Genomic DNA, 54157 nt, shown 5'->3' on the forward strand with positions numbered 1-54157 from the left:
ACTGTTTTCTAAGTGCTAAATAATCTTCATTATAGGCATCACGTTGTTCAGATGAGAGTGTCTTATCACTCGCACCCAGTGCTTTTTCTTTCATCTCAATAAGAAGATCATTGGACACTTCATGTGCTGAAATGGCTATATCTACCACTGAACGTGCACGATCAAGAGATTCCAACACAACTCCAAGAGAAGCAACCTCGGCCCGCATACCTTGTGCAATCGCAAAGATGGCTCCGTCGTCTTTGGCACCTGCCACTTTAAGGCCCGTATTTATACGTTCCTGACTCACCGCCAAGGATGAATTGGTTTTGTTAAGTTGTTGAAGTGCAATCATAGCACCGCTATTTGTGTTAACACTCACCACAATGATGTCTCACTTCTAAGACAGAAAATACATATAAATATCAATTAATTGCCAAAACTGCGCCCCAACCAATATCAGCCAGAGCGCAATTTTCTGCTTATTCTTATCTAAAGAAAGATAGCGCCAATCCAGAAGATTGGTTCGCAATAGATAGAGCCTGCACACCAAGCTGTTGCTTAGTTTGTAGCGATTGTAGTTTCGCAGATTCTTTTGCAAGGTCAGCGTCAACCAGATTACCAATACCAGCTTCCATAGCATCAGATAATTTAGTCACGAAATTTGAATGTGTTTCTAGTGCTTTAGAACCAGTACCCAAACGTGCCAAAGCAGCATTCACATTGTCGATTGAAGTTTCAAGTGCAGCAATTTGTGTTCCAGCTTTAGTCACCGTGTCTATTTCTGCAGCAGCAGAAAGAGTCACAACACCACCAGATAGAGCTAAGTTTTCCGCAGCAACAGTAATTGTGCTTGTACCATCTGTGTTTGCCAAAGCAACAATGTCAGTCGCACCAGATTTCAACAAGTTTGCACCGTTAAATTCTGCGTTGTCTACGATTGTTGTGATTTGATCACGAAGCGCTTTAAAGTCTTCATTATAGGCATCACGTTGCTCAGTTGTAAGTGTGTCGTCTTTTGCACCAAGCGCTTTTTCTTTCATCTCAACCAAGAGATCAGAAACAGCTTCACCCGCTGCAACAGCTGTATCAACAGTTGAACCTACGCGGTCCAAAGATTGTTGAACAACACCATAAGAAGCAACATCTGCGCGCATACCTTGAGCGATAGCGAAGATCGCACCATTATCTTTCGCGCTAGCGACTTTCAAACCCGTGTTAATACGAGATTGAGTTGTTTCAAGTTCGCTGTTTGTTTTGTTAAGTTGCTGAAGGGCAACCATTGCGCCATAGTTTGTGTTTACACTCGTCATTTTGACGTTTCCTCTTTACGGAATAAAAGAGCATTTTGCTCTCAGAAGCGTTTTGCTTCCTAAATAGACGCGCCCTGATCATATTTATAATCAGGGCGTGAATGCGTTTAAATTTATCTGAAGAAAGATAGCGCCAATCCAGAAGATTGGTTCGCAATAGATAGAGCCTGCACACCAAGCTGTTGCTTAGTTTGTAGCGATTGTAGTTTCGCAGATTCTTTTGCAAGGTCAGCGTCAACCAGATTACCAATACCAGCTTCCATAGCATCAGACAATTTTGTGACGAAATTTGAGTGTGTTTCCAAAGCTTTAGAACCAGTACCCAAACGCGCCAAAGAGGCGTTCACATTGTCAATTGATGTTTCAAGCGCAGTAATCGCAGCACCCGCTTTTGTCACTGTGTCGATGTCTGAACCAGCTGTTAGTGTAATTGTTGTACCAGCTAGAGAGAGATCTTCCGCAGCAACAGTAATTGTGCTTGTACCGTCTGTGTTTGCCAAAGCAACAATGTCAGACGCACCAGATTTCAACAAGTTTGCACCGTTAAATTCTGCGTTGTCTACGATTGTTGTGATTTGGTCACGAAGCGCTTTAAAGTCTTCATTATATGCTGCACGTTGCTCGGTTGTAAGTGTGTCGTCTTTTGCACCAAGTGCTTTTTCTTTCATCTCAACCAAGAGATCAGAAACAGCTTCACCCGCTGCAACAGCTGTATCAACAGTTGAACCTACGCGGTCCAAAGATTGTTGAACAACACCATATGAAGCAACATCTGCGCGCATACCTTGAGCGATAGCGAAGATCGCACCATTATCTTTGGCGCTAGACACTTTCAAACCCGTGTTAATACGAGATTGAGTTGTTTCAAGTTCGCTGTTTGTTTTGTTAAGTTGCTGAAGGGCAACCATTGCACCGTAGTTTGTGTTTACACTCGTCATTTTGACGGCTCCTTACTTGGATATGTATAAAGCATTTTGCTTTCAGAAGCTTTTTGCTTCCAACATGACCTACGCAAAGAAGATGCCAGTTCAATTAGTTAATAAAAAACAGCGCGTTGCCAACAAACGCGTCAATATTCGTTAATGAGACTAGTGAAATTTATGGTTTACAAGAATTTAGCATAAAATTTGCCGAGTATTTACTAGGCAATACTTTCCCGTCGGCAAAACCTGCTAGGTCTGTCGCGGGCACAAAAAAACCGCCCCGAACCATTTCATTGGTTCAACATGGCGGATTCGTCATCAGACGCGCGTTTTGCGCACACGAAACAAACGGAAACGATACCTCTATTTTGGATCAAGATCCAAAAAGGGAGGCGGTTCGGGCGAAACTATAGCTTCGCCCAGAACCGAACGCCTTCTAACCTTGGAAGAGCGAATTAATAATAGCTGGTGCTTGGTTCGCAATCGACAATGCCTGCACACCCAATTGTTGCTTCGTTTGCAACGATTGAAGAGCTGCACTCTCTTTTGCCAAATCGGCATCAACCAAATTACCAATTCCAGTCGTCAATTGATCTTCCAGCTTGCCGACGAAAATATTGTGTATTTCGACAGACTTTGCTGCAGTCCCCAAACGTGCCAAAGCAGCGTTCAAATTCTGTAGAGAAGAAGACACAGCACCCACTGCGGCAGTTGCCAAAGTGACTGTGTTGAACGATTGAGACGAAGTAACTGTCACAATTGTCCCACTTAATGAAAGGTCTTCGCCGGAAACCGTCAATGTGGATGTACCATCCTGATTGGCGATTGCCCCAACTTCAGTAACAGATCCATTAATAAGGTTTGCGCCATTAAATTCGGCATTCCCTACAATTTTCCCAATCTGATCCCTAAGGGCGACAAAATCCTCGTTATAAGCTGCACGCTGTTCTGTCGTCAGAGTTGCATCTGTCGCAGAAAGCGCCTTCTCTTTCATATCAATCAACAAATCCGAAATTGCTTCACCGGCAGAAAGTGCCACGTCAGTCGTTGACTGAACGCGATCCAAACTCTGTTGGGCAACACCAAGACCTGAAACTTCCGCGCGCATACCTTGGGCAATGGCAAAAATTGCACCATTGTCCTTAGCGCCGGCAACTTTCAAACCGGTGTTAATCCGTGACTGAGTCTCTGCAAGTGACATATTCGTCTTGTTAAGTTGTTGTAGAGCGATCATCGCTCCGCTGTTTGTGTTTACCGACAATGAAGCCATCGGAGAAATCCCTTTCATTCTGTAAGGAGGCGGCATATAGCCACCGAACATTTTGTTCGTGCTAATCGAAGCAAGTATCGGGCCAATACATCAAATTTTATGCAAATTTATAACAATTTGAATTTATTGGATTTTATGTACACAAACATCCTATTTCAGAACCTATCCCGGTAAAGAATTCCGCCCTTCTAAAACAAATAGGAAATATCGACCTAGCAAGGTGAAAATCATGCCTATTCTTGCATTGAAAAACACGCCTCAGTCTGGCACTGAAGACCTAAAATGAGATATCAAATATTATTAAGACCGTTCGCTATTTAAGGAATTCCGTACCATGTTTGATGCCGTGCTATTTGATTGTGATGGCGTTCTTATAGACACGGAAATGCTGGCACTGGATCTTGAAGTCGACTTCTTAGCCGCCAATAATTTTCATTATGACCGAATGGATTTCGCCCGTGCATTCATAGGTATGGATGGAATAGCGATGCGGGCACAAATGGCGCGCGACTACGAAGCCCAGCACGCTCGCCCTATTCCTCCCACCCTATTTGATGACATGTGGGCCGCAAGAGATGCTCATTTCAAAACCCACCTAACAAGCATCGCTGATGCAGAAAAAAGCCTGACAGCATGGACCGGTAAAAAAGCAGTCGCATCATCATCTAAAATTGAGCATTTAAAGACAAATCTTACCCAAATGGGTTTAGCCCATTTTGTCTATCCCCATGTCTATTCGGCCGATCAAGTCGAACGCGGAAAACCTCATCCTGACGTTTTCTTATTCGCTGCAGAAAAACTGGCCGCTAACCCCCAAAAATGTCTAGTGATCGAAGATAGTATAAACGGCGTCAAAGCCGGATGTGCTGCTGGCATGACCGTTTGGGGGTTTCTTGGCGGAGGGCATGTCTGGCCAGAATTGACAGATCAATTACAATCCGCAGGCGCGCATGATATTGTTTCATCGCATGCGCAATTAGCTGAGAAGCTAAAAAAAGCTTCTCAAGAGAAGACCAAGGAATAATTCAATACGTGCTCTTCTAAATTATATATGAAACAAACTTGTATTAAGCTGCCGCAGTAGACCCATCGCTAGACCCATCGTCAGGCGTACCCTGCCCTTTGGCGGTCGCAAGCCCTTGCATGATATTGCGATTAATATCAATCAGAGTTTCAATTTCGCTACGATTGCGCGACGCTTCAGAAGTGTGTCTATTCACAAAAAGCGAAAGTGAAATAATCCCCGCACGCAAATCATCCGGCAATGCATTGCCAGGTTGCGCGCAGTCCATCGCCATCGCGTTCCACACTTGACGATTCTTATCAAGCGACTTCACAACTTTGGAGATTTCATGTTTCTCCGCTTTTGTAGCTTCCATTAAATCACGTGTCACTTCAGCAAAAAGCCGAAATTCAACATCACGCGGGTCTGCGGTTCTATTGGCCGTCTTCTGGTAGGCTTGGATTGACATTACCCAAAATTTCCTCTTCGTACGCGATCAATTTACGACAGCGCCCTAGCGCCTTGTAATAATCGCCACCCATCACATCGCGTGAAAGTGAAACACATTCCTTGAGTATGTCCGCATTTGAAATTGCGTTCATAAACTCGGTGATGCGCAAGACAAATTCTTCATATTGCTGCCCCCTTGGTGTTCCACCGTCTAAATACATCATCATCACAGGGAAATAGATGTGCTTAGCTGGTGTCGTAACATCGTCAGGCTGCATAATGTCTTTTTCACGCAGGACCGAAGCCTTATTTTGTAAGAGCATGACACAACGACGATCACCGTTTTGAAGCACTGCGCCATTTACGACGAACTTCTCTTGCGGTTTCAACGATAGTTTTAGTGGCATGGCCTCTGACCTCGAATTTCTGGCGTTTCTCGCCTTATGGGGCCCACTGTAATGCGCGTTTATTAACGACTGATTGAGCAATTACGAAAACTCAAGTTTCCAGTTTGTTAAAATAAATCATGCAAACACTTTATAAGTAGACGCAGCAAGTAGACACAAAAGGCATGCTAGCATGAATGAAATCGCACACCGGATAGGTCAGGCTGAAGGCGCAGTTGGCAATATTTTAACGTCGCAAGTTATCAGTGATGCGAGCAAGCTTAGTATCAATGCGTCCTCCCCGAAGATAAAAAAACTTAGAAGACACTGCCGCAAGGCAGCCCAATTCCTAAAGGAAAACAAATACACAGAGGCGCAAACAGAAGCCCTCGCTGCGCTAGATATAGACGAGAACAACTCTCTGGCCAGCCATATCGCGGCAATCGCACTAGATCGACAAGATCATTATGAATTAGCGCTTAAATTCTATAATCGTGCTCTACAGGCAGACACAGGCAATGCAGAAATCTATCGCAATATCGGCCTGCTCGTCTGGAGAATGGAAAAGCTTGACGCAGCCGAAAAATTCTTCCGCCTAGAAGGACAAATTGCACCAGATGACTGGCAAGCCAAAAACAATTTAGGAAATGTTTTGCGCGATAAAGGCCAATTGGATGATTCAATCGAACTTCTGCGAGCAGCGCTCTACCAACACCCTGAGCAATCCGAACTGTGGACAGCAATTGGGTCGACAGCAATTTATCAGCTTCAAACACAAGAAGCTATCCAATTCCACCAAGAAGCTATTCGATTAAATCCAGAATCAGCGCGCGGTCATCACAATCTGGGTTTCACCCATTTAACCGATGGAGACCCTGCTCAGGCCGTTGAACATTTCGATCAAGCACTCCAATATCATACTGAAGGCTCATTTGATCAAATTGCCAGTCTCAATGCACGCTCCAACGCATTGCTTGCATGTGGTCGCATAGAGGAAGGCTGGAAAGAATATGAAATTCGACTCAACAAACACGCTCCAGATTATGTTGATTTTCTAGTTCCCCTTCCCCTTTGGCAAAACGAAGACATAACCGGAAAGAAACTCCTTCTCATCGGTGAACAAGGTCTGGGAGATGAAATTCTATTTGCATCCATGCTCAATGACGTGACAAAACTGGTTGGCCCTGACGGTAAAATCGGTGTTGCGGTTGAGCCTCGCCTTGTTGAACTTTTCAAAAGATCATTTCCTCAAATCGAGGTTTTTTCGCATAAAACCGGTGTGATTGCCGGCATAAAGAAACGCGCCGTCATAGAGCAAAAAGACATTGAAAATTATGATGTTTGGGCCGCATTGGGAGCGCCACTTAAGCATTTGAGAAATGACTTATCAAACTTCACCCAACCTTCTGACGGTTTTTTAAAGCCAGATGCAGACCGCGTTGCATTTTGGAAAGCTGAATTAGAAAAACTTCCCGCAGGCCGCAAAGCTGGTATCCTTTGGAAATCAGGCATTATGGATATTAAGCGTGGCCGCAACTTTGCTGGCTTTGATGCTTGGAAACCTGTGCTCGAAACCCCCGGCATCACATGGATCAACTTACAATATGGTGATGCAGAAGCTGATCTGATGCGCGCAAAAGAGAAATTTGGAATCCAAATTCACACCTTGCCCGATATAGATCTGAAAAAAGATCTAGATGACATCTCAGCATTAAGCCAAGCACTCGATCTTATCGTCGGCCCAATGAATGCAACGACAAACCTAGCCGCAGCGTCAGGTACACCCTTCTGGCTATTATGGCCTAGAACGGCTTGGACGCAATTGGGAACAGGGCAAATGCCTTGGTATCCGAATACCCGCACTTATTCCCCGCAGGAATTAAAAAATTGGACACCCGCTATTCACGCATTGGCCGGTGATTTGCGAGCTGAAACTGAAAAACTAGGCAAAGAAAAAGCAGCTTAATAGCTGCTCTTTCAAAACTTAAACATCTGGCATTATGCAAATGGCAGACTTAATCAAAACCTGTTTTAGGTTTGAGACTCTGGCATACGAACAATCAATCCATCCAGATCATCTTTAACGGTGATCTGACATGAAAGCCGTGAATTGCTCTCAACGCCTTCGGCAAAATCAAGCATGGATTGCTCCATATCGTTTGGCGCGCCAACTTTATCCATAAAGCTAGCATCAACATACACATGGCAAGTGGCACATGCACACGCACCACCACAATCAGCATCAATTCCGGGTACATTTTCACGAATAGCTGCTTCCATCACAGATGAGCCGTTTTTCGCATCAACTGAATGCTCTGTTCCATCATGCTCGATATAAGTAATTTTAGCCATTAGTGCACATTCTTTCATCTTAAATGCTCATGCAGCTTGTTTCATGAACATCAATATTTTGGTATTCTCAACCTAGTGTTTGGTGTCAGTTTACCCTGAGCGCAAGATGTATAGAGCAAGAAAACTTTATGCAAGCCTGATCGCTTGAACAAAAATACATCAACTCCGCATGAGAAGCACAATGCAAGACTTGTATCCCTCGCCTAGTTTTGTCATCAAGGTTAACTATGATTGCCATTCTGCTTCGCAAAGCTATTTAAAACCATGACAATTCACGCACCAAAAATTGTATTTTCAATCGCCGATGAAGCCGAGACATTCGCACTCGCAAAGCGTATCGCCCCGCTATTAAAAGCGGGGGATATCATTGCCCTCAACGGAGATTTAGGTGCAGGAAAAACAACTTTCTCACGCGCCCTGATACAAACATTATTGGACAACCCAAACGTGGATGTCACCAGCCCAACCTTTACCCTCGTGCAAACATATGAAAGCCCAAATTTTCCTATTTGGCATTATGATATGTACCGCATTGAAGATGAAAGTGAACTCGACGAACTGGGTTTTGAAGACACAATAGATGGCCTAGCTATTATCGAATGGCCAATCAGAATGGGTGATCAATTGCCTAGCTACCGCCTTGATATACAAATAGACTTCACAAACACTGGCCGCTCAATTTCGCTCATTGGCCATGGCGAAGAATGGAACACACGCCTTGCAAAACTCTCCTGACACCTCCCGAGAAGCCCTGCGCGTCGCGTTTCTAAATGCCAATAATTGGGGAGATGCTCAGCGCACCCCTCTCGCCGCAGATGCATCGACGCGCCGCTATGAACGCCTCAGCCGTAATTTGGGCAGTGAGCAAGTTATGTTTATGGATGCACCGATCCTCGCAGAAGGCGCGCCTTGTCCAGTCGATGCAGATGAAACCATCCGCAATCAAATGGGCTGGAATGCACAATCTCGCCTCGCAGCCTCTCGGGTTGAAGCTTTTGTCGCTATAGCAACACACCTAAATGCTATTGGCCTGTCAGCTCCCAAAATCTTTGCTTATGATTTAGAACATGGCTTTGCATTGCTGGAAGATTTTGGCGATGCCATCTTTGCGCGCGTCATTGAAAAAGGCGAGAATGAACCACGTCTCTATGCCGCCGCTGCCAAAGCTTTGGCAATTGTGCACCAAATCCCTGTGCCGCCTACCTTGCCTGCCGGTGATGTCAGCTGGCCCATCCTCAAATTTGATCGTTTAGCTTTATCCGTCAATGCAGATTTGTTTGTGGATTGGATGCCCTCCTATGATCCGCAAACACACGTCACCGATACAGACCGTTCCAACTGGGAAACTGCGAAGCAAAACTTAATCGACCAAGCCCTCTCCTTTCCGCGCGCCCTTATCATGAGAGACTATCACGCAGAAAACTTAATCTGGCTTCCAGAAAGAACAGGCGCAAAACAAGTTGGTCTGCTAGACTTTCAAGATGCTGTTCTTGGCTGGGGGGAATGGGATTTCGCAATGCTGCTTCAAGATGCTCGCAGAAACGTCACGCAAACTGCCGCAGAGGCTGCCATTCTATCCTATCTTGAGGAAACAGGCGGAGAGCGTGAAGAGTTTGACAAACGCCTCGCAGTGCTAGGTGCCCTCAATGCACTACGTGTCGCTGGTGTATTTGCGCGTCTGGTGAAGCGCGATAGCAAACCCAAATACAGTAATTTCCAGCCACGCCAGTTGAAGCTACTCGCTCAAAACCTGCAACACCCGGCCTTGGCTGAAATGAGAGATGTATTCAAATCAATTGCCCCTCATATACTGGAGCTTGCTTGATGACGATCAAAACTGCGATGCTAATGGCAGCCGGCATGGGCACACGTATGCGCCCGCTCACCGATAATTGTCCCAAACCCCTTATCGAAGTTGCAGGCCGCACGCTGATTGATCGTACACTTGATAATCTGGTCGCTGCTGGCATTGAGCGCGCAGTCATCAATATACACTATCTCGCCGATATGGTTGAAGCTCACCTCAACACCCGTTCAGATATCGAAATTTTATTCTCCGATGAACGCGATGAATTGCTCGAAACTGGCGGCGGTGTTGTCAAAGCTCTTCCCCTACTCGGCGATAATCCTGTGTTAATCTGTAATACAGATGCATTCTGGCTCAATGATGATGCCAAAACCATCGGTTCATTGATCACAAATTTTGACCCCGCCAAAATGGACAGCCTCTTATTGCTTGCCCGTCGCGAATATTCACTCGGCTATCACGGCAAAGGTGATTTTGACCTCAATGACGACAACACGCTGATCCGGCGCGGCGACAATCCATCAGCACCCTATGTGTTTGCCGGCATGTATGCCTTTAACCCCAAAACCATTACCCACCTCAAAGCCGAGAAATTCTCTGCCAATATCTATTGGAATGAAAGCGCAAAAGCCAATCGACTATTTGGCCATGTTATGGCGCCTTTCTGGATGCATGTAGGAGATCCAGAAGCGGTTAAGGATGCAAGCGTTCTGATCCAAGAAGGAAATAGCTAGCGCATGACTTCAGCCCCGATTGACGCAAAAGATATTTTCAACCAACCCAATCCGCGTATTTTCACAATACCGCCAGCGACAAGCTTCCTGAATGCTTTAGCCAACACGCTCAGTGAGAATTTGGGCCTAAAAGACAATCCAGCCGCATTAACGCAAACAGTCATTTTTTGTCCCAATAAACGCTCCTCTCGCGCGATAGCTGAGGCTTTTCATAAACTCGCCATAGGGTTTGGACACAAAGCGCTTCTTGCACCAGAAATTCGCGTATTGGGGGATTTAGAAGATGACCACACCATCGCCCCTATCGGTGTTTCAGAGCTAGAGCTAGGACCAGCGCTCTCTTCAGGACAACGGCGCGGCACCTTAGCCAAACTCGTACAATTTTGGAGCACAAAAGCCTATGGTGCCCCTCTTCCACCCCGCTCAGCCATCGCTGCCGCAGATCAACTTGGAAGCCTGCTAGATCAATCCGCTATGGGTGAAGGAACAGACTGGAGCAAACTGCAAGGATTGGTAGAAGATTCCGACCTTGCTGCCCACTGGAAACAATCTGCTGATTTCCTAGAAATCATCTCGCAAGCATGGCCCGCCCACCTTGAAGAACAAGGCGCAACCGACCCAATGGCCCGCCGCGTCGCAGCCGCACGCACTCTCGCCAATAATTGGGCAGCCAGACCGCCCCAACATCCCATCATCATTGCCGGATCAACAGGAGCCACGCCAGCCACTCGCCTCCTAATGCAGGCGGCCATGAACCTGCCCCAAGGCGCTATAATCCTCCCCGGTCTTGATCCAGATATTTCCGAAGATGCTTGGAAAGCAATCGCATCCAGCCCTAGCCACCCGCAATACACTTTGCGACGCGCCTTGGGTAAATTAGGTGTAGATAAATCCAGCGTGCTCAAATGGCCCGGCGCAATCGAAACACCAAACAACACAGCCCGCCGCAAACTGATCAATGAAGCGCTTGCGCCAGCCTCCACCACAAAAAGTTGGACCAAACGCCTTGAATTTCTCGCGGGTGAAAACACACCCGAGCATTTGGTCAATTCCGGCCTCAAAGGTCTCAGCCTGATAGAAGCTGAAGATGAAGCCGAAGAAGCGCTCGCCTGTGCCCTTCTCTTGCGCGAAGCCCTTGAGACACCCGGCAAGACGGCTGCCCTCGTTTCGCCTGATGGGTCATTAGTACGACGCGTCTCAGCTTTGATGACGCGCTGGGGCGTCGATATCCCGCCCTCCTCCGGTACGCCATTCATGCAAACCCATCACGGCTCTTTGTTTGCGCTCATGTTCCAATGGCTGCGCGATGAAGGTGATCCGGTGCAATTGCTTTCTTTGCTCAAACATCCACTCGTGCGCGTGGGTTGGGATGAAGACAACTACCATTCTGCTCTGGTCGAACTTGAATCTCACAAAAACGAATTTCGTGAAGACGGAACTGTACGCGGACCACGCAGATACGACACACTAGATGAACTCGCAGACCGTTTAGGCATGCAAAAACGCGCACAATCTGCACAATTAATTAGAGATTTAGCCACAGCAGCACGACAGTGCGAGATCAGACCTTCAACAATGGCTCAAGACATTGATGGCAATGTCTTTGCCCGCGCCTGCGCCCGTCTTGCCGAACGTTTGGTCAGCACAGAGGATGAAACAGGCTCAACGCGGTTATGGCGCGGTGTTGAAGGCGCACAAACGGCTAGATATCTGGAAACATTAGCAGAAATTGCTGCTGAATTAGGTCCAGTTCCACCTGATTTATGGACAGAATTTGCCGAATCTATTGCTTCTGAATCTGCAATTCCGCCCAAAGGCGGCGAGCATCCCCGCCTCGCCATATGGGGACCACTAGAAGCGCGCCAACAAATGCGCGATGTCATAATCCTCGCCAGCCTAAATGAAAACTCTTGGCCTGCCGCAGCAGCCGCAGATAGCTTTTTGCCAAAGCGCTTGCGCAAAGATTTAGGCTTACCAGATCCAGAAGAACGCCTCGGCCTATCTGCCCATGATTTTGCGCAATTAGCCTGCGCACCTGATGTGAAACTCGTGCGCTCCAAACGTGTTGACGACAAACCATCCGTCGCATCGCGCTGGTTATGGCGCCTCAACACACTTGCCGCTGGAGGGCTTGGCTCTCCTGAAGCGGTGCAAAAAGCACTTGAACCAGAGCCAAAAAACAATCCACTCATCTGGGCACGCTCCATGCGTAAAGCGCGCGACTACACCCCAATCCAAGCGCCCACCCCAAGGCCACCAGTTGATGCGCGTCCAACCAAATTTTCGGTCTCCCGCGTTGCCCGCCTCATACGTGACCCATACGCCGTTTATGCATCAGACGTTTTAAAGCTTAATCCAATGCCTGCTGTTGGCGCGGAATCTGGCCCCGCCGAACGCGGAACAGCCATTCACGCAGCCGTTGAGAGATATGAGCTTGAAGGTGGTCAAGTTATCGATCTCATCACAAAAGAACTCAAAAAAGCTGGAGAAACAGACACAGCGATAGAGTTAAACCGTCCGCTATGGTCGCGCGCCGCCGATGCTTATATTGCTTGGCGCAATGAGAGAGAAACAAACATTCGCGAGAAGCATTTAGAAATCGAAGGCGAGCTCACATTTGAAATCTCGGGTCGTAAATACCGTCTCACAGCCAAGGCCGACCGGATTGACCTGCTCAAAGACAATACATTTGCGATCATAGATTTTAAGACCGGTACGCCCAAAACAAAAAAACAATTGCAATCAGGTCTAGAACCGCAATTACCGCTTGAAGCAGCGATCGCAGCCGGTGGTGGTTTTCCAAAACTGCCTACCGCAGACACATCCCAGCTTATTTATGTCTCCCTTGCGCCCGGTGCAGCCTCAACAAAGGCCGACAATGGAAAACCCGTAAAACTTGATGAAGGCCCAATGGCAGAAGCACAAAAAGCGCGTGAAGGTTTTATCAAACTCGTACAATCTTACGCCACGATCAGCCAAGCTTATTATTCCAAACCGCGTGCTGAGTTTTCATGGGATGTATCTGATTATGACCGCCTCGCCCGACGCGATGAATGGTCCTCTGACGCAGGAGATGGCGCATGAGCGAGACGACTTCTTGGCCAGATTACGAACACACAATTAAAGGCCAGTTCGATGCCGCCACCCCAACGCATTCAGCATGGGTATCTGCCAATGCCGGATCTGGGAAAACCAAAGTCCTGATCGACCGTGTGGCCCGTCTGCTACTCAATGGTGTTCAGCCTGACGCGATTATGTGTGTGACCTACACAAAAGCCGCTGCTTCCGAAATGCAAGGGCGATTGTTTAAACGTCTTGGTGGCTGGTGTGTTGCCGATGACAAAGCGCTTGCCAAAGAGCTTGCCGAGCTTCAGGCACGCAATATCCGTGAATACACACAAGAAGAGCTCGGCAAGGCGCGTGAACTCTTCGCGCTCGCGCTAGAAACACCCGGCGGATTGCGCATCGAAACCATTCACGCTTTTTGTGGACGCCTCCTCAGACGCTTTCCCCTAGAAGCAAATGTCGCCCCCGGCTTTAAAGAACTCGACGATAATGACGCCTCCCGCCTTTGGGAAATCGCCATGGCAAAACTGGCGGAAGAAGCTGCATTTGAAGACCCAAGCAAAAGCGAAGAATTAAAAGCAGCACTTAAAACAGCTGCGCTCGCGGCTGGCGGCAATGGCCTTGCAGGCCCGCTGCGTTCTCTTTCCTTCAAGCAAGCAGCTATCACTAAGTTCATTCATAAAAGTGGCGGATTAAATAGCGCGCTTTCAAGCCTAAAAAACGCTTTAAACGCGGGCGATGACAGCGTTGATCAACTCATTGAATACGCGATGGGGCCAGCCTTTCCCAAAGAGAAAATCAGACCCTTCATTTCAGTGTTGTATGATGGTGCAAAGACAGATCAAGCAAGCGCTGAAATCCTTGAACAGACTTTGCTCGCCAATACACCGCAGGAGGCATTTTCTCACTATAAAAACTTGTTCCTGACATCTTCAGAAGTATTCAGGAAAACCAACCCTTACACCGTAAAAATCGCCAAATCTTCACCTGAAATAGAAGCTCTGTTCCAGATAAAATCCATTCCAGAAGGAGAAGAAGTTTATCGCGTCCGCAATTTATTAGAGCAAATAAACGCCCGCGCAGCCTATGAGCGCTCCGCCGCCCTTTTGCGGATATCAAACATTGTATTCTCTGATTATGCGCGCCAAAAACGCCGCCGCGCAGCAATGGATTTTGATGATCTGATTGAAAGCGCCGCAGGCCTGCTTACAACACGTTCTATGGCGCAATGGGTGCTATGGAAACTTGAAGGCGGGTTATCACACATCCTGCTAGATGAAGCGCAAGATACTAGCCCAGAGCAATGGAAATTGCTCAATGCGCTCACAGCAGAGTTTTTCTCTGGCGAAGGCGTTGAACACGAAAACCCGCGCACAATGTTTGTGGTGGGAGATGAGAAACAATCTATCTACTCCTTCCAAGGGGCAGACCCAGAAAAATTCTTGTCAAAACGTCAAGAATTTATCGAAGACAGTGAAAAAGCAAAACAGGAGAATAAAACACCCGACATTCTCATGTCTTTCCGGTCCGCACCGGAAGTTCTAGCATTTGTCGATGAGGTTTTTGATACAGGCGCTTTTGAAGGTGAAGCGGCATTTTCTCTAAAACCGCCTGAAGACGGCAATATCATGCGCCACCTACCTTTTCGTAGAGGACATGTCGGCAGCGTCGAACTTTGGCCCCTCTTACGGCCCAAAGTAAATGATGAATCAACACCCTGGGATGCACCTCTTGGGCAAGACTTAGAAACAAACCCAAAGGCAGAATTGGCCGATCGCATTGCCAAATGGGTGAAAAATATCATTGATACAAAGCAAGCAATTTTTGATGAAGGAAAAATGCGCCCCGCGCGCCCCGGCGATGTACTCATACTGGTTCGCGGACGCAAGGGTGGTTTATTTGATGCGATCATAAAAGCGCTAAAAACCAACAACATACCCGTTGCTGGTGCAGACAGAATTGAATTGCTTGATTCGCTTCCGGTTCAAGATTTGCTCAACCTGATCCGCTTTGCACTCTGCCCTGAAGACGATCTAACACTGGCTGAAATTCTGACCGGACCATTTGGCGGCCTGAACGAAAATGACCACCTCTATCCACTCGCTCATAATCGCGGTGACGAAAGCCTTTGGTCGCGTGTGTTGAAAAGTGAAATGCCTAGCATTCTGCCCGTTCGGGAATTCCTTCTAGGGTGTCTAGAACGTCGCCACATTCAACCATATGAATTTCTAACGGCTGTTTTAGAAACACAAGGCCATGACGGAATGGACGGTTGGCAGAAAATACAATCTCGTCTTGGCCCTCCAGCAAAAGAACCAATGACAGCACTTATGGATCGCGCCGCAGGCTTTGATGCCAAAGGCCCCTCTTCGCTTCAGCTTTTCCTTGCTACAATTGAAAAATCCGGCGGCGAAGTAAAACGGGAATTATCAGGCCCACAAGATGAAGTCCGCGTGATGACGGTTCACGGCTCCAAGGGACTAGAAGCACCTATCGTGATTGTCCCCGACACATGTGCTGCGACAAAATCCGGCGTTGATAATAATCTATTAATTACCGGCGAAGACGATGGCTCAGGTTGTGTTGAAGGTATGCCAGTTTGGTCAGGTTCAGCCAAGCAAGACACACCACTTGCGGCCAAACTACGCCTACTCGCTGATTCACGTGCCACACGTGAACATCGCCGTCTCCTATATGTGGCCTTAACACGCGCAAAAGACCGTTTGCTTATTTGCGGGCCATGGTCTGGTGGCGTTAAAAGCAAATCAGGACATTCAGAAACATCTTGGTTTGCTATCTGCCACAAAGCCATGCAGCGGTTGGCTGACAAAGGGCTGGCGCAAATCATTGACGACCCCAATATCGAACCAATAGAGGGTGAAGATAAACCCATTGCCTACCAGTTTGGCGCGTCTCAATATACAGATAATGACGCAATTACCGAAAATGATGAATTAGATTACATCCCTGATTGGATCGGCAAAACCGTGCCACACGAAAGTGGCGGCAGCCGCTATGCAGCTCCATCGTCCCTTTTGGGAGAAGAGCCTGCCGTCCTGCCACCTTTTGTAAAATCGCAAGAAGAACGTCTAAAGCGCGGACGGCTCATACACACCCTATTGCAAACCTTACCAGATATCCCCAAAGCAGATTGGAAAAAGCAAGCCATGCATTTCCTTGGTCGAGATCCGTCCATCAAAGCTGAAGACCGCATAGAAATGTTTGAACGCGCGATCGACGTTTTGAATGATCCAAAGTTTGATCCCATCTTTGGAACAAACAGCAAAGCCGAAGTTCCCATCGTTGGCGGTAATGATAAAAAACTTCCTAAAGGCATGCTCATTAATGGTCGCGTAGACCGCTTGGTTGTCACCGATGAATCTGTGCTAATTGTAGACTTTAAAACCGACCGCCCTGCACCAGCGCGTGAGGAAGATATGGGACCAACTTACACTGCGCAAATGGCAGCATATCGCGCTGTGCTCGAATCAGCTTACCCAAATAAACAAATCAGATGTGCAATTGTCTGGACAGATGGTCCTAAATTGATGGAATTAGATGCAGACAGGATGGACACTTCTTTAAACGCCCTGTTTCACTGACATGAGAGAAGTTTAACACCGTTTAAAGAAAAGCTTGGGTGTAAATTTTCAGAATATGCACTATCTGGAAGATAATAGGTTTCTAACGGAGACAAAACAATGACCGTGATTGACACGACAGACGACAAATTTGACGAAGACGTTATCCAATCAGAAGGCACAATTATTGTGGATTTCTGGGCAGAATGGTGTGGCCCTTGTAAGCAAGTCAGCCCTCACCTTGAAGCGCTTGCCAAAGAAAAAGAAGGCGAGATCAAGATTGTGAAAGTCAATGTGGATGAAAACCCAATGACTTCAGGTCGCTTTGGTGTTCGCGGCATGCCAACTTTGATGATTTTTAAAGATGGTAAAGTGGCTGCAACGCACCTTGGTGCAATGTCGAAAAGCCGCATCGAAGAATGGGTTGCTGAATCAGCATAAATATTCGAAATTATCTACAAAAAGCCTCTCAAACCTTTGTTTGCGAGGCTTTTTTTATATCAGACAATTGGTTCTTCATTCAAAGCCAGAACCACGCCCGCCAAATAAAGTGACCCGCAAATATAAACGGTATCAGCTTTAATATCACCCAATTTCGCAATAGCGCTTTCTAGCGATGGAATGGCTTGAGCACTGACTTTAAAACTCTGCGCGATCTCAACAAGTTTATTTGGATCAGCCCCCAAACTACCTTCTTGCCCAGTATCTGTTGGTAAAGATGTCATCACAAATTGAGACACATAGGGCGCTAATTCAGCAATTATCTTTTCTGCATCTTTATTGCCTTGCATTGCCATCAAAATAATTGGTTTTGCTTCATCAAATTCCAATTGTGATTTTATAGCCTGCGCCAAAACTTTAGCTGCTGCTGGATTGTGCGCACCATCTACAACAACCCGCCCGCCAATCACCTTTTGTAGAGGACCGCTTTTTAACGTTTGCATCCTTGCAGGCCAGCTAGCTTCGCGCAAACCAACAGACATTGTAGCCTTTGTAACATGAGGCAAACCAAGCACATTAAGTGCCGCACATGCTGCCCCAGCATTCATCCGTTGATGCGGACCAGCCAACCCAAGCCAAGGTGCTCTGACAGTGCCGGAATCATCTTCAAAAACAAAGCTTTGATCTTCAAGACTGTCTTGCCAGTCACGTTCTGCTAAAACGACATTGGCACCTTTATCTTTTGCCGCCTCAAGCAGAGCTTGTGTGGCATCATTCTCAGTCTGCTGAGATATGATAACAGGAACATCGGAGCGCATAATGCCAGCTTTGGTGCGCGCAATTGAGGGTATATCTGATACACCGAACATGCGCTCGTGATCACGGCCAATACTTGTTATGATACAGGCTGAGGGACGCGCCATAACGTTCGTTGAATCTAGCTCACCACCCGCCCCGGTTTCAACAATGCATAAATCAGCTTGAATTTGGCTAAACAATAGGAATGCAGCAGCGGTCAGCGCTTCAAAATATGTGAGATCACAGCCCGTATCTTCAACACGCTCCAGTGCTGCAATTAATTCATCATCTGTGACCAGCCTACCCGCCACGCGGATACGTTCATTCACACGAATTAAATGCGGCGATGTGAAGACATGCACGCCAAGATCAGAAGCCTCTGCCATAGAGCGCAAAAACGCTGCGACAGACCCTTTACCGTTTGTTCCTGCTATATGAATTGTAGGCGGCAGTTTATTTTGAGGATCTCCCAGAGATGCTAAAGCCTGCTTTATACGGTCTAGCCCGAACCGAATATCAACCCGGCCTCTTGGATCCTTAAATGCCGCTAATGCAGCATTTAAGGCATTATCCTCAGTCACACTCAAGATTACTCGTCAGTCTTAGGTGCAGCTTTTGATTTTGCCTTACTGCGAGGTTTCGCTTTCGTAGCAGCAGGCTTCTCTTCGACGATCTCGTCAACTGCCGGCGCTTCTACTTCAACAACTTCGTCAGGAGCAGCTTCTGCTTCAGCAGCTTCTAGTTCTTCCACATCAGCAACAGCTATAGGTTCAACCTCCGGAAGTGGCTTACCACCCATGAGCATAGACAATATCTGACCAAGTTTTGCAGGTAGATCGCGGCGGTCTACAACCATATCCACCATACCGCGCTCACGTAGGAACTCAGCCCGCTGAAAACCTTCGGGTAATTTTTCACGTATCGTTTGCTCGATCACACGTGCACCCGCAAAAGCAACCATTGCCTCAGGTTCACCAATGTGAATGTCTCCGATCATGGCATAAGAAGCAGCCACACCGCCCGTGGTCGGGTCCGTGAGCACGACAATGTATGGCAAGCTTGCGTCTTTTAATTCTGTGATCGCGACTGTCGTTCTAGGCATTTGCATGAGAGACAACGCTCCCTCTTGCATACGTGCACCACCAGAAGCCGTGCAAATAATCAAAGCTGATTTTGTTTCAAGCGCTTTTTCTGCAGCAGTAATGAAAGCTTCACCCGCCGCCATTCCAAGCGATCCGCCCATAAAAGCAAAATCTTGCACCAACACAACCGCATTCTGTTTCCCGATTTTACCAATCGCTGCAGCCATACAGTCTTCGCGACCAGTTTTAGCGCGGGAAGATTTCAATCGATCCACATATTTACGGTCGTCTTTAAATTTTAAAGGGTCTTTGACTACTTCTGGCAGTTCGAGCTCTTCATACTCACTACCATCAAACATGCTTTTAAAACGCAAATCTGGCCCAACACGTAAATGCGCGCCAGCAGGCGTAACGAAGAGAGAGGCTTCCAGATCGTCCTTGTAAACAAGATCTCCAGATTTAGGACATTTAATCCATAGGTTTTCCGGCGTGTCTTTTTTTCCAAACACGTTCTTCAGGCCCGGTGGCAGATTTGTTAGCCAGCTCATCTGGTCATTCCCTGTATTCTAATGTTCATCTTATGATCGACTTTCAGCAATTGCATCCGAAAGCACCTTTACCAGCGTCCCCATACGCCTTGGTGCATCAGACGGCATACCTGCTTCAACAGCCATACGAACTTCTTCAACAATAGCAGAACCAACAACAACGCCATCAGCTAGCCGAGAAAATTCAGCTGCCTGCTCGGCTGTTTTGACTCCAAAACCTACAGCAACTGGTAAGCCAGATGCATTTTTTGCGCGGTCTACACCCGCTTTAATATCTGTTTGCGCACCTGTTCCTGCGCCAGTAATCCCAGCAACAGACACATAATAAACAAAACCTGATGATCCATTGGCAACCGTTTCCATACGCGCTTGCGTCGTCGTCGGTGTTGCCAGACGAATAACGGCGAGTTCCAAGTCTGCAAGGTATCCGCGCAATTCCGCATCTTCTTCAGGTGGTAAATCAACAGTGATAACACCATCTACACCAGAATCTGCGGCCGCCTCTGCAAATGCCTTATACCCCATTTTATGGATAGGGTTTGCATATCCCATGATAATTAGCGGAGTATCTTGATTTGTTTCGCGGAAACGTTTTGCGACAGACAAAACATCCGCCAACTTCGTTCCTGCTTTTAGGGAACGTTGAGCCGCTTTTTGAATAGCCGGACCATCTGCCATTGGGTCAGTAAAAGGTGCGCCCAGTTCAATGATATCCGCACCATTCTCAGCGAGCGCTTGAGCTGCCTCAAAAGATGTTTCCAGATCTGGATCACCACACATCATATAGGTCACAAACGCTGCGCGGTTTTGTGTTTTAGCTTTTTCAAAAGCAGCAGATATACGGGAAATAGGCATAAATTCTATGACTTTGCGTTTGTGTTTAGCCAATCTGCATAACGTGCATTTGATTCAATGCAAGGCAATGCAAGTATTGCGGGAATTTCGTGCGGGTGAAGATCAATCACCTCAGCTTCGATTTTGCTATAGTTTTCATGTGGAGCTTTAACCCAAAGGACCCACTCCTCTTCGCGTTCCAGCTCATCTTCCCACATATATATAGCTTCGACAGGCCCATCAATGTTGATGCATGCCGCCAACTTTTTAAGGACAAGTGTTTCACCAATTGCTGCCGCACATTTATCATCAGGGCAATTGATACGAATGAGAATGATGCTCGTCATACTAATCAATATCAATTCCAAGATGACCCGCGACAGAGAATACATCTTTATCACCACGCCCACATAAGTTCATTATGATGAGGCCATCTTTACCCAACTCCTTAGCAACATCACCAACGCGCGCAATTGCGTGTGCGGGCTCAAGCGCGGGAATGATACCTTCTAGTTTTGTACATAGCTGAAAAGCATCAAGAGCCTCTTTGTCAGTGCATGTCAGATATTCAGCGCGGCCTGTATCCTTCAGGAAGGAATGTTCAGGTCCGATACCAGGATAATCCAATCCAGCAGAGATAGAGTGCGCATCAATTATCTGACCATCATCATCTTGAAGAAGATATGTGCGGTTTCCATGCAGGATACCCGGCTCACCGCCATTAAGAGCGGCGGCATGTTCTCCTGTTTCAATACCGTGACCTGATGCTTCCACACCAATCATTCGTACGTTTTCGTCTTCTAGAAATGGATGGAATAATCCTATCGCGTTAGATCCACCACCAATACACGCCATAACGACATCTGGAAGCCTACCTTCGCGTTCCATAATCTGTGCTTTGGCTTCACGGCCAATGACAGATTGGAAATCACGCACCATAGCGGGGTATGGGTGTGGACCAGCGGCTGTACCAATACAATAAAATGTATCATGCACATTCGTCACCCAATCGCGCAATGCTTCATTCATCGCGTCTTTCAGCGTACCTGTTCCTGATGATACGGGTACAATTTCAGCGCCCAAGAGCTTCATGCGGAACACATTTGGTTTTTGGCGCTCTACATCAGTCGCCCCCATAAACACAGTACATGGAAGGCCAAAGCGTGCACAGATAGTAGCTGTTGCCACGCCGTGCTGCCCTGCTCCAGTTTCAGCAATAATGCGGGTCTTGCCCATGCGCAAAGCCAATAGTACTTGCCCCAGACAGTTATTCACCTTGTGTGATCCTGTATGGTTTAGTTCATCCCGCTTGAAATATATTTTCGCACCATCAAAATGCTCTGTTAAGCGTTCAGCAAAATACATTGCCGATGGACGCCCCACATAATCCTGCATCAAGCCTCGATATAGCTTTTCAAATTCCGGGTCTGCTTTTGCAGCTTCGTATTCTTTTTCAAGATCGAGGATAAGCGGCATTAAAGTCTCGGCAACATAGCGTCCACCAAACTCTCCAAAACGTCCGCTTTCGTCAGGCCATTTATTCCAAGTATTGCGCGTGTCCATGACGAAACATCCTTCTAAATCAACTGAAGCATTCAGATAGCGTGAACACCTGAAAAGTACCACGCTTTATACGCGTGATTTTTGCAAAAGATTGTTTTTCTTCGCATATCGTTCAAGAAAAACTAGGCTTATGTTGTAATAACCGCAGAAATAAAGCTCCGAATAAGATTTGCATCTTTCTGACCAGGACTAATTTCAACGCCCGAAGAGACATCAACCATATGCGCACCAGATTGAAAGATAGCGTCTTTCACATTACCCGCATTCAGACCACCAGCAAGAAACCACGGCACCGGCACATCAAAATCTTGCATGATCTGCCAATTGAACCGCGTTCCGTTTCCACCTGGTAACTTGTCTTCTGGACTGGGCTTGGCATCAAACAGAACAAAATCATATTTGCGCATTTCCTGGTCACTTGGAAAATCAGATTGATCTGCGACAGAATAAGCGCGCATGAAATTCATATCTGGACGTATCGCCCTAACCAAATGCAACATCTCATCTGTAATGTCGCCGTGAATTTGCAAACCACCTACACTCGGCACATGCTGAGAGATATCGCGCAGAACCTCAATACTGGGTTTTGCTAGCACAACCCAAGTCATGCATTTATCACCGACATAATTTGTGAGATTTTCAATTGCCTGCAATTCAAGGTGACGCGGGCTTTTCTGAAAATGTACAAAACCAAGATGCTCGGCACCAGCATTAATTGCGACGTCAATCATGGCCATATCTTGAAGGCCACAAATCTTCACATTTTTCATAAGCTTAAACACCTAAAGCAAATTCTTTATTGTACATATTTGTCAGTATACAAAGAAATACTTAGAGCTAAAACAAGAAAGGCGACCATAAAGGCCGCCCTTCCGTAATATACTTTAAACTCTACATGCGTTGCTGTATAAACGATAATTATTTCTTAAGCAAGTCTCTGATTTCAGCAAGAAGTACTTCCTGAGCAGGAGGAGCTGCAGGCTCTGCAGGCGCTTCTTCCTCTTTTTTCTTCAGGTTGTTCATGCCCTTAATCACGAAGAATACAGCCAACGCAACAATGAGAAATGAAATCGCGTTATTAATGAACAATCCATAGCTAATTGCGACTGCTTCTGTTCCTGCTTCAGCATCAGCTGGCTTCAAAACGTATGCTAAATTGGCAAAATCTACACCGCCCAAAAGCAAACCGATTGGCGGCATTATGATGTCATCCACAAAAGACTTCACCACAGTTGCGAACGCGCCCCCCATGATGAAACCAACAGCCATATCGACGAGGTTGCCCTTCATCGCAAATTCTTTGAATTCAGTAATCATTCCCATAAGTTCAGCCCCTTTTTAAAGATCGATTCGTGTCCGATTACGCGAATCATTTGAAAGATTCTAACGTACACATTTCGACTTTCGTCGCAATAACACAGTGCAGTACTAGGTTTAACAACCTAATCTAAGCTCAACCTATATTATTGATAAAGACTACCTATCTTCGGGATCTTCGCCATTATTTAAACGCGCACGAAGCTCTTTCCCAGCCTTAAAGAACGGGACAAATTTCTGTTCAACAGGCACTGATTCACCTGTCCGCGGATTACGACCTGTTCGCGCTTCTCGCTGACGAACGGAAAAAGCACCAAAACCACGAAGTTCAACGCGGTCGCCTGCTTCTAGAGCCGCTGCGATCTCGTCAAGAATGACGTCCACGATCCGCTCAACTTCTCGTGGGCGAATTTCTGGGCGTTCTTCTGACAGACGCAATATGAGTTCTGAACGTAGCATATGACAACTTGAAATGAAAAAGGCCCGAAAAGCAAGTACTTCTCGGGCCTTATCGCTATTTTTTTATCGGAAATGCATCTCCGACAGCCTTTTAAGGGGCGATTTCTTAGTTTTCGTCGTCAGTCTTAAGAGCCGCACTTAGAATATCACCAAGAGAAGCACCTGATTCGGCTGAACCATATTGCTCTACTGCTTCTTTCTCTTCGCGAATCTCTAGCGCTTTCACAGACAATCCAACGCGGCGAGACGCTTTGTCGAACTGTGTAATAAGAGCATCGATCTTGTCACCTACTGAGAAACGCTCTGGACGTTGCTCTGCACGGTCACGAGATAGATCAGATTTACGGATGAATGCAGTCATTTCCTGACCTTCATCACCGAAGGAAACTTCGATACCACCAGAAGCAACTTCAGTCACAGTTACAGTAACTGTTTTGTTCTTGCGAACATCAGAAGTTTCAATTGGGTCACCAGTAAGCTGTTTGATACCAAGAGAAATACGTTCTTTCTCAACATCAACATCAAGAACACGTGCTTTAACAGTGTCGCCTTTGTTGAAGTCTTGAATGGCTTCTTCGCCAGAACGGTTCCAGTCGATGTCGTTGATGTGAACCATACCATCAAGCTCAGGACCAAGACCGATAAACATACCGAATTCTGTGATTCCGCGAACTTCACCTTCAACATCAGAACCTGTTGGGTTTTCAGCAATGAATGCTTCCCATGGGTTGTTCTGAGTTTGCTTAAGGCCAAGTGAGATACGACGCTTGTCGCTATCAACATCAAGAACCATAACTTCCACTTCTTGAGAAGAAGAGATGATTTTGCCTGGGTGTAGGTTTTTCTTAGTCCAGCTCATTTCAGAAACGTGGATAAGACCTTCAACACCATCTTCTAGCTCAACAAACGCACCATAATCAGTGATGTTTGTGACGCGACCAGATAGTTTCGCACCGAGTGGGTATTTCGCTGCAACGCCATCCCATGGGTCTGACATCAATTGCTTCATACCTAGAGAGATACGTTGCGTGTCTGGATTGATCTTGATGATCTGAACTTCAACTTCTTGACCAACTTCTACAACTTGGCTTGGGTGCGATACGCGTTTCCAAGACATGTCTGTGACGTGTAGAAGACCATCAATTCCACCAAGGTCAACGAATGCTCCATAATCAGTGATGTTCTTAACAACACCGCGACGCTGTTCGCCTTCACCCATGTTGCCAACGATCTCAGCGCGCTGTTCTGCGCGAGACTCTTCAAGAACGGCACGACGTGAAACAACAATGTTTCCACGTGGACGGTCCATTTTAAGAATGGCGAATGGTTGTTCTTGACCCATAAGAGGACCAACGTCACGGATTGGACGAATGTCAACTTGTGAACCAGGAAGGAATGCGTTTACGCCGCCAAGGTCAACGGTGAATCCACCTTTAACACGGCCAACAATTGCACCCTTGATAGTTTCTTTAGCAGCGTACTGCCCTTCAAGACGGTTCCATGCTTCTTCACGGCGCGCTTTGTCGCGGGAAAGAACTGCGTCTCCGAGCGCGTTTTCGATGCGCTCAAGGAAAACTTCAACCAATGCACCAACTTCAGGACGCTTGTCTTGGGAAAATTCTCTAGTCGGAATACGACCTTCAGTTTTCAAACCGACATCAACAACCACAAAGTCGTTATCAACTGCAGTAACTGTGGCTGGGATAACCCGGCCTTCAATCATTGAGTTACCGGAAAAACTGTCTTCGAACATCGCGGCAAAGTCGTCGGTGCTCGGATTCATCGAGTCTAGGTCAGACATCAACACTCCAAATTTTATCGTCGTTACAGGCCAGCTGGTTGTCCCAGCGGTCTCGCTACACCACGTAGCTTATATTTATTTTCTCCACAGGAGAGCGGGCGGTATCCCGCCGCAAGGCCAATAAGTCAAGGCTTACAGCCAGAAACACAGGGAATCTGCGGTTGATTTTGCAAGAATCAGCCAATTTGCGCTTTTTAAGCGACAAATCCCTTTTTTAAAGCGAAATTTAGCGCTGTTTCAAAAACATCATCAGGCCCCATTTGGGTCGTATCCAATTGTAGAGCATCCTCTGCCGGTTTCATAGGGGCAACTTCACGTGTCTTGTCTCGAATATCCCGCTCACGCAACTCGGCAATCATCTGTTCCAAAGAAATCGGCTTGCCCGCTTTTTCGAGCTCCATGCAGCGCCTGCGAGCGCGCTCTTCTACAGATGCGTCGACCCAAAATTTCACATCCGCCTCGGGGCAGACAACTGTTCCAATATCACGGCCATCCAAAACTGCCCCGCCCTTTTGACCGGCAAAAGAGCGTTGTAATTCAAACAATGCCTGACGCACTTTAGACAATGCAGCAACTTTAGAAGCAGACTGCCCCGCTTCAGCTGTTCGCAAATCAGCATCTGGATATAAAGTTAAATCGAGTTTGGCAGCAATTTCGGCGCAGGCATCTTCATCAGTCAGGTCAACACCAGCACTCGTCGCAGCCACTCCAGTTGCGCGATACAAAGCGCCTGTATCCATATGTGGCACACCAAAATGTGCCGCAAGCCTTTTTGCAAGAGTCCCCTTACCCGATGCTAGCGTGCCATCAATAGCAATAATCATCATTCTCTAGCCTTGCTCTATATCTGCGCCCAATGCCTGCATATGCGCGAAGAAATCAGGGTAGCTAGTTGCAATCGCTGAAACATCATCAACAGATACCGGAGCTTTGGCTGCACACCCCATAACGAGAGCCGACATAGCAATGCGGTGATCATGGCAAGCTTCTACAATTCCGCCGCCCGGCACTCCGCCGCGCCCGCAACCTCTCACGAGGAAACCATCTGGTCGCTCTTCAGCATGTACACCATTTGCTTTGAGCATATTCACTGTTGCGGTGATACGGTCAGATTCTTTCACACGTAATTCTTCAGCACCTGTAACAAGCGTATCACCATCAGCAAACGCCGCTAGCACACCAAATAGTGGAAACTCATCAATCATCGCAGGTACAATCGCCAATTCAGGTGTCGCAGCATTCAATGATGATGGTATGGACGTTATCGTCGTGATCACCTCTCCGCCTGCTTCCCCTGTCTTAACGACATTCAAATTGGCACCCATAGCTTTTGCTGCATGCACCAAGCCATCACGTGTGTTGTTTTCCATCACATTAAGAACAGACACACTTCCTTCTTGCACTAGCAAGCCAGCAGCCCAAAGAAATGTCGCAGACGATGGATCTCCTGGAATATCCACATTTGTCGCTGTCAGCTGCTGCCCACCTTCAAGAGAAATGCGGCATCCTCCATCTTTCTCTTCAACATCAACAGTCACGCCAAAAGCGCGTAACATGCGCTCAGTATGATCGCGAGTTTTGCGTGGTTCATTCACAATTGTCGTGCCTGTCGCACCAAGTCCGGCCAGCATAACACAAGACTTCACCTGTGCTGAGGCGTGTGGCGGTGTGTATTCGATTGCACTTAACGAAGCACCTTCCAACGTCAAAGGTAATTTGCCACCATTTGATTCGTTTTTAGCTCCCATTTCAGCCAACGGGTCCAATACGCGTCCCATTGGGCGCGATCTCAAACTGACATCACCATCAAATGTTGCTTTTAATTTCTGACCCGCGACTAGGCCCATCATGAGTCGTGCGCCCGTACCTGAATTTCCCATGTCCAAAATATTTTTGGGATTTTTCAAACCAGCCGCACCCACGCCTGTCACTTTCCAGCGACGCAATGATATGCGCTCAACATCAGCGCCACACGCAGCCATTGCTTTGGCTGTATCTTTTACGTCCTCGCCTTCCAAAAGGCCTTCAATAAAGCTTGTTCCTTCCGCCAAGCCAGCAAACATCAGTGCACGGTGTGAGCATGATTTATCACCTGGCGCACGCAAAGCACCATCAAGGCGGGAAATAGGTTTAGATGTTGCGCGCATAAAAGAATGCTCCTGTTGGTATTGTATTAATCACTGTCATATCACAAAAGAATCTGCTCAGATTGTCATCTAGCGCTTTACACTGGCGCATTAACATGGCAACCGCCCGCAAACAAAGAATTTAGAGGGTTTCCAACGTGTCAAAAGCAGATCTCGGTGAAAAGCAAACCTGTCCGGAATGCGAAGCCAAATTTTATGACCTAAAGAAAAGACCGGCCATTTGTCCAAAATGCGGTCACACATACGACCCAATTGCCGCTATTACAGCGAAGCGCGGCAAAGGGAAAGAGGCTGAAGAGCCCGAAGAAGATGATGACGACGATGATGCAGAAGATCAGGTAAAGAAAAAATCTCCTGATGATGACGATGATGACGATGAAGACATTGTAGATGTGCCTGAAATCGACGCTGAAGCTGACACTGTTGAAATCGGTGATGATGAAGAAGACGACACTCCAGGTGCAAAACAACGCATTGCTGAACCAGGTGTCGAAGACGAAATCGACGAAGATGAAGCTGGCATGTCTATCGTAGAAGACGACGAAGACCTTCCAGATCTTGATGATGACGACGATCTCGATCTTGGAGATGACGACGACATCACCTAAAAACCGTATGTGATAAGCATATTTTAAAGCCCACGACCTTGAAAGGTTGTGGGCTTTTTTATTCTTACCCCTTTAAATACAACGCGCTGACGTGAATACTCGAAAAAACACTTGATCCTGACATAAACGCAGTATACTAAACGCCTTCCCTGTCCATGGTCTCATGATCACGACGCGAAATGGGGCCTTAGCTCAGCTGGGAGAGCGCTTCGCTGGCAGCGAAGAGGTCAGCGGTTCGATCCCGCTAGGCTCCACCATTTTCTTTTAAAATCTTATAGCTATATACAGTGATTTGAATTGACGCTTGTGAGACGAAACTAAGTCGCCATGCATCTTATTTATCGCTAAATGGGCCACACGTTTATTTAAATTTTGTGGATTGAGTCATGATTTCATATCGAGATTATGTGCGCTGGCTGTTGAGATCGTCTCGATTGAATACCGAAAGAATATCAATTGCGTGTGAGGATGGTGTGAGTTGGCTTCACACATTGCTGAAAACAATAAATCTGAGATGGGAATGATAAATTTAGCGCGATAGTTCTGTTTAAAAAAACGCGAACACTATCTTTCTTCCAAGTCCCGACTTGGAATCAACAAAAACTAAATAGGCTCAGCTTCATTTTATCAGAGGCAATTCCGAATGAGGAATATGCCCAACAGCCCCCGAAATGCATAAAGTCGCTAATCTTACAATTCTCAACTCTTAGCATTTCGGAGTTATTAGTCTGGCGATTAACCGACCAATGCTGCAGCGTCACGCTCACCAGTACGGATGCGTAATACGCTTTCAAGATCAGAAACGAAGATCTTACCATCTCCGATTTTGTTTGTGTTTGCCGCTGTTGAAACAGCTTCAACGACTTTTTCAACAAGGTCTGATGACGTTGCGATTTCTACCTTCACTTTTGGTAGAAGACGTACTTCATATTCAGCACCACGGTAAACTTCTGTTTTACCATGTTGACGTCCATAACCACGAACCTCAGATACAGTTACACCAGATGCCCCCACCTCAGTGACAGCATCAAGAACAGCATCAAGACGACTTGGTTTAAAGACAGCAGTAATTAGTTTCATAGTGTCTCTCCTTCTATAAAAAATGGGGGTCAAAAAATATCGCCCCGGCAGTTACTCCACTCACGTCTAGCCCAATCATCTCAGGCAACGTGTTTTCGTTTTTCGTCATTTTCATTTCTGGAATGACGAGAAGCTTCAGGTCGAATGACATTGGCACGCGCAGGCCGGTTAACACGTTGCTGCTGTGCATTTGGGATTTGCGGGTCGATATATAGCTGCTTGACCGCCTCTACCATCAACACCCCTCCAAACCCCTTCCATGCAATTTCACCTGTCTTTTCCCAAGCATCTGCAGCCGACGTGACAAGCTTTAAACTGACAGGAGGTGCATATAATGCCCGCGTCCACGCAGTTGGCTGAAACATCGCTGTTTTCAACAAGCCATTCAGCTGCTTCTTTGTGTATGGTCGCCCATGCCCAAAAGGCGTCGATTCAGCTTGAGACCACAATCCAGATCTATTGGCAGCAACCATTAATATACGTGCCTCGGGGGCTGCAACACGCCATAATTCACGCATTAATCGATCGGGATTATCTGCATCTTCCAGCCCATGTATCACCAAAATACGATCAAAAACGGCATCGGCAAATGGTAATTTATCTTCTTCAACTAAGGTTGTCGACGAATTGGACGAAGACGGCCAACACACAGCGCCTTGCGCAGCTGGTGCTGCACAAATGGCTCGCCGCGTGTCTTGAGCGTATGTGTTTAGAAATTCCTGACCATATCCAAAACTCAAAACATCCAAATCATCAGCATGTGGCCATATAGCTTCAATGCGACGCAAAATCATTTCATACGCAGCTTTACCTAGCGGAGTATTGTAAAATGCCTTCAAACGACCCACCTCAACGCGCAAATGCTTTGCCCTCCACAATATTCTGGTTGTAACCTAACCTTAACTGACTCTTCATTTTGAATACAGGTGCCCAAAAAATGCCAAATCCACCACCATCTGCTCCAATTGTGTGCATGTTTGCGTGTTTAAGCGACAATTATGGGTACTTAATTCATCACCCTGCATCAAATTCGACCATCAGCATCGATTCCCCTGATGCCGAAACAATACTCAATATTGCCGCTTCCAAGGGCTGGAATATCACACATATCCTAAACACACATTGGCATGCAGATCATGCAGGCGGCAATGCAAAAATACAAGAAGCTACTGGATGCCGCATCTTTGGCCCCCAAGAAGTAAATTCTCGCCTTCAAGCCCCTCTCGATGACGTCCTGACGGGAGGCGAAACCTTGAATTTTGGCGATCTTTCTATCGAAGTCTTATCTACGCCCGGACATACGCTGGAACATATCAGCTATTACATTCCTATTCTAGACGCTGCTTTTGTTGGAGACACCATGTTTGCATTAGGGTGCGGGCGTATGTTTGAAGGCAATCCTGAGATGTTCTGGAATAGTCTAAAAAAGATTCGCGCCCTTCCCGACACAACCAAGATTTATTGCGCGCATGAATATACGCTTGCAAATCTAAAATTCACAGAATCTATCGACGCTGAAAATGAAGACCTAAAAGCTTACGCCAAAACCCTGCGAGACTTGAGAGCAGATCAGCAGCCGACTATTCCCGCGCTGCTTGGTAAGGAAAAACAAACCAATCCTTTTTTGCGCGCTGATTCTACCCAAATGATCAATTTATTGAACATGCAAGGCAAATCACCAATTGATGTTTTTGCGCATATCCGAAAAATGAAAGATAATTTCTAGTCAATTATTGTAAGGAGACATAAGCCTTAGCAATTGCCTCTGAAGATGGTCGCCCTGCAAACCCATCTGCCGGCGCAATAACTATGCTTAGGCTTGTCCCCTGAATGGATAATCGCGCAGCATCGCCCTGCTTCAAAGAAATACTTCTCAAATCTACATTTGCGTATTTTTTTGCAAGCTCAACACCTATAGAAGCCGTTTGAACCGCTTCCATGGTCCAATCAGCATAATCACTCAGCGCCTTATCAACTGATATCCTTGGCGCTTCTCCTAAAGTCTCAGCCAAATTGCTTGAAACCTGCCTCAACGCCTCTTTAAAATCTGTTGGGTGCGGCGGAGGAATAATGGCATTTGAAGTGGCGTCCAATGTTGTGGGCGCGCCATGACGATCCCCAAATGGAAAAACAATTACATTGCCTAATTCTGTAACACGCAAAAAGACACGACCTGTATCTGTGCGATAGAATTGATCTCCACGCGGTCCATTACTTGCGCGCAAAGCAAACACTTCATCTTCATCTTCATATTTCAAAAGCGCGTGCGGACCTGTTCTATCAAACAGGAAACGCCGACCAGATGAAGAGTCGCGATAATAAGCAGGCCGCGTGCTAGGGGCCAGCTGAGCATTCAGCATAGAAACAAGATCAGCATTTGAAGGGCGTGGCGGATCATATGCCATTGCAGGCGCAACAAATCCGACAACCAAAGCGGAGGCCAGCAACAATACGCGAGAATAATTACGTCTTGAATGTTTCATGTTTGTCATAAAGCCCCTCGACTAGGGCAGATTTTAGGCAGAATTAGTACCAATTTATTAAAGAAGCAGCCTTGTTTGCCAAGACCGCTTCTGCGCTAATCCATTGTGCCTTGAACTCGTTAACCCAAAATTTATGGGCTTTTCAGAGCTTAATGACTGATTTTATGTAGGAATATATTGGCCACCATTGGCCGCCAACGTTGCACCTGTGATGAAAGCTGCGCCGTCTGATGATAAAAATGACACACATGCAGCAATTTCCGAGGACTTCCCAAGGCGCCCAACGGGAATCGAAGAAACAATGCTTTCCAACACTTTTTCAGGTACAGCAGCCACCATATCGGTGTCCGTATAGCCGGGACATACCGTGTTTACGGTGATTCCCTTTCTTGCCGTTTCCTGTGCCAGAGCTTTAGAAAAGCCGATCAAACCCGCTTTAGCAGCTGAATAGTTTGTTTGCCCCATCTGCCCCTTTTGACCATTGATAGAAGAGATATTGACGATACGCCCCCAGCCTTTGTCTCTCATCCCATTGATAACAGCTTGAGATAAATTGAAAGCAGAGGTCAAATCCACGCGGATTACATCATCCCATTGTTCACGGGTCATTTTGTGAAGCATAGCATCACGTGTAATGCCGGCATTGTTTACGAGAACATCAATAATTCCCATTTCAGCTTCAATCGCTTTGACACCGGCCTGACACGCATCAAAGTCGCCTACATCAAATTTGAAGACTGAAATTCCCAATTCTTCTGCGCACTGGCGTGCAGCCTCATCATTCCCCGCGTAATTGGCCGCGACTTTAAAGCCGTCTTTTACTAAAGCCTCTGATATCGCGCGCCCAATTCCGCGCGTACCTCCCGTTACCAATGCAATCTTATCCATTTTCGCCTCTCCCGTAATTGGCGTTTTATTATCTTCCAGTTTTGGGATCTTGGGCTTCATCTTTTGCGAAGCTGATATTTCCAAGCCCAATTTTTCACTGGTCAATGCGGGCATTTAAAACTATGCTGCACTGCAACACAAGTTTTATCTTTAGTCGTATGTTAAATTAAGTAAGTATAGGCCCTTCTATGCTGCACCGTTTGTAATTTGTGCAAAGCAATAGTAAGCCTATACGATAAACATCCATGCCTCATCGCGAATCATAAAGATGGGCATGCCTAAATATTGTTGGAAGAGAAAACTATGACGACGTCCAATGGGACAGCTGGCTCAGTTGATAAAATCATTATCAAGAAATATGCAAACCGTCGTCTCTACGATACTAATGCTAGTGCCTATGTCACACTCGATCATTTAGCGCGCCTTGTTCGTGAGAAAAAAGATTTTATTGTGCAGGATGCTAAAAGCGGAGAAGATTTGACCCGCTCAGTCCTTACGCAAATAATTTTCGAGCAAGAGAACCGTGAAGAAGGTGTGCTGCCGATCAGTTTTTTGCGCCAAGTCATTCAACTTTATGGCGAAAGCATACAATCTGTTCTACCGTCCTATCTCGAATTATCCATGAATACTTTCCTCAGCCAGCAAGAAAAATGGCGTGAGCAATTGGAGAAATCAGCCTCCTATTCCAATGGTGGTTCAGCTTTTGAAGCGCAGATCAGACACAATATTTCTTTGTTTGAAGACACAATGCGGATGTTTACTGCGCCTGCTGCAGCGCAACCTGCCAAGCAAGAAAAACCTCCTGAGGAAGAGAAAAAACCCCAATCCAAATCGGAAAGTTCAGAATCACAAAATTCATCTAACGCCACGAATGAAGCATTGAGTGCACTGCAGCAACAAATGGCGGATATGCAACAAAAGTTGGAACAGCTCTCAAAAGGCAATTAATTAGATTGCAAAAAATCCGATACTGAACAGGTCAGTTGTGCAATACAATTAACGAGATCTAAACAGATGGCAGGCTTCTTGCTAGAGTGTGTGTATGAGAATCACACCGACCACACCATGCCAAACACTTAACCGGCGCGCATCTGATAACAAGATCGAACGCCGCAGTGTTAATTCGGGCCGCCGTCTAGGTGATCGCCGTGGTGCGTCCACGACAAGACAGTCTCAAGAACGCGCTAGACATTCCAACCATCAAGCGCACACATCCAATTTAGACAACCAATGGATTAGCCCAGTATTTGCAGCGCACATTATTGGCCAGCACACTGATGATACGCAAACGAGAGGCAATGCTATAAATGCCAATCGTGCTTATGATAAGGTGGTAAACCCTTATCTACGTCCACTACACACGCGCACAGCGTAAATTAGCCACGCGCCTCAAGCTTTGTGAGAATCATTTCCAGCAAAGTTTCTAAGCGATCAATGCGTTCATGCACGCCCATAATCATCTCTCGCGTAACAGCGCCACCTTCCCCGCCCGAAGTATTTACACCACTTACATTTTCTTCGATTCTTGTTTCAAGCGCGAGATCACCTACGCCGCAATATTTTGCGACGATTTCCGGATTTATCGATAATGTATCAGCAAAAGAATGTATCTCAGAAACACTTATAGCGCGTCGATCGTCGAAGATCATATCGACTTCATCAATGGTCATTCCCGAGTTTCTTGCCAGTGAGTCTCTAGTGAGACCAAGAGATTTCAGACGGTCATCAAACCAGTCATAATCAAAAAAAAGCGCCACTCTTTTACTCTACTTTCCAAAGCCCTCTCCGACCGCGAAGTCGCGTCGGGCTGATACAATAGTTACGACCACACCGGCCAGCACATCCAATAAACACATTAGCGACAAGATAAAAAAGACTGATGTTGCAAAGTTTTTAAAAAGCAAAAACTCAACCAGTGCAAAAATAAACAACAACATGGATACAGCGTGATTGAAAATTGTTGCTGCGCCTGTGCTTGTTGATTTGAGGACTTCCGCAAACAAAAAAGTGAGCCCAAGGATCAACAATATATCACCACGCGATACCGCCCAAAAAGCACCATCCGATACCATTGGGATTTTCCATATCGGCGCATTCAAGAAAGCATGCATATGCGGCACATCGCTTAAGGCAACAGCAGCACCTTCAACAATCACGGCATCTGGATCATCTGGGCTTCGCGAAAATGCCAACAAGTTATAAATAATTATTGGAATTGAAAGCAGCGGAAAAATTCCAAATAGTGCGCGCATGCCTTGTCCCCGATCTGATGGTTTGTCTCTTCGTCTAGATGATGTCTTCGACTTAGTCGCTTTATCGTCCAAACGTCCTGCTGCAGCCGTAGCTAAAAAATCAAACATTTAAAAGCCCTCACCCCCATTTCATACAATCTTGTATGTTACGTCAAATGGCAAAAGCACTTTTATAATTCATCTGCACCGCCCGGATGGCGCCGACGCTTGCGCAACCAAAGCACACCACGCAAATCTGTCCATGCGGCAGCCAAACGTCCCAAATTGGTATATTTTGATGTTCCAAACTCACGATGTTTATGACTAACGGGAACAGCTTCGACTTCATAGCCTTCAGCTTTCATTAAAGCTGGCATATAGCGATGCATATGATCAAAGTAAGGTAACATTAAATATGCTTCCTTTTTGAAAGCTTTCGCCCCACATCCTGAATCGCTGTGATTGTCTTTGAGAAGTTTTTGTCGAACCGCATTCGCCAATCTGGAGCCTATTTTTTTCCAAGATGAATCCTGACGTTTCGCCCGCACGCCTTGAACAAGAGCAAGATTACTTGGCGCATCCGCGCGGATCAATTTCGAAACAAGTGCAGGAATATCTAGAGGCGGATTCTGGCCATCACCGTCAAGTGTTGCAATGATTGGTGCTTTCGCTGCCAAAACACCCGTACGTATGGCACGGCTTTGCCCCGCATTATTTCTGTGCCCAAGAACCCGCAAAGCTGGAAAATTTGGTTTTAAAGCTACCAAGCGCGCCCGTGTGTCATCAGTAGATGCATCATCCACCAATATCATTTCATAGGCTCTACCGTCCAATGCAGTAGCAATATCAGCGACAAGTGAGCCTACATTCCCAGACTCATTATGAACGGGAATAACAACGGAAATTTCCAGAGCACTCAATTCCTTGCTTATATCTTGGATAATTTCAGACAACTCTATCGCCTTTTCCTAATGATGTGATCACAATACATAAGCCCCAAACAGCCTTAAAACGTGTTTAGCCGTCTTTGCCTAGTCATCAAAAATAAAAAACATGCAATGATAAGATTGTAATTTTCTATAGCGCCAATCGCCAGAGCATGATCAAAGACAACCCAAAGACAAAACATATGTTTTGAAAACTGAGATAATAAACTGAACAATCAGGATATGCCGATGCTAAATCTCGATATGCTCACCAAGGGGATCCGCCCCTACATATTGATTTCTTTATTGATGGCGACACTTTCAATGCCAGGCATGTTCTCAATGCCAGTTATGGACAGAGATGAAGCGCGATTTACGCAAGCTTCATCACAAATGTTGGAAACTGGCGACTATGTTGTTATTCGCTTCCACGATGGACTGAGAAACAAAAAGCCAGTTGGCATTCATTGGCTACAAGCGGCTAGCGTAGCAAGTTTGTCAGATGTTGATGATCGCCAAATATGGGCGTTCAGAGTCCCATCATTCCTTGGCGCACTTTTAGCTGCCTGCGCCACCTTCTGGGCGGCATCGACACTATTTTCTCGTCGTTCAGCCTTGTTATCGAGCGTCTTACTAGGCTCAACCCTCCTGCTATCTTCTGAAGCGCATATCGCAAAAACAGATGCAGCTATGGTGGGTTTCATATGTCTTGCTATGGCCTGCCTAGCCCAATTGCGAGCAAGAGAAGATGCAAAAATCAATGCTCTAAAAAGTGCAACAAAAACATATACAACTGGCAACAGAGTTCTTTCTGTCGTATTCTGGTTTGCGCTGGCTTGGGGCGTTTTGATTAAGGGCCCCGTTGCGCCAATGGTTGTCGGTTTGGCGATTGCAGGCCTTGCCCTGTGGGAAAATCGATATAACTGGCTAAAGCCACTTCTATTCTGGCCGGGACCGATCTTATTCATATGGATGTCTGTGCCTTGGTTTATCGCCGTTCAAATTGCAACAGATGGTGTTTTTCTTTTTGAAAGCGTCTCGGTAGACCTCGGCCCCAAACTGGTAAGCGGCGCAGAAGGACACAGCGCACCTCCCGGCACGCACCTTTCACTATTACCCTTTATGATGTGGCCATCCATTCTATTTCTCATTCCTGGATTAGCGCTAGCAGTCTCTCAAGCATTTAAAACAAAGCCAGCCAAGAAGAATAAACCAACGCCATTTTCCGGCTGGAAATTTGTGTTGGCATGGGCTGTTCCGACATGGATTGTGTTTGAGGCCATGCCGACGAAATTAGCACACTACCCCATGCCAACTTATCCAGCATTGGCAATTATGGCAGGTGTCGCGCTTGACTATATGCTTACAAATCAAAAAGAAGCTCCCCCTGCATGGAGCCGCTGGTTGTCGCTGGCTCTGTTTGGGCTAGGCTCAATTCTCGTGATTGCGATACTCTCGCCTTGGGGGCTTGAAGCTCTTCGTATAGAAGCAGCTGAAGACTTTGGACCCGATGCTCTACGCGTCCTCAATATTTGGAATAGTGATTGGCAAGCTGCTGGTGCGCCTGTCTGGCCTTTTGTCCTCACGATTCTAACAGTACTCGCAGCAAGCGTTTTCTTTATAATGCGAAAATTTGATGCTGCATTACTGGCAATAATCGCCTGCTCTATCGTGGCTGGCGTCAGTCTGCGTACAGTCATTCTGCCCAATCAAACATGGGTGATTGCAACAGATGCTGCTATGGCAACGCTGGAAGATATTTGTGGCTTTCCTGAAAATACGGCAGCCCGCAAAAAAGCAACACAATGCCAAGACATTTCGCCACCCAAAACTGTTCGCGCCATAACATATGCTGAACCAAGTTTTGTCTTTTCACTCAACGGAAAAATTCAACTTCTACACAAAGAAGATACAATTTTGCCAACCATTGAAGAAGAAGCGCGGCCAGTTTGGATTATCAATATTGGGAAACCAGATGGAAAAATTGCGCTAAAACAGCTAATCGCGAACGCCGCAGAAGCAGAACGTTGTGCAAAACTATCTCGAAAATTTGTGAAAAATTATTCTAACAATGATGCATCCGAGCTAATCGCCATTGCGATTGAGCCAAACAGCTGTAACGGCTCACCTTTGGGTGATTTAATTGAAGAAAAACTGGGTCTAGACACAACGCCTTAACACTAAGCGTTTGCGTTGGCGCGTGCCTCAATCACCACTTTGGCACGCCGAGACGTGAATTGCCGTTTGGCACGACCAAATGTTGAACGACCCACACTGCGCCCGATCAGCAATATTGCGAATAAGGGAATCAACAAACATGCGAGAATGCGCTCTGGGTAAGCTTTTGCAAATTTTCTAAAATAAAGCCCAAGGCCCCATGCTTTTTCCCAATCAACACGAAAGCTTGGCGCATCGCTTGTACTGCCATGATGCAGCGCTCCCGCCAGCGGTGTGTAGTAAACGCCGCCATTTTCAGTCTCTTGCGCACGTCGACAAATATCAATGTCTTCCACGTGTAGGAAATAGTCTTCATCAAATCCGCCCAGCTGATCAAATCCAGAGCGGGACAAATACATTAATGCACCAGATACAACAGGCATCTCGACTGGCCCCGTAGGCGGTGCTTCTTTAAACCTATTCACGTCCGCGAAAATTGGATGTAATCGCTCGAATAATCCTAAGCCGGTATAGGTTACAAGTGCAGATGTAAGGCGCAGCATCCGGCGACGACCACCGCGTTGCTCTCTACCTTTAATATCAAAAATACGGCCACCGACAATCCAAGGCTCAGGCCTGTCAATAGCTGCTTCTTCAAGGGCTGCGACAGATCCACGTCTCAAAATTGCATCTGGATTTAAAAACAACAAACGGTCGCCATGTGCGTATTTTGCTCCGAGATTAGAGCCACGCGCAAAACCGATATTTCCATGCCCAGATATGAGTTGTAGGCGGTTTCTATGTCTATCTGCTAGCCGATTCAAGAAACCTAAATCACGCGGTTTGTTACCGTTGTTTACAACTATTATCTCATCAATTTGTGGATCAGTAAGAAGCGCTTCTAAACAATCGCGTAATTCAGGGCCTGTATTATAGGTTACAACGACAGCTGATACAGTTGGCAAATCTTCCAGAGATTGATTGACCAATTTCCAGATCGAAGCTGTCTTCAAAGAATTTCTCATATCCCACCCATTACGCTACTTCATCACTCCACGCATTGTGAATTAATGATACAAATCCAATAACAACTACAATCAATGCCCACCACCAGTCATTCCAGAGACTGAAAGAAAAATTACAAATGATCAGGCATGCAGCCCATAAACCACAAATCGCGGCAGCAGCCTTCGGTCCTAAATCCGCAGGAGCAGGTAACCTATTCCCCATTAATAAAACACTTAAAGCTGTTAACCATACACCAACATATCCTGTTTCAATCCAAATATGCAAAAACATATTGTGTGCATGTAGCGGAATAATCCTTTGTCCTTCCCAAATTCCGTCTTCAAAAACGGCATCATACGTCCGCAATGCGTCTAGGCCTTGACCCCAAAATGGCTTTTCTGACATGTGCCGAAGCACTTCAGTCCAAATTTCAATGCGCCACAAATAAGATGCTTCAAGCGTTTCTTTTCGGTCTCCAAGCACCTCAATAAAACCGCTAAAGACAATTGGTGACAATACAATGAACCCCGCAGTGGCGCAGCCTAGTATGCGAAAGGTATATTTTCCAAAAATTCCCGGCAAGAACATAAAAGCCCACGCAAGAAGTATTGCAGAAGCTGCTGCACTAGCACTCAGTGACTGACAATAATATGCCGAAAATAGCGCAAACCCTGTTGATAAAAGTAAATCCCGCAATTTTGGGGTATTATCTACATGTCGAAATATTGCGATCAATAAGGTCGCACCAATCCCAAAGGCTGAAACATTCCGGCTCAAATTCAAAGTGGCGGAAGTTTGGTCTGTAATGAGTGGCTCAAAGAAATTATAAACGTCGGAGTAGAAGTAGTTGATAATAACCAAACTTATCGCTTGCAATAAGATAATGACCGAGAAAACCTCTACAACCAATTTAGATTTCGCTTTGGATACTTTCTGCGCGCCTGCGAGCGCAATTCCACCAAATAGCGTAATCAAAGCGACTCGAAGGACTGCAGATTTTACGTGAAAATCACCTTTACTAAAGTCAAATTCAACTAAGGGCGTTGTATATGGCGACCATATCGACGTGCAGGCGGCGTAGACCAATGCAACGATAAACACTCCCATATAAGGACGAAACTGAATGTTTTTTTGAAAAAATAATGCCGATATTCCAAGTATACCAACAAGGGGCACAAAGCCCAAGGCTCCAGCAAAAGCGATAGGTAACCAGATTATTGTCGCGAAAAACCAAGGAATGGCCGACATCTATTTCACTTTACTAATCAGTATGCCGAATCAAAAAAACTCGGATACACCCCCGAACACGCCAAACTAAAAACCTAAACTCATCATAAAGACAAGCTTAGGATTCAAGGCTATCTCAAATCAGGTGCTAATGCTTCAACAGAAAGCAGTTGGCAGGCTTCATCAAGAGATAAAATCTCGGGACGCGCATTACCAGCACCAAATCTTCTCAACGCCAATTTCTCTTCTTCTGCTTCATTCATCCCGATAACAGCGATAACTGGAACCTTCATGTGTGAGTGTTCACGTACTTTATAATTGATCTTTTCATGTCGCAGATCCAACTCTACGCGAATACCTTTTGCGCGAAGTCGAGCTGCCACTTTTTCAGCATACGCATCCGCTTTTGGTGTAATTGTGGCAATGGCAACTTGAGTGGGTGCCAACCACATAGGAAATGCACCTGCATAATTCTCAATTAGTATCCCCATAAAGCGCTCAAAAGTCCCAAACACAGCACGGTGCAGCATCACGGGGCGGTGCTTTTCGCCATCTTCACCGACATAGGTTGCATCCAAACGCTCTGGCAACACATAATCAAGCTGAAGTGTTCCGCACTGCCAAGTCCGCCCGATAGCGTCTGTTAAGTGGAACTCCAGTTTAGGGCCGTAAAACGCCCCTTCACCCTCAGCATAGTCAAACTCAAGGCCAGCTTCATTCAATGCAGTCGCAAGTGCGCCCTCGGCCTGATCCCAAGTTTCATCATTTCCAGCGCGCTGTTCAGGGCGCGTTGCAAGTTTATAACTGATCTGATCTAAGCCGAAATCACCATAAACGCGCTTGAACAAATTCAAAAAACGCAGTGTTTCATTTGCGACTTGGTCTTCACGACAAAATATGTGCGCATCATCCTGTGTCATCTGACGTACACGCATAATGCCATGCAATGCACCGTGAGGTTCATTCCGGTGACAGCAACCAAATTCAGCCATACGCAAAGGGAGATCACGATATGAACGTGTCCCCTGCTTAAAAATCTGAACATGTGCAGGACAGTTCATGGGCTTAAGCGCCATCAACTCTCCCTCGCCCGAAAGCACTGGACCTTCCTCTTCGACAGAAGGTATTTCATCCGGCACGACAAACATGTTTTCACGGAATTTAGACCAGTGGCCGGATTGTTCCCAGAAAACAGAGTTGAGAAGTTGAGGTGTTTTGACTTCGACATAACCATCATCATCCTGACGACGACGAATATATGCTTCCAGCTGACGCCAAATCATAAAGCCATTTGGGTGCCAGAATACAGAACCTTGAGCTTCAGATTGAAGATGAAACAAATCCAACTGATTACCAAGCTTACGGTGGTCACGCTTCTCAGCTTCTTCAAGGCGCACAAGATAAGCCTTGAGATCTTTTTCATTGCTCCATGCTGTTCCATACATACGCTGAAGCTGCGCATTATTGCTGTCACCACGCCAATAAGCACCGGCAAGCTTCATTAGCTTGAAGGCTTTAGGCAATTTACCAGTTGATGGTAGGTGTGGGCCTTTACACAGGTCAAACCAATCGCCCTGACGATAGACAGTAATTGTTTCATCAACAGGAAGGTCAGAGATCAACTCAGCTTTATAGTCTTCACCAATGTCCTTGAACATTTTGATCGCTTCGTCACGATTCCAAACTTCACGAACAATTGGATAATCCGCATCAATAACGCGGTTCATCTCTTTTTCTATCTTTTCAAAGTCATCTGTTGAAAAAGCTTCTTTACGCGCAAAATCATAATAGAAACCATCATCAATGACTGGACCGATAGTGACCTGTGTGCCCGGGAATAGCTTTTGAACAGCTTGTGCTAAAATGTGCGCTGCATCATGGCGTATAATCTCAAGACCTTGTGGATCATCCTTGGAGTGCAACGCAACTTGGCTGTCACCCTCAAGAGGACGTTCCATATCCCATAATTCACCGTTTACCGTTGCCACGATAGACCGCTTTGAGAGGGACTTGGAAATGCTCTCGGCTACATCACGCGGGGATGAACCGGCTGCAATTTCACGCATAGAACCGTCAGGCAAAGTAATCTTGATCATGGGTATTTCTTCAGGTGGCAAACAATTATAAACAGCGGCACTATCCACTGCGAATGCATTCCTAGAACAAATTCGCGCAGATTGAACCCCCGCAATGGTATTTTCTGTGGTTTTTCAATTTTTAGGTTAATCACCACTCTGGCGTAGCGCGATGCTCACGCCCTACCCGCCTTCATCAAACCGCTTAGCGCCCCATTGCCCATATAGCCAAGGCCTTAACCATGAGGCACCGCGCCTCAATTGCAAAGGCATCTGGTCTTCACCTCTGGTTCCGCCTGGTCTACATCGACAAAACCGAGCTAACCCCATCCAACTACCCGCCCAGATCCCATATCGACTGCATGCCTGCGCACAGTATTCTGAGCAAGTGGGGTAATGTCGGCAATGAATACCACACGCTTGAAACACCACTGAAAACGACGCCTTATAGGTTCGAAGCAGAATTCTCATTATCGGCGCATATTCTGATCGTGTTTCAGGTGCTTGTTTCATATATCAAACTTTTTCAACACAAGCTCTTCTCATTATTGACTCATCGTCCGGCTGCAACGAAAGTTCAGACAACCAAGGAAGGTTTCACAAATCATGCGCTATTTTGCAATCGCTCTAACAGCTTGTCTTGCCGCTGCTTGTGCAACAACAAAGACTGTATCAGAAGACACCGCAACTGAAACCACTATTGAAGATGTATCTTCTGAGACATTATCAGAACAAGATGCAAAACTATCAGATTACTATGCAACAGGATGGGCAGTAACTGGTGGATGGCCTGGAGAATATCCAGCTGGTTTTTCCATTTTGGAAGAAAATATCGTGCTTGAAGCGCATTCGCGCATGCACCCGCTAACACCCGCAAACGTCAAATGCCCTGTTCCTCAATACGCAACATATCAGCAATGGAACATACCCCGTAGCCAAGCAGATAATCTCAACTTCCAAGTTGCAACCAAAATTTTTAACATAACGATCACTCAAGACACGACGATCGAACACCCTGACAATGAATTGGCATATCGGCCAAAGAAGCTTTCACTAAAAACAGGAGACCAACTCTCTTATCTTCGTTACCTAGGAGAAGGTTTTGCCATCGTCGAGTTTGAAGGCAAGGAATATGAGATCGACGAGGCTGGATTACATGGTGTCTCAGACATTGATAATTCAGACAATCCCGATCGAAATGGTGAGGATTTGTGGTTGGAGCTTACATGTGCGGACGCAAAAGCGACACGTGCTTGGGTGCTCTATGATGAAGTCATTCGTCAAGATGGTGTGGGACCAACCCCCATTATCGGCTATGGAGAATCGCAAGACATCACACAAGACGATGTTCAAAGCATAATCGAAATGATGGCCATAAATGCTGAATTTGGCGGCCATTAGTCCCCTCTTGTAAGGTTGCAACGCAAACAATGCTAAGTTTAGAATTATGTCAAAAACGACCTTTACAAAAAGATACTTTACGCGCGACACCATCTTTCCTGCTCAGAGACGACAAAGACCATGCGTTACTTTTAAAATCACCCATCTTTTTGAAGGCGAGAAAAACATCTCCTGAAACGTCAAATATTTCGTCATTCATATTTAAAATACAAAAACGCGCTGCACTAATCTTTAAAGGGCCGCTAAAAAAATACTCTTCCGGAAAGTTGCCAAATGCTTCATCAGAACACTCTCTCCGGTTGGATTAGAATGTCTATTAAAACCAGTATTTTATCAGTATCATTCGTTTTGTTTTCAGCACTGATATCAGCCTTAACGCTGTCTCATGCGGATGAAGAAACACAGACTGACTGGCCTGATAAAACGCTCGCATTTATGCGAACTGTTATTGATGAAAATGACGCTTCTTATTTCTCGCAAAAAGCAAAATTTGAAACAGAGCTGGTCAAAAAAGATATCAATACCCAAATGAGATATTGGAAGTCTCAAGCGTTCAACTCAGCAGCTTACGCGCCAACAGTCACCGAAGAATATGATCGCGCCAAAGCAATGATCCAAAAATTGGATAATTTGCAACCCTATTCGGATCACTCTGTTTTTATAAAAGCAATGGATGTTGTGAAAGAGACGATCGGCAACAGCGAAATAGATGAAGGTATTCTTCAAATTAACGCACTTTTGAAAACCGAAGACCTAGACATTTCAGACAAGCTTAGAATTGAAATCGCCAAGGCGAATATCTACGATTACAATTTAAGTGCTGACAATTCGGCCAGTACACTCACAGAAGTCATTGCACAAAGCGAAATCGCCGACATCGATCCTGTGGTAAAAATTGATATCCTTAAAGCTAAAACGCTCATATTCCACTTCTCGCATGACCCTGAATCAATTCTGAAAGATGCCATTCAACAATATGAACTCGCGGGTAAGAGCGATCTGCTAGTTGAACGCTTTTCAGTGCTCAATATGGTCACGAGCCTTCTTCTTTCTCATGGAGCTTATGAACAAGCTTTGGAAGCTGTCGATATATTACTACAAAACCTCGATCCGCCCCAATATATTTTCCAAGAATACTATAGCTATCAATTGTGTTCATACATCAATCTGTTTTCTGGGCGTAATGAAAGAAAAGCAGGCAATGACGAACTTGCAAAAAAACGTTTAGAAGCTGCTCTGAACTGCTCACTCAAAGCCGAACCGTTTCTTCCTGTGCAAAGCGAAGTCGCGATATTCGATTGGACGAATATCCTCATAGCAACGGCTTTTGATCTAGATAGACTAGATATCGTGCGAGACTATCTTCCGAAAATGAAGAACCTTCGAATCTCTAGCGATAATTTCAACAATAAAACAGAAGTTATCACCATTGAGGCTAAGCTATTTCGGGCAGAAGGTAAGTATGATGATGCCTTCGACAAAATGCGGGAAGCGTTGAACACTTTATACGCAGAAAAACAGGACCAAATTGCTCGAAATGTTGAACGCCAGACGCGGCTTATTGAAAGCGAAAAAGAACGCATCACATTAGAAGCCGACCTATTAGAGCGGGCAAACAAATCACAAAAAGAATCAATTCATAGACTTTATTGGCTCTTGGGTTTGATATGCTTCTTTCTTATTGTGACAGCTATATTTGCTTTTTTTCTGCTAGCCACTCGCCGCGCTGCCATTGCATCACGCGACAAAGCACGCAAGCTCAGCGAAGTGAAGTCACGGTTCTTAGCTAATATGAGCCATGAAGTGCGCACGCCCATGAGTGGCGTTTTAGGATTGACCAGCGCCTTAGAACAAACTCCGCTCACTAAAGAACAAAATGAACTTGTGGTTTTGATCGCGCAGTCTGGTGCTTATATGGTGAATATTCTCGATGATATTCTCGACTTTGCACAAATTGATAGGGACAATATCACGATTAGAATAGACGCTTTTTCACCCAATGAATTGCTGTCTTCTACATATGCTTTTTTCCAAAAAAACACGCATGAAGCTGGGCTAGAACTTATTCTTGACTCAAAATTTCAGAATGAGTTGGTCACACTTGGTGACGAAAAACGCATTCGCCAAATACTGTTTAATCTTATATCAAACGCAATAAAATTCACACCAAACGGCCAAATTACCCTTCGCGCTTGGTGCACCCAGTTAGATCAAGTCGACACCCAGTGCGAACTACATTTTGAAGTCAGCGATACCGGAATTGGTATGGATGAAAAACAGATGGAGAATATTTTTGATCCATTTGCACAAGTAGATATGACAAAAAGACGCCGATATGGCGGCTTAGGTCTTGGCCTATCTATATGCAAACAATTGCTAGATGCGATGGGCGGAGCAATTTCCGTTACCTCAATCCCCGGCTCCGGTACAAATTTTAGTTTTTATGTCCCAGTGGACGTTCAAACATCTCAGAAAAGTCAGCCGGCTGAAATTATTAGTCAAGAAATCAGCTCCGAAGAAAATCCTTTACGCGTCATGGTGGTGGAAGATCACCCGATGAATCGCCGCGTTATTAGTATTCTACTGTCCTCTTTAGGCATTCAACCCGTCATTTTTGAAGGCGGACGCCAAGCCATCAACGCATATGAAACAGAAACATTTGACACCATTCTTATAGATATTCAAATGCCTGATATTGATGGCATTCAAACTATGCACGCAATGCGGAAAATAGACGAAGGCCAAGGCAGAACCAGCCCGCGCTATATAGCATTTACCGCGAATGCTATGGTGCACCAGATAGAGGAATACCGGGCAACTGGATTTGACGACATTCTAACCAAACCAATTGAAGCAAAAGACCTCGTAAAAATCCTAAACATCGAATAACTGCCCCGCTTAACCCCAACTCTTGCCACGCCTCCTTCATCGTGGCACTTCCCTGCCTATGTCACGTAGTTTCGTTTATGCTCCAGCCAAAGATCCATCCATTGTCGTCATCTATGAAGATGAGGCATTTCTTGTGCTGGATAAACCATCGGGCTTATTAAGCGTTCCGGGTAAACCACCAGAACATTCCGATTGCCTTGAAACACGGGCGCAAGCAGTCTATCCCGAAGCCCGCACAGTTCATCGTTTAGATATGGCAACATCGGGTGTATGGGTCATGGCACGAGAACACGCCATGATGCGGCATTTAGGGCTTCAATTTGAACGCCGCCACACGTCCAAAACTTATATCGCACGCGTATGGGGTGACATTGAAGATGATGAAGGCTTCATTGACGAACCTATAATTTGCGACTGGCCCAACCGCCCGAAGCAGATGATTTGCTATGAAAAGGGAAAGCCATCTCAAACAAAATGGAAAGTCATTGAGCGCAAAGACGGCATAACACGGGTAGAACTCACACCAATAACCGGCAGAACTCACCAATTACGCCTGCACATGCAACACATTGGGCACCCAATTTTAGCTGATCGCATCTATGCACATGATGAAGCATTCGAAGCAGCAGACCGCCTGCAATTGCATGCGCATAGCATAACCATGCATCATCCAATTGGCGGTGAGAAAATTACTTTTACCAGCCCAGTCCCCTTCTAGAATCTATCATTCTGGAAAAGGACCACAGCTAGGACACATCACTGACCTGAAACATAAAGGCCAATGTTTACAACAGTATCCACCCAGATTTCATCTTGATGCGCGACAAGGTAATCAAGCAATTCCTGATGTGCTTCTGCAGATACTTTCAAATGATCTGCGCCTACGCCATGAAATAACAAAGACCCTGCACCACCTTTTGCAACGACGGATTTAACATAAGCAATCAATTGCTCGCCTGTCGCACCTTCTGGTCCATATGCTGGAATATTGTAGATATCACCTTCGACATAGGGAACATCATAAACACCACGCGCAGCAACAAATAGCGGCTTGATTGCATTGTAATAACTGCCATCAGATGTCACAGATTCACTGCATGGATACCCAAAACTTCTAACTTGTTTGCCATCCAGTTTGCTTAGCGTTTCATTGACACTTTCAATTTCTGCAATCATTTGAGCGATTGTGTATTTATCCAAGTCTTTTTTAGGATCTACCCACTCACGTCCAGGCAATGAAGCTTTACACGGATGATTGAAAGTATGATTTCCAAGTTCATGACCATTATCAGCTGCAGCAACCCACTCTTTCGTTCTGTGGTTCCAAGGATATCGATCAAGGGTGACGTAGAATGTTCCTTTAAGTCCAGCTGCATCCAAAGCTGGCAATGCCACATCTAAATGGCTGTCGACTGCATCATCATATGTCAGCGCGATGGCAGCTTTTGCACCATTGGGCCATACAGTTTTAGTCGTGTTGGGGTTGGCTGCTTCTTGAACATCAATACTTGCACATCCAATTAGCAACATTGCAAACGAAATACAGGCCGTAAATTTAACTTGTTTCATGACTCGTCCTCCACTCCACACTATATTGTGTGGTTTATATAATTTGCTGCAAATTATGGACCACGTAACATAAGATCCACATAGACTAGCTGTTGGCCGATTGCTTTTCATTTGCTGCTTCCATGGCTGCAATCAGTGCTTCAAAAGCTAAAAGTGTGGAAGTGTGTCTCTGTGGATAGTCACGTACGCCTTCAAGGTGGCGCAATTCCCAAAAATCGCCGTCTGGTGGCGGTGCACCCTCTTTAAGCATGGCTTTAAACGCATCTCGAATTGCCACAATATCCGCTAAATTCTTACCTTTTGCATGCGCAGATAATACCGAACATGAAGTCTGACCGAGGACACACGCCTCAGGCTCAAAACCAATGTCAGTAATTTTGCCTTCACTATCCAAATTCACGTCTGCCGTAATAACAGAACCACACACACGGGAAACCTTACGCGCACTTCCATCAGGATTTGCAAGACGCTCCGCATTCGGGATATTCGCCGCCAGCTCCAATACGCGATTATGATAAATTTCATCAAACATAGCTTTTAGGTCGTTATCCGTGATTAATTCTTCAAGAGGGTCTTTAGCCTAAGCCAATGAATTTTAGCAATCTATCAGCGACTTTCAGCATAAGCAGAACACTTCCAAGAAAAGCACCGCCAGCAATAAACAAAAAGACGCCATCACGCGCGGCCAAACCAATGCCTATCATCAAAATGGCTAGGCTGGGCAAAATCGGACCAAGCGGAATAAGGCCTAACGGGTATGTGATTAAAGCAGCAAGCACGCACCCTATGGCAACAATATTTATGAAAGGTGCTTCGGTTAAAAACGTAAATCGAGGCTTGGTGAATTTATCTGCCTTAATTGCCCAAGGCATACCGACATCTAAAGCCGATATCAAAAATTTACGCGGGAATGTTGTGTTGAGCGCCTTCTTCGGCACCCATGGATAATGGCGTCCAAACACAATCTGGATAGCAATAATCCAAGTCACCGTCGCAACCAACCAGTTGGCACCCGGAATGATTGTCAATGGGGATAGTGCAATAAACCCCAGCAATAAAATAACCGGCCCATATGCTCGACGTCCGACGACATCAAGCAATTGGCGCACTGAAACATTATCGCCTTCAGTGCCGGCTTTTATTCTTTCCAACAATGCGGCGAAGGTCTGGCGTTGCTCGACCCCGTTCGTCATGATTCCAGAATTTGAGAGCATAAGCATCAGACTTTTAGAAAAAACAGCACTCTAGGGAATCTAAGAGTATCTGAATTTCAATAGAATGGCTGCAATTTTATTTTGCTTCAAGCCTATTGCTCTGTTTCAATTTTGTTTCTTTGCTTCAAACTGAGTTTGGATTTTATCAAAGAATGGTCCTGCGCGGGCTGCAAAATCATCTTCCAATGGAATGTTGATATGTGTCCCGTTTTCAAATTCCAAATATGTGGTGTCATTGCCTTGATTTTCTAGTGCATCTGCGAGTGAACGAGATAGCCATGCTGGAAGCACTTTATCTTTGCTACCGGCTAGAACCAATACAGGAATATCCTTACCTTTCAATGGAGTAGCATTGTCCCCGTCTCGTGGTGTGGTTGATGGTTCCATTTTTATAAACGGGAAAATCCGCAAGAACCAAGGCTTCCATTCCTTAGCTGCTTCTTCTGCGCTGAGAGCTGAAGTTTCATAGACGAATCCATCCAATTTTTCTGAAAGCGCCGCCATTTCAGGACATATGAAACCACCAAGGGAATGCCCCCAGAAAATTAGCGGCCTGTCTCCGGCTAATTGGTTGGCAAGTGAGACAATATCCGACGAAATTGCCTTTACAGAATCTACGGATGGCGTGCCAGTACTGTCACCATATCCCGGGTAATCGAACTCGAAAACGTCGCCCCAAGGCAATAGTTTTTTGGCATAATATACACCTAAATTCGGGCGATCACCAGCAGACCCATAACAGCTCAGGATAAGTGGTCGACTGTTATCGCTTTCAGATTTTGATGATTTTACAACAGAGTAAGCGATGCGATAGTCTGCAACCTCGACAAACCCGTGCTTGATATCAGCAGGTAAATGTCCTTCAACAAGTGGCGCTTCTAATTCTTTTGTCCACTGTGAAGTCAATAAATCCTCATCAACGAATTTCAGCTCTTCTTGAGTACTTGCCTTCTCTTTCCACTTGGGAGGATTGAAGATCTTATCATCGGACATTGATATAGTGCAGCCTGCGCCGCCCAATGCCCCAGCGAGTATTGTACCCAAGAGTTTTAATTTGAAATTCATTGCGCAAACACCTCACTGATTAAAGTCACTTATTGTTTACGCAATTGATTTGGTTTTAGATCATCAATTCTCAGAACGCTTTAGGTCTTTGATGTCTGACAGCAATGGATTTACGCGTTTATAAAAATCAAATTGATCCGTGATTGTTGAATGCTCGGCTTTTTTAAACTCAAGATAGGTTACGTCTACATCCCTGCGTTTAAGCGCTTTTTTCAATGATCTAGCTAACCCGACAGGCAGCATTTCATCTTTTTTTGCACCAAGAACAATCACCGGCCCTTTAAAATATGCAAGCGCTCTAGCGTTATCGTAATCTTTGAGACTGTCTTTGATATCGAGACCAACGAATGGCAAATACCATGGCTTCCAGGCTTCTGCCACTTCTTCAACATTGAGCGCAGTGGCTTCCAAAACGATAGCATCAGGCTCTTTTGCGACGCGTGCTATTTCAGAACAAACAAAGCCTCCAAGGGAGTGCCCCCATAAAATAATTGGGCGATCACTACCGAGTTTATCTATATTTTCTGCGACGACAGTGTGCATTTTGTGCATACTTTCTGTGGACGCAGTGCCGGGTGAGTCGCCATACCCTGGGTAGTCAAATAATAATACGTCGCCCCACGCAAAATTCTTCTTGGTAGTGCGAACACCGCTATTTTTCCTATCGCCCGTGTTACCGAAACAATTGACAACGAGCGGACGTTTGACAGCACTATCTGCACTTGCAACTGAGCTGACCAATGTCCAAGCAAGACGATCGTCACCTTCGCCCCAAAACCCATGTTCCAAACTCGCAGGTAGATGCGCAGCAAAACCACGCGCATCAATAAGCTGTTCGGATGATGGCTGAGTAAGGCTGGATTCGTCTTCCAACTTCATTAGGGATAAGTCTGTCTTTTTTTCAGATATTTCTCTGGGTTTAAAAACAACCGATTCGTCAATTTCCTTGTCGAAGCAGCCGGATAAAAGCAACAAGGACATTGCCAAGCCAATTGTCACCAATGGCTTGGCGTTAAAGCTTTTGAAGGTCATACAGTATCCCCGAGAAAAATTAATTCACGGACAGGTTACTCTGACTCACCCTCTGCGCCAAGTAGAACCACCAGCATTATCCATAATCTCGATGCCCTCAGCTGCTAATTCATCGCGGATGCGATCAGCTTCAGCCCAGTCCTTATTGGCTCTGGCATCCAGACGCGCCTGGACTAATAAATCTATGCGCGCGGCATCATCGCCATCATCGCCTTTTTCCCATTCTTCGGGTGTGAGCTGCAATAGCCCCAGCATATCGCCTGCAAAAATCAAATCAGCACGTGCTTGCGCCATTGCTTTCTGATCACCTGCATCAGCAGCACGGTTTGCCTCACCAGAAATTCGAGATAGCTCTGCCAATGCTTGAGGGGTGTTCAAATCATCGCAAAGTGCATGAATGACCGCAATATCTTCATATTCAATGTCGGCAAAATCCCAGACGCGTCGCAGAGCACCATATGCACGATCAAGCGTTGCTTTACATTGATCTAACAAAGCCTGTGTCCAATCAAGCGGTTGACGATATTGCGCAGACAACAAAGCCATGCGCAGCACTTCGCCATGTGTTTCCTTGAGCATTTCATGTGGAATTTTCACATTACCAATGCTTTTGGACATTTTCTCTGATTCAATATCAAGAAATCCATTGTGCAACCAATAATGCGCCATGATTTCACCATGCGCACATTCAGATTGAGCGATCTCATTTTCATGGTGTGGGAATTGAAGATCAATACCGCCGCCATGAATATCAATTGTTTTGCCAAGCACAGCTTCTATCATGGCTGAACATTCAATATGCCAGCCCGGACGCCCTCTTCCCCAAGGGCTATCCCAGATCGCGTCTTCTGGTTCACCCGGCTTTGCAACTTTCCAGAGTGCGAAATCAGCAGGGTCCCGTTTCTCTGATTCGACATCCACACGCGCACCCGCAAGCATGTCTTCAAGATTGCGACCGGACAGCTTGCCGTAATCTTCCATAGACTTCACATGGAACCACAATCCAGATTCTGTACGATACGCATATTTCTTGCGCTCGAGCTTTTTCATCATCTCAATCATTTGAGGGATGTGCGCGACTGCTGTTGGGCGAAAATCCGGCTCAAGAATATTGAGAGCCGCTGAGTCTTCTAAATATGCTTTTGTGAATTTCTCGGTGATTGCAGAAATGGGTTCGCCGCTATCATTGGATGCTTTGATAATCTTATCATCAACATCCGTTAGATTGCTGGCATACAATACGGCTTCATCACCATATTTAGACCGCAATAAACGATAGAGAATATCAAACACGACGGGCGGTCTGAAATTTCCAATATGCGCATAGGAATAAACTGTTGGACCACATACATACATTGTCACCCGCTCTTCATCTTGAGGTATAAACACCTCTTTTTTGCGCGTCAGTGAGTTTGTAAGTTTAATGTCCACGAGTTCTATTTCCTATTGAATTAAAATAACGGCCCTCTTATCGAGTGCATTTAATTGCACCTTCTAGCGCATTAAGAGCGGACCACAACCTAAATAAGATCTATGGTGGCCTTCAATACCCCATAAAAAGCCTATTCCTCTATTCTATTTTATCACCTCGTTTGCCATTGCCTTCCCAGCAACGCAGGAAAGTAATTGCGAAATACTGATCTGAGGCTCTCATTCAATCGTATTTAAAGACATTACATCTCAGATTTCAGGCAAATCGCGTGCGAACAAAATTGACAATCCTGTCTCGCGCACTATCTCTATGCCTCACCCTGAGGGGATCAAATTCGGGCGGGCGTTAAGTCCGGGCTTTGGAATGCAATATTTATTGCGACCAATTGAGCCCCGGCTCGACCCTCGTCCCTCAGACATGAAAGGTCCATTCAAATGGACGCTATAGTTAAAGATGGTGCCGTGACGCGCGATAATAATGATAAGCGCCCTACGCGCGAAGAAGCTGAAAAAGCTGTAAAAACGCTCCTTGCATGGGCTGGTGATGATCCAGAACGTGAAGGTCTTTTAGATACGCCAAAACGCGTGGTAAAAGCCTATGAAGAATGGTTCTCAGGCTATCGCGACGACCCTGTAAAATATCTATCAAGGACATTTGAAGACGTGCAAGGCTATGACGACATTGTAATGCTTCGCGACATTGATGTCGAAAGCCACTGCGAACACCACATGGCCCCTTTTATGGGTAAAGCTTATGTCGCCTATATGCCAACAGATTCAGTCGTGGGCATATCCAAACTAGCTCGTGTTGTTGAGATATACGCAAAACGCCTGCAAACACAGGAAACAATGACGTCGCAAATTTGTGAAGCCATTGAAGAAAGCCTGAAACCTGCTGGTGTGGCCGTGATGATTGATGCTGTTCACCAATGCATGACAACACGCGGTGTTCACCACCCGAATGTCTCTACGATTACAACTCAGTTTACGGGTGTATTCAAAACAGACAAAGATCTACG

At 45.9% G+C, this 54157-nt stretch carries 52 protein-coding genes and 1 tRNA gene; 18 read left to right on the plus strand and 35 right to left on the minus strand.

Annotation, left to right across the window (positions count from 1 at the left end; all coding sequences use genetic code 11):
• The 4 genes from AC5EF3_RS02265 to AC5EF3_RS02280 all read right to left on the minus strand — a co-directional run.
• The coding region (locus AC5EF3_RS02265) for a flagellin (RefSeq protein WP_493546870.1) at positions 1 to 364 on the minus strand (364 nt) is incomplete at its 3' end.
• Positions 365 to 467: 103 nt separating this feature from the next.
• Positions 468 to 1292: a flagellin gene (locus tag AC5EF3_RS02270; protein WP_493546871.1), complete on the minus strand. Its 825-nt coding sequence runs from the start codon at positions 1290 to 1292 to the stop codon at positions 468 to 470.
• 113 nt (positions 1293 to 1405) lie between these two features.
• On the minus strand, positions 1406 to 2230 hold the full coding sequence (locus tag AC5EF3_RS02275; RefSeq protein ID WP_493546872.1) for a flagellin: 825 nt from the start codon (positions 2228 to 2230) through the stop codon (positions 1406 to 1408).
• Positions 2231 to 2651: 421 nt separating this feature from the next.
• Positions 2652 to 3485, minus strand: coding sequence for a flagellin (locus AC5EF3_RS02280; protein ID WP_015828160.1), 834 nt, complete (start codon positions 3483 to 3485; stop codon positions 2652 to 2654).
• 334 nt (positions 3486 to 3819) lie between these two features.
• On the opposite strand from AC5EF3_RS02280, the gene AC5EF3_RS02285 reads away from it, so the two are divergent.
• Positions 3820 to 4509, plus strand: coding sequence for an HAD family hydrolase (locus AC5EF3_RS02285; RefSeq protein WP_493546873.1), 690 nt, complete (start codon positions 3820 to 3822; stop codon positions 4507 to 4509).
• Positions 4510 to 4552: 43 nt separating this feature from the next.
• Here AC5EF3_RS02285 and flaF read toward each other — a convergent pair whose 3' ends face one another.
• Positions 4553 to 4957, minus strand: coding sequence for a flagellar biosynthesis regulator FlaF (gene flaF, locus AC5EF3_RS02290; RefSeq protein ID WP_015828162.1), 405 nt, complete (start codon positions 4955 to 4957; stop codon positions 4553 to 4555).
• Positions 4923 to 5345 (minus strand): flagellar biosynthesis repressor FlbT, encoded by a 423-nt coding sequence (gene flbT, locus AC5EF3_RS02295; protein ID WP_015828163.1) that lies wholly within the window; start codon positions 5343 to 5345, stop codon positions 4923 to 4925. Before flbT ends, flaF begins: the two co-directional genes overlap by 35 nt.
• Before the next feature lie 172 nt (positions 5346 to 5517).
• Between flbT and AC5EF3_RS02300 the strand changes: the two genes are divergently transcribed.
• Complete coding sequence (locus AC5EF3_RS02300) at positions 5518 to 7290, plus strand: tetratricopeptide repeat protein (protein ID WP_493546874.1); 1773 nt, start codon at positions 5518 to 5520, stop codon at positions 7288 to 7290.
• Between the two features lie 65 nt (positions 7291 to 7355).
• Here AC5EF3_RS02300 and AC5EF3_RS02305 read toward each other — a convergent pair whose 3' ends face one another.
• Positions 7356 to 7676: a 2Fe-2S iron-sulfur cluster-binding protein gene (locus AC5EF3_RS02305; RefSeq protein ID WP_015828165.1), complete on the minus strand. Its 321-nt coding sequence runs from the start codon at positions 7674 to 7676 to the stop codon at positions 7356 to 7358.
• Between the two features lie 264 nt (positions 7677 to 7940).
• On the opposite strand from AC5EF3_RS02305, the gene tsaE reads away from it, so the two are divergent.
• The 6 genes from tsaE to trxA all read left to right on the plus strand — a co-directional run bounded on the left by tsaE (position 7941) and on the right by trxA (position 17305).
• A complete protein-coding gene (gene tsaE, locus AC5EF3_RS02310) occupies positions 7941 to 8411 on the plus strand; it encodes a tRNA (adenosine(37)-N6)-threonylcarbamoyltransferase complex ATPase subunit type 1 TsaE (RefSeq protein ID WP_493546875.1) in 471 nt (156 codons plus the stop codon).
• Positions 8395 to 9501 carry an aminoglycoside phosphotransferase family protein gene (locus AC5EF3_RS02315; RefSeq protein ID WP_493546876.1) on the plus strand — a complete coding sequence of 369 codons (1107 nt, stop codon included), beginning with the start codon at positions 8395 to 8397 and terminating at the stop codon, positions 9499 to 9501. Before tsaE ends, AC5EF3_RS02315 begins: the two co-directional genes overlap by 17 nt.
• A complete protein-coding gene (locus AC5EF3_RS02320; RefSeq protein ID WP_493546877.1) occupies positions 9501 to 10217 on the plus strand; it encodes a nucleotidyltransferase family protein in 717 nt (238 codons plus the stop codon). The genes AC5EF3_RS02315 and AC5EF3_RS02320 overlap by 1 nt, the downstream gene beginning before the upstream one ends.
• 3 nt (positions 10218 to 10220) lie before the next feature.
• A complete protein-coding gene (gene addB / locus AC5EF3_RS02325; RefSeq protein WP_493546878.1) occupies positions 10221 to 13301 on the plus strand; it encodes a double-strand break repair protein AddB in 3081 nt (1026 codons plus the stop codon).
• Positions 13298 to 16885 (plus strand): double-strand break repair helicase AddA, encoded by a 3588-nt coding sequence (addA, locus tag AC5EF3_RS02330; protein ID WP_493546879.1) that lies wholly within the window; start codon positions 13298 to 13300, stop codon positions 16883 to 16885. The genes addB and addA overlap by 4 nt, the downstream gene beginning before the upstream one ends.
• Positions 16886 to 16984: 99 nt before the next feature.
• Positions 16985 to 17305 (plus strand): thioredoxin, encoded by a 321-nt coding sequence (trxA, locus tag AC5EF3_RS02335; RefSeq protein ID WP_015828171.1) that lies wholly within the window; start codon positions 16985 to 16987, stop codon positions 17303 to 17305.
• Positions 17306 to 17364: 59 nt separating this feature from the next.
• Here the strand turns inward: trxA and AC5EF3_RS02340 are convergent, their stop codons facing one another.
• The 11 genes from AC5EF3_RS02340 to aroA form a co-directional block, all read right to left on the minus strand.
• On the minus strand, positions 17365 to 18684 hold the full coding sequence (locus AC5EF3_RS02340) for a bifunctional folylpolyglutamate synthase/dihydrofolate synthase (RefSeq protein ID WP_493546880.1): 1320 nt from the start codon (positions 18682 to 18684) through the stop codon (positions 17365 to 17367).
• Between the two features lie 8 nt (positions 18685 to 18692).
• Positions 18693 to 19733 carry an acetyl-CoA carboxylase carboxyltransferase subunit beta gene (locus AC5EF3_RS02345; protein WP_015828173.1) on the minus strand — a complete coding sequence of 347 codons (1041 nt, stop codon included), beginning with the start codon at positions 19731 to 19733 and terminating at the stop codon, positions 18693 to 18695.
• A gap of 30 nt (positions 19734 to 19763) precedes the next feature.
• A complete protein-coding gene (gene trpA / locus AC5EF3_RS02350; protein ID WP_015828174.1) occupies positions 19764 to 20588 on the minus strand; it encodes a tryptophan synthase subunit alpha in 825 nt (274 codons plus the stop codon).
• Positions 20589 to 20593: 5 nt separating this feature from the next.
• The gene (gene cutA, locus AC5EF3_RS02355) at positions 20594 to 20914 is read right to left on the minus strand and encodes a divalent-cation tolerance protein CutA (protein WP_041301576.1); all 321 of its coding nucleotides are present in this window, start codon (positions 20912 to 20914) and stop codon (positions 20594 to 20596) included.
• A gap of 1 nt (position 20915) precedes the next feature.
• Complete coding sequence (trpB, locus tag AC5EF3_RS02360; RefSeq protein ID WP_493546881.1) at positions 20916 to 22130, minus strand: tryptophan synthase subunit beta; 1215 nt, start codon at positions 22128 to 22130, stop codon at positions 20916 to 20918.
• 128 nt (positions 22131 to 22258) lie between these two features.
• Entirely contained in the window at positions 22259 to 22900 is a 642-nt protein-coding gene (locus AC5EF3_RS02365) for a phosphoribosylanthranilate isomerase (protein ID WP_493546882.1), read from the minus strand.
• A gap of 148 nt (positions 22901 to 23048) precedes the next feature.
• On the minus strand, positions 23049 to 23453 hold the full coding sequence (gene mscL, locus AC5EF3_RS02370) for a large-conductance mechanosensitive channel protein MscL (RefSeq protein ID WP_015828178.1): 405 nt from the start codon (positions 23451 to 23453) through the stop codon (positions 23049 to 23051).
• A 153-nt stretch (positions 23454 to 23606) separates the two neighbouring features.
• Positions 23607 to 23906 carry an integration host factor subunit beta gene (ihfB, locus tag AC5EF3_RS02375; protein ID WP_015828179.1) on the minus strand — a complete coding sequence of 100 codons (300 nt, stop codon included), beginning with the start codon at positions 23904 to 23906 and terminating at the stop codon, positions 23607 to 23609.
• A gap of 106 nt (positions 23907 to 24012) precedes the next feature.
• Positions 24013 to 25707, minus strand: coding sequence for a 30S ribosomal protein S1 (gene rpsA, locus AC5EF3_RS02380; protein ID WP_015828180.1), 1695 nt, complete (start codon positions 25705 to 25707; stop codon positions 24013 to 24015).
• Positions 25708 to 25901: 194 nt separating this feature from the next.
• Positions 25902 to 26531 (minus strand): (d)CMP kinase, encoded by a 630-nt coding sequence (gene cmk, locus AC5EF3_RS02385; protein ID WP_493546900.1) that lies wholly within the window; start codon positions 26529 to 26531, stop codon positions 25902 to 25904.
• Between the two features lie 6 nt (positions 26532 to 26537).
• Positions 26538 to 27854, minus strand: coding sequence for a 3-phosphoshikimate 1-carboxyvinyltransferase (gene aroA / locus AC5EF3_RS02390; RefSeq protein WP_493546883.1), 1317 nt, complete (start codon positions 27852 to 27854; stop codon positions 26538 to 26540).
• Between the two features lie 137 nt (positions 27855 to 27991).
• Between aroA and AC5EF3_RS02395 the strand changes: the two genes are divergently transcribed.
• A complete protein-coding gene (locus AC5EF3_RS02395) occupies positions 27992 to 28462 on the plus strand; it encodes an FYDLN acid domain-containing protein (RefSeq protein WP_015828183.1) in 471 nt (156 codons plus the stop codon).
• Positions 28463 to 28643: 181 nt separating this feature from the next.
• A tRNA-Ala gene (locus AC5EF3_RS02400) sits at positions 28644 to 28719 on the plus strand.
• Between the two features lie 478 nt (positions 28720 to 29197).
• Here AC5EF3_RS02400 and AC5EF3_RS02405 read toward each other — a convergent pair.
• On the minus strand, positions 29198 to 29542 hold the full coding sequence (locus tag AC5EF3_RS02405) for a P-II family nitrogen regulator (protein ID WP_015828184.1): 345 nt from the start codon (positions 29540 to 29542) through the stop codon (positions 29198 to 29200).
• An 80-nt stretch (positions 29543 to 29622) separates the two neighbouring features.
• On the minus strand, positions 29623 to 30402 hold the full coding sequence (locus tag AC5EF3_RS02410) for a methyltransferase domain-containing protein (protein WP_015828185.1): 780 nt from the start codon (positions 30400 to 30402) through the stop codon (positions 29623 to 29625).
• Between the two features lie 77 nt (positions 30403 to 30479).
• Between AC5EF3_RS02410 and gloB the strand changes: the two genes are divergently transcribed.
• The gene (gene gloB / locus AC5EF3_RS02415; protein ID WP_493546884.1) at positions 30480 to 31268 is read left to right on the plus strand and encodes a hydroxyacylglutathione hydrolase; all 789 of its coding nucleotides are present in this window, start codon (positions 30480 to 30482) and stop codon (positions 31266 to 31268) included.
• Between the two features lie 4 nt (positions 31269 to 31272).
• Here the strand turns inward: gloB and AC5EF3_RS02420 are convergent, their stop codons facing one another.
• Positions 31273 to 32034, minus strand: coding sequence for a DUF4908 domain-containing protein (locus tag AC5EF3_RS02420; RefSeq protein WP_015828187.1), 762 nt, complete (start codon positions 32032 to 32034; stop codon positions 31273 to 31275).
• Between the two features lie 153 nt (positions 32035 to 32187).
• The gene (phbB, locus tag AC5EF3_RS02425) at positions 32188 to 32913 is read right to left on the minus strand and encodes an acetoacetyl-CoA reductase (RefSeq protein WP_015828188.1); all 726 of its coding nucleotides are present in this window, start codon (positions 32911 to 32913) and stop codon (positions 32188 to 32190) included.
• Between the two features lie 303 nt (positions 32914 to 33216).
• On the opposite strand from phbB, the gene phaR reads away from it, so the two are divergent.
• Positions 33217 to 33861 carry a polyhydroxyalkanoate synthesis repressor PhaR gene (gene phaR, locus AC5EF3_RS02430; RefSeq protein WP_493546885.1) on the plus strand — a complete coding sequence of 215 codons (645 nt, stop codon included), beginning with the start codon at positions 33217 to 33219 and terminating at the stop codon, positions 33859 to 33861.
• Between the two features lie 94 nt (positions 33862 to 33955).
• A complete protein-coding gene (locus AC5EF3_RS02435; protein WP_493546886.1) occupies positions 33956 to 34288 on the plus strand; it encodes a hypothetical protein in 333 nt (110 codons plus the stop codon).
• Between the two features lies 1 nt (position 34289).
• Here AC5EF3_RS02435 and AC5EF3_RS02440 read toward each other — a convergent pair whose 3' ends face one another.
• The 3 genes from AC5EF3_RS02440 to AC5EF3_RS02450 all read right to left on the minus strand — a co-directional run bounded on the left by AC5EF3_RS02440 (position 34290) and on the right by AC5EF3_RS02450 (position 36097).
• On the minus strand, positions 34290 to 34670 hold the full coding sequence (locus AC5EF3_RS02440) for a hypothetical protein (RefSeq protein WP_493546887.1): 381 nt from the start codon (positions 34668 to 34670) through the stop codon (positions 34290 to 34292).
• Between the two features lie 9 nt (positions 34671 to 34679).
• Positions 34680 to 35273, minus strand: coding sequence for a hypothetical protein (locus AC5EF3_RS02445; RefSeq protein ID WP_049763142.1), 594 nt, complete (start codon positions 35271 to 35273; stop codon positions 34680 to 34682).
• A 62-nt stretch (positions 35274 to 35335) separates the two neighbouring features.
• Positions 35336 to 36097, minus strand: coding sequence for a glycosyltransferase family 2 protein (locus AC5EF3_RS02450; RefSeq protein WP_493546888.1), 762 nt, complete (start codon positions 36095 to 36097; stop codon positions 35336 to 35338).
• A 222-nt stretch (positions 36098 to 36319) separates the two neighbouring features.
• Here AC5EF3_RS02450 and AC5EF3_RS02455 point away from each other — a divergent pair, with 222 nt between their 5' ends.
• On the plus strand, positions 36320 to 38248 hold the full coding sequence (locus AC5EF3_RS02455) for an ArnT family glycosyltransferase (protein ID WP_493546889.1): 1929 nt from the start codon (positions 36320 to 36322) through the stop codon (positions 38246 to 38248).
• 2 nt (positions 38249 to 38250) lie between these two features.
• Here AC5EF3_RS02455 and AC5EF3_RS02460 read toward each other — a convergent pair whose 3' ends face one another.
• The 4 genes from AC5EF3_RS02460 to yidD all read right to left on the minus strand — a co-directional run bounded on the left by AC5EF3_RS02460 (position 38251) and on the right by yidD (position 43050).
• Positions 38251 to 39252 (minus strand): glycosyltransferase family 2 protein, encoded by a 1002-nt coding sequence (locus AC5EF3_RS02460; protein ID WP_015828195.1) that lies wholly within the window; start codon positions 39250 to 39252, stop codon positions 38251 to 38253.
• A 10-nt stretch (positions 39253 to 39262) separates the two neighbouring features.
• A complete protein-coding gene (locus tag AC5EF3_RS02465) occupies positions 39263 to 40483 on the minus strand; it encodes an O-antigen ligase family protein (protein WP_493546890.1) in 1221 nt (406 codons plus the stop codon).
• A gap of 110 nt (positions 40484 to 40593) precedes the next feature.
• Entirely contained in the window at positions 40594 to 42558 is a 1965-nt protein-coding gene (thrS, locus tag AC5EF3_RS02470) for a threonine--tRNA ligase (protein WP_015828197.1), read from the minus strand.
• 162 nt (positions 42559 to 42720) lie between these two features.
• On the minus strand, positions 42721 to 43050 hold the full coding sequence (gene yidD / locus AC5EF3_RS02475) for a membrane protein insertion efficiency factor YidD (protein ID WP_493546891.1): 330 nt from the start codon (positions 43048 to 43050) through the stop codon (positions 42721 to 42723).
• A gap of 93 nt (positions 43051 to 43143) precedes the next feature.
• On the opposite strand from yidD, the gene AC5EF3_RS02480 reads away from it, so the two are divergent.
• The 3 genes from AC5EF3_RS02480 (at position 43144) to AC5EF3_RS02490 (ending at position 47545) form a co-directional block, all read left to right on the plus strand.
• Complete coding sequence (locus AC5EF3_RS02480; protein ID WP_493546892.1) at positions 43144 to 43938, plus strand: hypothetical protein; 795 nt, start codon at positions 43144 to 43146, stop codon at positions 43936 to 43938.
• A gap of 309 nt (positions 43939 to 44247) precedes the next feature.
• The gene (locus tag AC5EF3_RS02485; RefSeq protein WP_493546893.1) at positions 44248 to 46827 is read left to right on the plus strand and encodes a hybrid sensor histidine kinase/response regulator; all 2580 of its coding nucleotides are present in this window, start codon (positions 44248 to 44250) and stop codon (positions 46825 to 46827) included.
• 58 nt (positions 46828 to 46885) lie between these two features.
• Positions 46886 to 47545: a pseudouridine synthase gene (locus AC5EF3_RS02490; RefSeq protein WP_015828202.1), complete on the plus strand. Its 660-nt coding sequence runs from the start codon at positions 46886 to 46888 to the stop codon at positions 47543 to 47545.
• Between the two features lie 38 nt (positions 47546 to 47583).
• Here AC5EF3_RS02490 and AC5EF3_RS02495 read toward each other — a convergent pair whose 3' ends face one another.
• From AC5EF3_RS02495 to cysS, 6 genes are all read right to left on the minus strand, one after another.
• A complete protein-coding gene (locus tag AC5EF3_RS02495) occupies positions 47584 to 48396 on the minus strand; it encodes a polysaccharide deacetylase family protein (protein ID WP_493546894.1) in 813 nt (270 codons plus the stop codon).
• 85 nt (positions 48397 to 48481) lie between these two features.
• Positions 48482 to 48928, minus strand: a complete 447-nt coding sequence (locus AC5EF3_RS02500; protein ID WP_493546895.1) for an iron-sulfur cluster assembly scaffold protein — start codon at positions 48926 to 48928, stop codon at positions 48482 to 48484.
• 43 nt (positions 48929 to 48971) lie between these two features.
• Positions 48972 to 49589, minus strand: a complete 618-nt coding sequence (locus AC5EF3_RS02505) for an exopolysaccharide biosynthesis protein (protein WP_041302289.1) — start codon at positions 49587 to 49589, stop codon at positions 48972 to 48974.
• A gap of 126 nt (positions 49590 to 49715) precedes the next feature.
• A complete protein-coding gene (locus AC5EF3_RS02510; RefSeq protein WP_493546896.1) occupies positions 49716 to 50675 on the minus strand; it encodes an alpha/beta fold hydrolase in 960 nt (319 codons plus the stop codon).
• Positions 50676 to 50738: 63 nt separating this feature from the next.
• Positions 50739 to 51707, minus strand: coding sequence for an alpha/beta hydrolase family protein (locus AC5EF3_RS02515; RefSeq protein ID WP_493546897.1), 969 nt, complete (start codon positions 51705 to 51707; stop codon positions 50739 to 50741).
• Between the two features lie 45 nt (positions 51708 to 51752).
• Positions 51753 to 53138 carry a cysteine--tRNA ligase gene (cysS, locus tag AC5EF3_RS02520; RefSeq protein ID WP_493546898.1) on the minus strand — a complete coding sequence of 462 codons (1386 nt, stop codon included), beginning with the start codon at positions 53136 to 53138 and terminating at the stop codon, positions 51753 to 51755.
• 435 nt (positions 53139 to 53573) lie between these two features.
• On the opposite strand from cysS, the gene folE reads away from it, so the two are divergent.
• Positions 53574 to 54157 (plus strand): GTP cyclohydrolase I FolE (gene folE / locus AC5EF3_RS02525; RefSeq protein WP_493546899.1); only part of this gene is annotated, 584 nt, incomplete at its 3' end.

The sequence above is a fragment of the Hirschia sp. genome, assembly GCF_058892565.1.

Excerpts from the sequence above, each read along its gene's own strand:
- AC5EF3_RS02270 (WP_493546871.1), bottom strand. The coding sequence starts at position 1,292 with ATGACGAGTGTAAACACAAACTATGGCGCAATGGTTGCCCTTCAGCAA.
- AC5EF3_RS02275 (WP_493546872.1), bottom strand. The coding sequence starts at position 2,230 with ATGACGAGTGTAAACACAAACTACGGTGCAATGGTTGCCCTTCAGCAA.
- AC5EF3_RS02280 (WP_015828160.1), bottom strand. The coding sequence starts at position 3,485 with ATGGCTTCATTGTCGGTAAACACAAACAGCGGAGCGATGATCGCTCTA.
- AC5EF3_RS02285 (WP_493546873.1), top strand. The coding sequence starts at position 3,820 with ATGTTTGATGCCGTGCTATTTGATTGTGATGGCGTTCTTATAGACACG.
- flaF (WP_015828162.1), bottom strand. The coding sequence starts at position 4,957 with ATGTCAATCCAAGCCTACCAGAAGACGGCCAATAGAACCGCAGACCCG.
- flbT (WP_015828163.1), bottom strand. The coding sequence starts at position 5,345 with ATGCCACTAAAACTATCGTTGAAACCGCAAGAGAAGTTCGTCGTAAAT.
- AC5EF3_RS02300 (WP_493546874.1), top strand. The coding sequence starts at position 5,518 with ATGAATGAAATCGCACACCGGATAGGTCAGGCTGAAGGCGCAGTTGGC.
- AC5EF3_RS02305 (WP_015828165.1), bottom strand. The coding sequence starts at position 7,676 with ATGGCTAAAATTACTTATATCGAGCATGATGGAACAGAGCATTCAGTT.
- tsaE (WP_493546875.1), top strand. The coding sequence starts at position 7,941 with ATGACAATTCACGCACCAAAAATTGTATTTTCAATCGCCGATGAAGCC.
- AC5EF3_RS02320 (WP_493546877.1), top strand. The coding sequence starts at position 9,501 with ATGACGATCAAAACTGCGATGCTAATGGCAGCCGGCATGGGCACACGT.
- addB (WP_493546878.1), top strand. The coding sequence starts at position 10,221 with ATGACTTCAGCCCCGATTGACGCAAAAGATATTTTCAACCAACCCAAT.
- addA (WP_493546879.1), top strand. The coding sequence starts at position 13,298 with ATGAGCGAGACGACTTCTTGGCCAGATTACGAACACACAATTAAAGGC.
- trxA (WP_015828171.1), top strand. The coding sequence starts at position 16,985 with ATGACCGTGATTGACACGACAGACGACAAATTTGACGAAGACGTTATC.
- AC5EF3_RS02345 (WP_015828173.1), bottom strand. The coding sequence starts at position 19,733 with ATGAGCTGGCTAACAAATCTGCCACCGGGCCTGAAGAACGTGTTTGGA.
- trpA (WP_015828174.1), bottom strand. The coding sequence starts at position 20,588 with ATGCCTATTTCCCGTATATCTGCTGCTTTTGAAAAAGCTAAAACACAA.
- cutA (WP_041301576.1), bottom strand. The coding sequence starts at position 20,914 with ATGACGAGCATCATTCTCATTCGTATCAATTGCCCTGATGATAAATGT.
- trpB (WP_493546881.1), bottom strand. The coding sequence starts at position 22,130 with ATGGACACGCGCAATACTTGGAATAAATGGCCTGACGAAAGCGGACGT.
- AC5EF3_RS02365 (WP_493546882.1), bottom strand. The coding sequence starts at position 22,900 with ATGAAAAATGTGAAGATTTGTGGCCTTCAAGATATGGCCATGATTGAC.
- mscL (WP_015828178.1), bottom strand. The coding sequence starts at position 23,453 with ATGGGAATGATTACTGAATTCAAAGAATTTGCGATGAAGGGCAACCTC.
- ihfB (WP_015828179.1), bottom strand. The coding sequence starts at position 23,906 with ATGCTACGTTCAGAACTCATATTGCGTCTGTCAGAAGAACGCCCAGAA.
- rpsA (WP_015828180.1), bottom strand. The coding sequence starts at position 25,707 with ATGTCTGACCTAGACTCGATGAATCCGAGCACCGACGACTTTGCCGCG.
- cmk (WP_493546900.1), bottom strand. The coding sequence starts at position 26,531 with ATGATTATTGCTATTGATGGCACGCTAGCATCGGGTAAGGGGACTCTT.
- aroA (WP_493546883.1), bottom strand. The coding sequence starts at position 27,854 with ATGCGCGCAACATCTAAACCTATTTCCCGCCTTGATGGTGCTTTGCGT.
- AC5EF3_RS02405 (WP_015828184.1), bottom strand. The coding sequence starts at position 29,542 with ATGAAACTAATTACTGCTGTCTTTAAACCAAGTCGTCTTGATGCTGTT.
- gloB (WP_493546884.1), top strand. The coding sequence starts at position 30,480 with ATGCCAAATCCACCACCATCTGCTCCAATTGTGTGCATGTTTGCGTGT.
- AC5EF3_RS02420 (WP_015828187.1), bottom strand. The coding sequence starts at position 32,034 with ATGACAAACATGAAACATTCAAGACGTAATTATTCTCGCGTATTGTTG.
- phbB (WP_015828188.1), bottom strand. The coding sequence starts at position 32,913 with ATGGATAAGATTGCATTGGTAACGGGAGGTACGCGCGGAATTGGGCGC.
- phaR (WP_493546885.1), top strand. The coding sequence starts at position 33,217 with ATGACGACGTCCAATGGGACAGCTGGCTCAGTTGATAAAATCATTATC.
- AC5EF3_RS02435 (WP_493546886.1), top strand. The coding sequence starts at position 33,956 with ATGAGAATCACACCGACCACACCATGCCAAACACTTAACCGGCGCGCA.
- AC5EF3_RS02445 (WP_049763142.1), bottom strand. The coding sequence starts at position 35,273 with ATGTTTGATTTTTTAGCTACGGCTGCAGCAGGACGTTTGGACGATAAA.
- AC5EF3_RS02455 (WP_493546889.1), top strand. The coding sequence starts at position 36,320 with ATGCTAAATCTCGATATGCTCACCAAGGGGATCCGCCCCTACATATTG.
- AC5EF3_RS02460 (WP_015828195.1), bottom strand. The coding sequence starts at position 39,252 with ATGAGAAATTCTTTGAAGACAGCTTCGATCTGGAAATTGGTCAATCAA.
- AC5EF3_RS02465 (WP_493546890.1), bottom strand. The coding sequence starts at position 40,483 with ATGTCGGCCATTCCTTGGTTTTTCGCGACAATAATCTGGTTACCTATC.
- thrS (WP_015828197.1), bottom strand. The coding sequence starts at position 42,558 with ATGATCAAGATTACTTTGCCTGACGGTTCTATGCGTGAAATTGCAGCC.
- yidD (WP_493546891.1), bottom strand. The coding sequence starts at position 43,050 with ATGAAACAAGCACCTGAAACACGATCAGAATATGCGCCGATAATGAGA.
- AC5EF3_RS02480 (WP_493546892.1), top strand. The coding sequence starts at position 43,144 with ATGCGCTATTTTGCAATCGCTCTAACAGCTTGTCTTGCCGCTGCTTGT.
- AC5EF3_RS02485 (WP_493546893.1), top strand. The coding sequence starts at position 44,248 with ATGTCTATTAAAACCAGTATTTTATCAGTATCATTCGTTTTGTTTTCA.
- AC5EF3_RS02490 (WP_015828202.1), top strand. The coding sequence starts at position 46,886 with ATGTCACGTAGTTTCGTTTATGCTCCAGCCAAAGATCCATCCATTGTC.
- AC5EF3_RS02495 (WP_493546894.1), bottom strand. The coding sequence starts at position 48,396 with ATGAAACAAGTTAAATTTACGGCCTGTATTTCGTTTGCAATGTTGCTA.
- AC5EF3_RS02500 (WP_493546895.1), bottom strand. The coding sequence starts at position 48,928 with ATGTTTGATGAAATTTATCATAATCGCGTATTGGAGCTGGCGGCGAAT.
- AC5EF3_RS02505 (WP_041302289.1), bottom strand. The coding sequence starts at position 49,589 with ATGACGAACGGGGTCGAGCAACGCCAGACCTTCGCCGCATTGTTGGAA.
- AC5EF3_RS02510 (WP_493546896.1), bottom strand. The coding sequence starts at position 50,675 with ATGAATTTCAAATTAAAACTCTTGGGTACAATACTCGCTGGGGCATTG.
- AC5EF3_RS02515 (WP_493546897.1), bottom strand. The coding sequence starts at position 51,707 with ATGACCTTCAAAAGCTTTAACGCCAAGCCATTGGTGACAATTGGCTTG.